The 52,886-nt window shown below is 60.3% G+C and carries 52 protein-coding genes, 2 tRNA genes, 2 rRNA genes and 1 pseudogene (1 of these 57 only partly in view); 35 read left to right on the forward strand and 22 right to left on the reverse strand.

Annotated features, from left to right (window positions below; translation table 11 throughout):
* Nucleotides 1–2,178, forward strand: partial view of an autotransporter domain-containing protein gene (locus tag SLW75_RS16355; RefSeq protein ID WP_410934936.1) — the 3' portion only. Its footprint begins 921 nt before the window's first position; 2,178 of the gene's 3,099 nt are visible here — the last part of the coding sequence; the start codon falls outside the window, past its left edge; its stop codon occupies nucleotides 2,176–2,178.
* Between the two features lie 4 nt (nucleotides 2,179–2,182).
* On the opposite strand, the gene SLW75_RS16360 is transcribed toward SLW75_RS16355, so the two are convergent.
* Complete coding sequence (locus tag SLW75_RS16360; RefSeq protein ID WP_410934937.1) at nucleotides 2,183–2,452, reverse strand: hypothetical protein; 270 nt, start codon at nucleotides 2,450–2,452, stop codon at nucleotides 2,183–2,185.
* Nucleotides 2,453–2,592: 140 nt separating this feature from the next.
* Between SLW75_RS16360 and SLW75_RS16365 the strand changes: the two genes are divergently transcribed.
* On the forward strand, nucleotides 2,593–2,796 hold the full coding sequence (locus SLW75_RS16365; RefSeq protein WP_065991803.1) for a hypothetical protein: 204 nt from the start codon (nucleotides 2,593–2,595) through the stop codon (nucleotides 2,794–2,796).
* 103 nt (nucleotides 2,797–2,899) lie between these two features.
* Here SLW75_RS16365 and SLW75_RS16370 read toward each other — a convergent pair whose 3' ends face one another.
* A complete protein-coding gene (locus SLW75_RS16370) occupies nucleotides 2,900–3,481 on the reverse strand; it encodes a YajG family lipoprotein (RefSeq protein ID WP_410934938.1) in 582 nt (193 codons plus the stop codon).
* Between the two features lie 221 nt (nucleotides 3,482–3,702).
* Here SLW75_RS16370 and SLW75_RS16375 point away from each other — a divergent pair, with 221 nt between their 5' ends.
* Complete coding sequence (locus SLW75_RS16375) at nucleotides 3,703–3,936, forward strand: hypothetical protein (RefSeq protein WP_065991801.1); 234 nt, start codon at nucleotides 3,703–3,705, stop codon at nucleotides 3,934–3,936.
* Between the two features lie 734 nt (nucleotides 3,937–4,670).
* Nucleotides 4,671–6,176, forward strand: a complete 1,506-nt coding sequence (gene mqo, locus SLW75_RS16380) for a malate dehydrogenase (quinone) (RefSeq protein WP_410934939.1) — start codon at nucleotides 4,671–4,673, stop codon at nucleotides 6,174–6,176.
* Between the two features lie 116 nt (nucleotides 6,177–6,292).
* Here the strand turns inward: mqo and SLW75_RS16385 are convergent, their stop codons facing one another.
* The 4 genes from SLW75_RS16385 to SLW75_RS16400 all read right to left on the reverse strand — a co-directional run bounded on the left by SLW75_RS16385 (nucleotide 6,293) and on the right by SLW75_RS16400 (nucleotide 8,640).
* Nucleotides 6,293–6,754 (reverse strand): hypothetical protein, encoded by a 462-nt coding sequence (locus tag SLW75_RS16385; RefSeq protein ID WP_410934940.1) that lies wholly within the window; start codon nucleotides 6,752–6,754, stop codon nucleotides 6,293–6,295.
* Between the two features lie 230 nt (nucleotides 6,755–6,984).
* Entirely contained in the window at nucleotides 6,985–7,272 is a 288-nt protein-coding gene (locus tag SLW75_RS16390; RefSeq protein WP_192132551.1) for a PA4642 family protein, read from the reverse strand.
* A 67-nt stretch (nucleotides 7,273–7,339) separates the two neighbouring features.
* Entirely contained in the window at nucleotides 7,340–7,825 is a 486-nt protein-coding gene (locus SLW75_RS16395; protein ID WP_065991795.1) for a hypothetical protein, read from the reverse strand.
* Nucleotides 7,826–8,082: 257 nt separating this feature from the next.
* The gene (locus SLW75_RS16400; RefSeq protein WP_037018287.1) at nucleotides 8,083–8,640 is read right to left on the reverse strand and encodes a hypoxanthine-guanine phosphoribosyltransferase; all 558 of its coding nucleotides are present in this window, start codon (nucleotides 8,638–8,640) and stop codon (nucleotides 8,083–8,085) included.
* 197 nt (nucleotides 8,641–8,837) lie between these two features.
* Here SLW75_RS16400 and upp point away from each other — a divergent pair, with 197 nt between their 5' ends.
* Both upp and SLW75_RS16410 read left to right on the forward strand, forming a co-directional pair.
* Nucleotides 8,838–9,476: a uracil phosphoribosyltransferase gene (upp, locus tag SLW75_RS16405; RefSeq protein WP_065991794.1), complete on the forward strand. Its 639-nt coding sequence runs from the start codon at nucleotides 8,838–8,840 to the stop codon at nucleotides 9,474–9,476.
* Entirely contained in the window at nucleotides 9,476–10,756 is a 1,281-nt protein-coding gene (locus SLW75_RS16410) for a uracil-xanthine permease family protein (protein WP_037018282.1), read from the forward strand. Before upp ends, SLW75_RS16410 begins: the two co-directional genes overlap by 1 nt.
* Before the next feature lie 231 nt (nucleotides 10,757–10,987).
* On the opposite strand, the gene hemH is transcribed toward SLW75_RS16410, so the two are convergent.
* Together hemH and SLW75_RS16420 are read right to left on the reverse strand one after the other, a co-directional pair.
* A complete protein-coding gene (gene hemH / locus SLW75_RS16415) occupies nucleotides 10,988–12,016 on the reverse strand; it encodes a ferrochelatase (RefSeq protein WP_192132547.1) in 1,029 nt (342 codons plus the stop codon).
* Nucleotides 12,017–12,030: 14 nt separating this feature from the next.
* On the reverse strand, nucleotides 12,031–12,933 hold the full coding sequence (locus SLW75_RS16420) for a TIGR01777 family oxidoreductase (RefSeq protein ID WP_369318540.1): 903 nt from the start codon (nucleotides 12,931–12,933) through the stop codon (nucleotides 12,031–12,033).
* A 297-nt stretch (nucleotides 12,934–13,230) separates the two neighbouring features.
* Between SLW75_RS16420 and SLW75_RS16425 the strand changes: the two genes are divergently transcribed.
* The 6 genes from SLW75_RS16425 to SLW75_RS16450 all read left to right on the forward strand — a co-directional run bounded on the left by SLW75_RS16425 (nucleotide 13,231) and on the right by SLW75_RS16450 (nucleotide 18,342).
* Nucleotides 13,231–14,217, forward strand: a complete 987-nt coding sequence (locus tag SLW75_RS16425) for an NAD(P)/FAD-dependent oxidoreductase (RefSeq protein ID WP_410934941.1) — start codon at nucleotides 13,231–13,233, stop codon at nucleotides 14,215–14,217.
* Nucleotides 14,214–14,429 carry a TIGR02450 family Trp-rich protein gene (locus tag SLW75_RS16430; protein WP_410934942.1) on the forward strand — a complete coding sequence of 72 codons (216 nt, stop codon included), beginning with the start codon at nucleotides 14,214–14,216 and terminating at the stop codon, nucleotides 14,427–14,429. Before SLW75_RS16425 ends, SLW75_RS16430 begins: the two co-directional genes overlap by 4 nt.
* Nucleotides 14,430–14,600: 171 nt before the next feature.
* Nucleotides 14,601–15,581 carry a 2-thiouracil desulfurase family protein gene (locus tag SLW75_RS16435; RefSeq protein ID WP_065991788.1) on the forward strand — a complete coding sequence of 327 codons (981 nt, stop codon included), beginning with the start codon at nucleotides 14,601–14,603 and terminating at the stop codon, nucleotides 15,579–15,581.
* 2 nt (nucleotides 15,582–15,583) lie between these two features.
* Nucleotides 15,584–16,522, forward strand: coding sequence for a MerR family transcriptional regulator (locus tag SLW75_RS16440; RefSeq protein ID WP_296306606.1), 939 nt, complete (start codon nucleotides 15,584–15,586; stop codon nucleotides 16,520–16,522).
* Nucleotides 16,523–16,531: 9 nt separating this feature from the next.
* A complete protein-coding gene (phrB, locus tag SLW75_RS16445) occupies nucleotides 16,532–17,977 on the forward strand; it encodes a deoxyribodipyrimidine photo-lyase (protein WP_296306605.1) in 1,446 nt (481 codons plus the stop codon).
* A 53-nt stretch (nucleotides 17,978–18,030) separates the two neighbouring features.
* Complete coding sequence (locus tag SLW75_RS16450; protein ID WP_074883972.1) at nucleotides 18,031–18,342, forward strand: YkgJ family cysteine cluster protein; 312 nt, start codon at nucleotides 18,031–18,033, stop codon at nucleotides 18,340–18,342.
* 184 nt (nucleotides 18,343–18,526) lie between these two features.
* Here SLW75_RS16450 and SLW75_RS16455 read toward each other — a convergent pair whose 3' ends face one another.
* The 6 genes from SLW75_RS16455 to hemA all read right to left on the reverse strand — a co-directional run bounded on the left by SLW75_RS16455 (nucleotide 18,527) and on the right by hemA (nucleotide 23,909).
* Nucleotides 18,527–19,045 (reverse strand): acyloxyacyl hydrolase, encoded by a 519-nt coding sequence (locus SLW75_RS16455; RefSeq protein WP_065991785.1) that lies wholly within the window; start codon nucleotides 19,043–19,045, stop codon nucleotides 18,527–18,529.
* A 113-nt stretch (nucleotides 19,046–19,158) separates the two neighbouring features.
* Nucleotides 19,159–19,959 carry a glutamate racemase gene (gene murI / locus SLW75_RS16460; RefSeq protein ID WP_065991784.1) on the reverse strand — a complete coding sequence of 267 codons (801 nt, stop codon included), beginning with the start codon at nucleotides 19,957–19,959 and terminating at the stop codon, nucleotides 19,159–19,161.
* Nucleotides 19,952–20,725, reverse strand: coding sequence for a molybdopterin-synthase adenylyltransferase MoeB (locus tag SLW75_RS16465; protein ID WP_410934943.1), 774 nt, complete (start codon nucleotides 20,723–20,725; stop codon nucleotides 19,952–19,954). Before SLW75_RS16465 ends, murI begins: the two co-directional genes overlap by 8 nt.
* On the reverse strand, nucleotides 20,719–21,552 hold the full coding sequence (gene prmC / locus SLW75_RS16470; protein WP_296306571.1) for a peptide chain release factor N(5)-glutamine methyltransferase: 834 nt from the start codon (nucleotides 21,550–21,552) through the stop codon (nucleotides 20,719–20,721). Before prmC ends, SLW75_RS16465 begins: the two co-directional genes overlap by 7 nt.
* Nucleotides 21,553–22,635: a peptide chain release factor 1 gene (gene prfA, locus SLW75_RS16475; protein ID WP_410934944.1), complete on the reverse strand. Its 1,083-nt coding sequence runs from the start codon at nucleotides 22,633–22,635 to the stop codon at nucleotides 21,553–21,555.
* A complete protein-coding gene (hemA, locus tag SLW75_RS16480) occupies nucleotides 22,632–23,909 on the reverse strand; it encodes a glutamyl-tRNA reductase (RefSeq protein WP_410934945.1) in 1,278 nt (425 codons plus the stop codon). Before hemA ends, prfA begins: the two co-directional genes overlap by 4 nt.
* 258 nt (nucleotides 23,910–24,167) lie before the next feature.
* Between hemA and SLW75_RS16485 the strand changes: the two genes are divergently transcribed.
* The 8 genes from SLW75_RS16485 (at nucleotide 24,168) to ychF (ending at nucleotide 31,005) form a co-directional block, all read left to right on the forward strand.
* Nucleotides 24,168–25,895, forward strand: a complete 1,728-nt coding sequence (locus SLW75_RS16485) for a tetratricopeptide repeat protein (protein WP_410934946.1) — start codon at nucleotides 24,168–24,170, stop codon at nucleotides 25,893–25,895.
* A 4-nt stretch (nucleotides 25,896–25,899) separates the two neighbouring features.
* Entirely contained in the window at nucleotides 25,900–26,517 is a 618-nt protein-coding gene (gene lolB, locus SLW75_RS16490; protein ID WP_410934947.1) for a lipoprotein insertase outer membrane protein LolB, read from the forward strand.
* Nucleotides 26,518–26,519: 2 nt separating this feature from the next.
* Nucleotides 26,520–27,371 carry a 4-(cytidine 5'-diphospho)-2-C-methyl-D-erythritol kinase gene (gene ispE, locus SLW75_RS16495; RefSeq protein ID WP_296306565.1) on the forward strand — a complete coding sequence of 284 codons (852 nt, stop codon included), beginning with the start codon at nucleotides 26,520–26,522 and terminating at the stop codon, nucleotides 27,369–27,371.
* 36 nt (nucleotides 27,372–27,407) lie between these two features.
* Nucleotides 27,408–27,482: transfer RNA gene (locus tag SLW75_RS16500), tRNA-Gln, on the forward strand.
* 47 nt (nucleotides 27,483–27,529) lie between these two features.
* Nucleotides 27,530–28,471, forward strand: coding sequence for a ribose-phosphate pyrophosphokinase (locus SLW75_RS16505; RefSeq protein WP_037018241.1), 942 nt, complete (start codon nucleotides 27,530–27,532; stop codon nucleotides 28,469–28,471).
* A gap of 140 nt (nucleotides 28,472–28,611) precedes the next feature.
* Entirely contained in the window at nucleotides 28,612–29,223 is a 612-nt protein-coding gene (locus tag SLW75_RS16510) for a 50S ribosomal protein L25/general stress protein Ctc (RefSeq protein WP_065991778.1), read from the forward strand.
* Between the two features lie 75 nt (nucleotides 29,224–29,298).
* A complete protein-coding gene (pth, locus tag SLW75_RS16515; RefSeq protein ID WP_108120616.1) occupies nucleotides 29,299–29,883 on the forward strand; it encodes an aminoacyl-tRNA hydrolase in 585 nt (194 codons plus the stop codon).
* Between the two features lie 21 nt (nucleotides 29,884–29,904).
* A complete protein-coding gene (gene ychF / locus SLW75_RS16520; RefSeq protein ID WP_065991776.1) occupies nucleotides 29,905–31,005 on the forward strand; it encodes a redox-regulated ATPase YchF in 1,101 nt (366 codons plus the stop codon).
* Between the two features lie 87 nt (nucleotides 31,006–31,092).
* On the opposite strand, the gene SLW75_RS16525 is transcribed toward ychF, so the two are convergent.
* Together SLW75_RS16525 and SLW75_RS16530 are read right to left on the reverse strand one after the other, a co-directional pair.
* Nucleotides 31,093–31,749 (reverse strand): class I SAM-dependent methyltransferase, encoded by a 657-nt coding sequence (locus SLW75_RS16525; RefSeq protein ID WP_192132531.1) that lies wholly within the window; start codon nucleotides 31,747–31,749, stop codon nucleotides 31,093–31,095.
* A gap of 158 nt (nucleotides 31,750–31,907) precedes the next feature.
* Nucleotides 31,908–34,010 (reverse strand): methyl-accepting chemotaxis protein, encoded by a 2,103-nt coding sequence (locus SLW75_RS16530; protein WP_410934948.1) that lies wholly within the window; start codon nucleotides 34,008–34,010, stop codon nucleotides 31,908–31,910.
* A gap of 387 nt (nucleotides 34,011–34,397) precedes the next feature.
* On the opposite strand from SLW75_RS16530, the gene SLW75_RS16535 reads away from it, so the two are divergent.
* The 3 genes from SLW75_RS16535 (at nucleotide 34,398) to SLW75_RS16545 (ending at nucleotide 37,335) form a co-directional block, all read left to right on the forward strand.
* Nucleotides 34,398–34,474, forward strand: a tRNA-Met gene (locus tag SLW75_RS16535).
* 434 nt (nucleotides 34,475–34,908) lie between these two features.
* Nucleotides 34,909–35,613 carry a hypothetical protein gene (locus tag SLW75_RS16540; protein ID WP_369318549.1) on the forward strand — a complete coding sequence of 235 codons (705 nt, stop codon included), beginning with the start codon at nucleotides 34,909–34,911 and terminating at the stop codon, nucleotides 35,611–35,613.
* 141 nt (nucleotides 35,614–35,754) lie between these two features.
* Nucleotides 35,755–37,335, forward strand: coding sequence for an aldehyde dehydrogenase (NADP(+)) (locus SLW75_RS16545; protein ID WP_410934949.1), 1,581 nt, complete (start codon nucleotides 35,755–35,757; stop codon nucleotides 37,333–37,335).
* A gap of 80 nt (nucleotides 37,336–37,415) precedes the next feature.
* Here the strand turns inward: SLW75_RS16545 and SLW75_RS16550 are convergent, their stop codons facing one another.
* Nucleotides 37,416–38,024: a flavin reductase family protein gene (locus SLW75_RS16550; RefSeq protein WP_065991771.1), complete on the reverse strand. Its 609-nt coding sequence runs from the start codon at nucleotides 38,022–38,024 to the stop codon at nucleotides 37,416–37,418.
* A gap of 182 nt (nucleotides 38,025–38,206) precedes the next feature.
* Between SLW75_RS16550 and SLW75_RS16555 the strand changes: the two genes are divergently transcribed.
* The 8 genes and pseudogenes from SLW75_RS16555 to SLW75_RS16590 all read left to right on the forward strand — a co-directional run bounded on the left by SLW75_RS16555 (nucleotide 38,207) and on the right by SLW75_RS16590 (nucleotide 44,769).
* Complete coding sequence (locus SLW75_RS16555) at nucleotides 38,207–38,344, forward strand: hypothetical protein (RefSeq protein ID WP_410934950.1); 138 nt, start codon at nucleotides 38,207–38,209, stop codon at nucleotides 38,342–38,344.
* The gene (aztA, locus tag SLW75_RS16560) at nucleotides 38,341–39,093 is read left to right on the forward strand and encodes a zinc ABC transporter ATP-binding protein AztA (RefSeq protein ID WP_410928372.1); all 753 of its coding nucleotides are present in this window, start codon (nucleotides 38,341–38,343) and stop codon (nucleotides 39,091–39,093) included. Before SLW75_RS16555 ends, aztA begins: the two co-directional genes overlap by 4 nt.
* Complete coding sequence (locus SLW75_RS16565; protein ID WP_065991769.1) at nucleotides 39,090–39,959, forward strand: metal ABC transporter permease; 870 nt, start codon at nucleotides 39,090–39,092, stop codon at nucleotides 39,957–39,959. Before aztA ends, SLW75_RS16565 begins: the two co-directional genes overlap by 4 nt.
* A gap of 27 nt (nucleotides 39,960–39,986) precedes the next feature.
* Complete coding sequence (locus SLW75_RS16570) at nucleotides 39,987–40,874, forward strand: metal ABC transporter substrate-binding protein (RefSeq protein WP_065991768.1); 888 nt, start codon at nucleotides 39,987–39,989, stop codon at nucleotides 40,872–40,874.
* 141 nt (nucleotides 40,875–41,015) lie between these two features.
* Nucleotides 41,016–41,666, forward strand: coding sequence for an HD domain-containing protein (locus tag SLW75_RS16575; protein WP_410934951.1), 651 nt, complete (start codon nucleotides 41,016–41,018; stop codon nucleotides 41,664–41,666).
* A 127-nt stretch (nucleotides 41,667–41,793) separates the two neighbouring features.
* Nucleotides 41,794–42,624, forward strand: a pseudogene (locus SLW75_RS16580) (MCP four helix bundle domain-containing protein); the annotation flags it as partial.
* Nucleotides 42,625–42,693: 69 nt separating this feature from the next.
* The gene (locus SLW75_RS16585; RefSeq protein ID WP_410934963.1) at nucleotides 42,694–43,482 is read left to right on the forward strand and encodes a methyl-accepting chemotaxis protein; all 789 of its coding nucleotides are present in this window, start codon (nucleotides 42,694–42,696) and stop codon (nucleotides 43,480–43,482) included.
* A gap of 120 nt (nucleotides 43,483–43,602) precedes the next feature.
* Complete coding sequence (locus SLW75_RS16590; protein WP_410934952.1) at nucleotides 43,603–44,769, forward strand: hypothetical protein; 1,167 nt, start codon at nucleotides 43,603–43,605, stop codon at nucleotides 44,767–44,769.
* Nucleotides 44,770–44,890: 121 nt separating this feature from the next.
* Here the strand turns inward: SLW75_RS16590 and can are convergent, their stop codons facing one another.
* Nucleotides 44,891–45,532 carry a carbonate dehydratase gene (can, locus tag SLW75_RS16595; RefSeq protein WP_065991764.1) on the reverse strand — a complete coding sequence of 214 codons (642 nt, stop codon included), beginning with the start codon at nucleotides 45,530–45,532 and terminating at the stop codon, nucleotides 44,891–44,893.
* Nucleotides 45,533–45,692: 160 nt separating this feature from the next.
* On the opposite strand from can, the gene SLW75_RS16600 reads away from it, so the two are divergent.
* The gene (locus tag SLW75_RS16600; RefSeq protein WP_122536219.1) at nucleotides 45,693–46,106 is read left to right on the forward strand and encodes a serine kinase/phosphatase; all 414 of its coding nucleotides are present in this window, start codon (nucleotides 45,693–45,695) and stop codon (nucleotides 46,104–46,106) included.
* A gap of 52 nt (nucleotides 46,107–46,158) precedes the next feature.
* On the opposite strand, the gene rimI is transcribed toward SLW75_RS16600, so the two are convergent.
* Nucleotides 46,159–46,614, reverse strand: coding sequence for a ribosomal protein S18-alanine N-acetyltransferase (gene rimI / locus SLW75_RS16605; protein WP_410934953.1), 456 nt, complete (start codon nucleotides 46,612–46,614; stop codon nucleotides 46,159–46,161).
* Nucleotides 46,607–47,413: an energy transducer TonB gene (locus tag SLW75_RS16610; RefSeq protein WP_410934954.1), complete on the reverse strand. Its 807-nt coding sequence runs from the start codon at nucleotides 47,411–47,413 to the stop codon at nucleotides 46,607–46,609. The genes rimI and SLW75_RS16610 overlap by 8 nt, the downstream gene beginning before the upstream one ends.
* 144 nt (nucleotides 47,414–47,557) lie before the next feature.
* On the opposite strand from SLW75_RS16610, the gene mksB reads away from it, so the two are divergent.
* From mksB to mksF, 3 genes are read left to right on the forward strand one after another with little or no spacing between them, the layout of a single operon-like run.
* Nucleotides 47,558–48,835 (forward strand): Mks condensin complex protein MksB, encoded by a 1,278-nt coding sequence (mksB, locus tag SLW75_RS16615; RefSeq protein WP_410934964.1) that lies wholly within the window; start codon nucleotides 47,558–47,560, stop codon nucleotides 48,833–48,835.
* Nucleotides 48,825–49,532 carry an Mks condensin complex protein MksE gene (gene mksE, locus SLW75_RS16620; protein ID WP_065991760.1) on the forward strand — a complete coding sequence of 236 codons (708 nt, stop codon included), beginning with the start codon at nucleotides 48,825–48,827 and terminating at the stop codon, nucleotides 49,530–49,532. The genes mksB and mksE overlap by 11 nt, the downstream gene beginning before the upstream one ends.
* Nucleotides 49,529–52,363, forward strand: coding sequence for an Mks condensin complex protein MksF (gene mksF, locus SLW75_RS16625; protein ID WP_410934955.1), 2,835 nt, complete (start codon nucleotides 49,529–49,531; stop codon nucleotides 52,361–52,363). Before mksE ends, mksF begins: the two co-directional genes overlap by 4 nt.
* Nucleotides 52,364–52,551: 188 nt before the next feature.
* On the opposite strand, the gene rrf is transcribed toward mksF, so the two are convergent.
* A 5S ribosomal RNA gene (gene rrf, locus SLW75_RS16630) occupies nucleotides 52,552–52,667 on the reverse strand.
* A 146-nt stretch (nucleotides 52,668–52,813) separates the two neighbouring features.
* A 23S ribosomal RNA gene (locus SLW75_RS16635) occupies nucleotides 52,814–52,886 on the reverse strand; the annotation flags it as partial.

Here is a 52,886-nt window from a genome sequence, read left to right on the forward strand (position 1 = left end):
CCGGCGACCGATCGCAGGTCTCAACACGCTCAGGACAAGGCGCTGTTCACCTCGCGCATGACCTATGGCTTCGATCCGGTGGGCCCGACCAACCTGGCCGCCGTGGTGCCGACCAACGCCGAAGTGTTGCTGGAAACCCGCTTCCCGTACCTGGACGCCACTCAGCGCCGGGAGATTCTCGCGACCACGGAGATTACGTCCGGGTACGCGGTGATCGATCAGTCAGGGGGCTACGGCCGTCTGAATCTGTACGCAGCGGGCGATGGGTATGCGGCGTTCAACTCCAACGTCACGGTCAACATGGACGCCAGCCTCGGCGGCTATAACGCCATCGACGCCTGGCGCAACGACATCAGCGGCAGCGGCGGGCTGATCAAGAACGGCAGCGGCAATCTGATCCTGACGGGCGACAACACGTACTCGGGCGGCACGGTGATCAACGGTGGCGTGCTGACCGGCCATGCCAAGGCATTCGGCAGCGGGACGATCACCGACAACGCGACGCTGGTACTCGATCAGTCGACCAACGACACCCTCGCCAACACCCTCACGGGCAACGGTGCGTTGATCAAACGGGGCGTTGGCTCGCTGAACCTGACCGGCAACAACAGCCTGTCCGGCGCAACGACGGTGCAAGCGGGTCGGCTGGCGATCAATGGCAACCTGGGCAACTCCATCGTCAGTGTGCAGCAAGGCGCAACGTTGGGCGGCAATGGCACCGTCGGCGGCATCAATGTCGCTCAGGGCGGCGTGGTGGCACCGGGTAATTCGGTCGGGCAACTGAACGTCAATGGTGACGTGAACCTTGCTCAGGGCTCGGTCTATCAGGTCGAATCGGACGCCAACGGCAAAGCCGACCGCATCGTCGCCAGCGGCCGTGCAACCCTCAATAACAGTACGCTGTCGTTGGTTGAGGGCGGTAACTGGGTGGCCGCAAGCCGTTACTCGATTCTCTCGGCCGCCGGCGGCGTCAGCGGTGCATTTGCCAATGTGCAAACGAACTTCGCGTTTCTCACCCCGACGCTGAACTACACGGCAACCGATGTCGGACTGACGCTGGACCGCAACGCACAGACCTTTGCCAGCCTGGCGACGACCCGCAATGCCAGAGCCGTCGCGCAAGGGCTGGACAGCGCAGGGGCAGGCAACGCGCTCTGGGGTCAGGTGGTGCAGGACGACGCGTCGACCGCGCAGGCCACGTTCAAGGCGCTGTCCAATGAGCTGCATGCGTCGACCCAGTCCGCGCTGATCGAAGACAGCCGCCTGGTGCGCAACGCGGTGAACGATCGCTTGCAGCAAGCGCAGTCGGCACCGGCACTTCGCGGCACGACGCAGACCCTCGCCGGAGATGATTCCCGTGGCGTGGTGTGGACTCAGGCCATCGGCGCGACCGGCAAAACCGACAGCACCGGTGACGTTTCGGGCCTCGATACGCACACCAGCGGCTTGTTGTTCGGCGCTGACGTGCCGCTTGACGAGACCTGGCGCGTGGGTGCGCTGGCCGGTTTCAGCAACAGCAGCTTCGACCTGCGCCATGCCTCCGGTTCCACTGACAGCGACAACTACCATCTGGGCGTCTATGCGGGCGCCAAGTGGGGCCAACTGGGCCTGCGCCTCGGCGCGGTTCGCACTTGGCACGAGCTGACGGCCAAGCGCACGCTGGACTTGCCGGGTGCTTCCGAGCGTTTCAAGGAAGATTACAACGCAGCGACCAATCAGGTGTTTGGCGAACTGGGTTACGCCATCGAACTGGGCAACGCGCAGGTTGAACCCTTCGCCAACCTCGCCCATGTGCGACTGGACACGGACTCCTTCGATGAGAACAGCAGCGCGATCAGACTGGAGAACAAGTCTCAGGACAACAACATTACCTTCAGCACCCTCGGCCTGCGTGCCGCCACGCGGTTGAACGCTGGCACCGTCGCGATCAAACCCAACGCGACACTGGGCTGGCGTCGAGCCTACGGCGACGTGACGCCAGAAAGCCGTGCGGCCTTCAGCGGCGGCGACACTTTCGAACTCTCCGGCGCACCGATTGCCCGCAGCGCAGCGGTCCTTGGTGCAGGTGTCGATCTGGGCTTGAGCGACACGCTGAGTGTCGGGCTGAGCTACAACGGACAGGTGAGCAACGATGCGTCGGATCAGACGTTGAATGCGCGGGTGACGCTGGCTTTTTAAGCCATCAAAGCTTGGTGCTCACCCACGACAGCAACAGCGCGAACGCCAGGCACGCCGTGCCGAACCGATAGCTCAGGCGGATCATGCGCAAGGTGGGCACATCCATCAGGTGCATGGGCTCGTCGATCGGGGCTTGCTCGGTGAGGTGGTGCAAGTGGGCCATCTCTCGCTGCTCGCGATTGCGGGTGGTATGGAGCAGCCAGATGCCGGGGCCCGCAGCGAGCAAGGCGCAGAGGTTGATGGCGATGCCGGGGGCGTGATGGATAAGCGACATGGTGCCTCGATGGCGCCTGGTTCTTGGGCGCCGCAGACTCGGTTTGGATCTGCCGCTCACACTAATCGCTGTCACCTTAACGTCACCTGAACCGGGCACTGTGTGGGACCTCAAACCGACCCACCGCCACGGAGAGCGTCATGCTGCACGCCCACAACCAGGACCGCCTTTACCTCATCGCCCCCAGCGACGAACAGGAAGCATTGATCGACGCGCTGGCGTTCAACGTCCAGGACAGGCACTGGCTGGTGTATTGCGCCCTCGGCGGCCATGCGCACAACGACCTGCCGGAAGTGGATCTGCAAACCGGTTTCAGTTTTCTGGATTTCTATCAGGCGGCTTGAATGCGCCGCGATGAAGATCCCGAGTGCCCTCCCGCTGAATGAACAAAAGCCCCGGCTTCTCGCGAAACCGGGGCTTTTTGTTTATCAGCATCAGGCGTTGAGCTTATTGGCCGAGGGTGCGGCCAATCGTCTGATCCTGGAACAGGCGAGTCAGAGCGTCGCTGAGTACGTCGCTGATCAGCTTGGTGTTGGTCTCTTCGTTTGGCGCCATGCCGAAACGTTGATCCATCGAAGCCGCATAACGGCCGCTGTAGTTACGACCGCCATTCTGAACGTCAGCGCGGAACGTGGAACTGATGTTGGCTTCGGTGACGTACAGGCCTTCTTTCGGCGACTGATACTTCAGGTCAGCCAGGGTGACGGTCAACTGCGGGCCACTGCCGTTTGGCACGGGCGTGAAACCGAGCAACCGCACACCTGCTTCAGCCTGAGCCTGCAACTTTGGCAGCAACTGCTGACCGTTGACAGTGATCGAACTGGTTTCCGGGTACAAGCCACCACGGGTGCCCAGTTGCTGCGACTGACGACCGTCAACCACGCGCACGACCACTTGCTGACCGTGACCGACCGGAGCCAGTTGAGCGTTCAGCTTGGGTTCCGGGGTGAGGGATTGCGGGCTGTGGGCACAGCCAGCCAGGGTCAGACTGCCAGCGGCAAGCAAACCGAACACAACGCGACGCAACATGCTCATTTCTCCATGGGCCAAGGCACAAAATGTGCCGCAGTATAGCGACCTCCCAAGGCCGCTCACTAGGGTAAACATACGACAAAGTGCCATTGCAGCGGTTCCGGCCAGGCAGGAATGCTCCCGCGGTCAAAATGAACACAACTGCGCAATCGCAACGTCACAGCGGTGTCATGCCTGGCGGCCATACTTTTTTCAACTCTCCAGCAAGGAGTCCTGCCATGGACTTTCTTTGGTCGTTGTTCTCGCTGCGCCGCCGTCATCGCCACTATGCACGTCTGGACACCCACGGCATCTGCCTGGCGTTCAAGCACTGCGCCGAAACGCCTTGCGGTCAGGGCTGGGTCGAGGTCCACGAGGCAAACCTGTGCTGGCTGCAGCGCCCGCTTCCTGCGAGCGCCCGCGTGACTTCCCGGTCACGTGCGATTACCGCCCGGCATATGCTCAGCATCTGACCAAAAGCCGAATAAAAGTCATTTTTCCTGGATCATTTCTGCCCGTTTCATCGCTATAATCTTCCCCCGATTATAAGGACGTCTCCTGATCGGGCCTCGCAGCATCGTCGATAACCACTATCGACTCCTCCGTACCGCCCACAGAGAGCCTTCCACACAGACATGTGCAGCCCGATGTGGCCGCGGCGCAGACGCCGGATCGTCGATCCATTCGATCGTCCTGCGCCAGTCCTTGCCTCACATCGCGTATGAACCTGATCTGCCAGAGCTGCCATCGCGCAGCCCTTTTTGAGGTTCGCGTCTCCAAAAGAGCGTGAAAAAAACGGGTTTTCACAACTTCACAAGAGTGTGGCAAGCAAATGAATAGTTTCGCGTTTGTAAATGCACCGTTAGCGTCTGACCCAGCCCCCTTGCAAAGGACCGACCGCAACGCAGTCTCCGTCAAAAGAGCCTGAAGCCTGTCCGCTACGGATTTGGTTGCACAACCGGACGCCTTGACGATAGTCGAATGGCTGCACGGGCCGAAAAATGCGTTCATGCTTGCCTCATAAAAGCATCAACCAGGCTCGTTCGGTGGCGTCCGCTGAAGATGCAAAAAATTGCGAAGAATCGGACATGGCGATCCCGGCCAGGTTGAACGAGGCACTGCGCGAACACCGCGCCGCCCGAACCTGGCGACTGACCACGGGAACGCATGCCGTCAATTTGGTGCTGCAGATTTTGGAGACGCGTTAATGGCGTATAACGAAGCAGTCGACGTAGTGCTGGTCGGGGCAGGCATCATGAGTGCCACCCTCGCCGTACTGCTCAAAGAGCTGGACCCGAACCTCAAGGTTGAAGTCGTCGAGCTGATGGATTCCGGTGCTGCAGAGAGCTCCAACCCCTGGAACAACGCAGGCACCGGCCACGCCGGGCTGTGCGAGCTGAACTACACGCCGGAAGCGGCCGATGGCTCGATCGATACCAAAAAAGCGATTCACATCAACACCCAGTTCGAGGTCTCGAAACAGTTCTGGGCCTACCTGGCCCGCAAAGGCACGTTTGGCTCATCGCGCTCGTTCATCACGCCGGTTCCGCACCTGAGTTTCGTTCAGGGTGAAAAGGGCATGGCGTACCTGAAAAAGCGTTACGAAGCCCTGCGTACCCACCACGCCTTCTCCTCCATGGAATACACCGAAGACAAAGCCAGACTGGCCGAGTGGATGCCGCTGATGATGCCTGGCCGTCCTGTCGATGAGCCTATCGCAGCGACCCGGGTCATGCACGGCACCGACGTCAACTTCGGCAACCTGACCAACCTGCTGCTCAAGCATCTGGCCAGCGCACCCGATGCGCAGGTCAAATACTGCAAACGGGTTACCGATCTGAGCCGCAAGGGCGACGGCTGGACCGTCACCATCAAAGACGTGAACAGCGGCAGCACCCGTGACATCGACGCCAAATTCGTGTTTCTGGGCGCGGGCGGTGCAGCACTGCCATTGCTGCAGATGTCCGGCATCGAGGAAGGCAAGGGTTTCGGCGGCTTCCCGGTGAGCGGCCAGTGGCTGCGTTGCGACAACCCTGAAGTGGTCAAGCGCCATCAGGCCAAGGTGTACAGCCAGGCGGCGGTGGGTTCGCCGCCGATGTCGGTGCCGCACCTGGACACCCGCGTCGTTGACGGCAAGACCTCCCTGCTGTTCGGCCCGTACGCCGGTTTTACCACCAAGTTCCTCAAGCACGGTTCGCTCATGGACCTGCCGCTGTCGATCCGCGCGGCCAACATCGCGCCGATGCTGGCGGTGGCCCGCGACAACATGGACCTGACCAAATACCTGATCAGCGAAGTGCGGCAGTCGATGGAGCAGCGGCTCGATGCACTGCGCCGTTTCTACCCGGAAGCCAAAGCCGAAGACTGGCGTCTGGAAGTGGCCGGCCAGCGCGTACAGATCATCAAGAAAGACCCGAAAAAAGGCGGCGTCTTGCAGTTCGGTACCGAGTTGGTGTCGGCGAAGGACGGTTCCCTCGCCGCACTGCTGGGCGCCTCGCCAGGCGCTTCGGTGACCGTTTCGATCATGCTGGATCTGATCGAGCGCTGCTTCCCGGACAAAGCCCGCACCGAGTGGGCCGCCAAGCTGAACGAGATCTTCCCGGCGCGGGAAAAGGCACTGGAAACCGATGCGCAGCTTTATCAGCGCGTCAGTGCCCAGAGCGACGCCAGTCTGGATCTGGCGCAGAACAGCGAAGCGGCAACGTTCGCCTGATCGCTGGCCTGCTCTAAGAAAGCTGTAAAACAAAACCCCGCCACATCAGGCGGGGTTTTGTTTTTTTCATTAGGCCGGATCGGCTGTAGCCGCAAAGCAATTTTGCGGCTTGAACATCACTTCATCACGAATCTGACGGAATAGGCCTGCATCGAGTTCGTGCCTTTGATTACCGAGGCAATGCACTCGGCTGGGACCTTCCCGATTGATGTGCCCGTTGCAGATTTCTCCGGCGCCGGCGTGATCGAGACCCAACTGAACGTCACTGAGTGGGCCGCCCTGAACTCACAGACTTTGCCCTCCCCGCTCACGCGGAAGCTCGCTGCATCATTGCGCGGATTCTTCAGCGGGATGGACACAGACGCGGTGGGTGCGTCAGCCGAAAAGCCATAGCCGGTGTAATCGGCATTGGCCGACGCCCAACTGGCCCATACCAGCGCGAGGTCGGTGCCAGACTGATTCCACATTTCGATGTTGAGCTGGATTTTGCTGGGATAAGCCGCCTGAGCGGATACTGCCGCAACCATCATGGTGATGACGGCGATGCTGCGAGTGACGTAATTCCCTGTCGTTTGCATGTCATGAATTCCCTTTCCAATCATTAAGGCGAGCGTCCTGCTTGCGTCCTTGTGAACGGTGTCACAGGTCTGATTATGGTTTGACGCACGGCTTTCGGTAGTCGCAAACGCCGAATGCTGCGGTAGGAAGGGTCTTTCGATTACGTAGTGACGGGATGGAAGCACGAGCCTGCTGAATAACCGGAGGGGAGCATTGGGCGCCGGAGGATGGCGCCCGGGAATTGCATGATTCAGCCTTTAGCGTTCTTGATCAGCTCAATGTATTCGTCGGCGTTGCGTTGATCCTTGATCAGCGTAACGAAGTCATCGCCGTGCTCGTCTTTGCCGTCGAGGTCGTAACCGGCTTCCTTGAAGAACGTCAGAAAACGCCCGAAGTCGTCGACGCGCAGGCCACGGTAGGCCTTGATCAGCTTGTGCAGCGAAGGCGAAGTGGCGTCGACCGGTTCGAAATCGAGGAACAGCTTGATCTGGGCGTCGCCGATTTCATCGCCAATCACTTGCTTCTTATCTTTACGCATTGCTGACTCCAACTGACTTGCGGGACATATCACGGGCGGGCAGTTTACCCCCCGCCCGGCCGCGGGCTCAACGCGCGCGTACGCTGCCGGTGTGCAGGTCAGCCCAGACGTGACCGTTGGCATAGCTGAGGAACTGGCAGTAGACCTTTTCGTTACGCAGCAAATCCACGAGCACGCGGTATTGCGTTGCCGGGTAATACAGCGTCAGCGTGCGCGAAGGTTCGTCGTAGGTCGGTTTTTTCAGGCTTTTGCTTTCGCCGTCGAAGTGGATCAGCACGTCGGCAATGGTCGCACCCTTGTTCATGGGCTTGCCTTTGAGGCGCAGGATCAGCGGCGAGGTGACCGGAATCGGCTGCTGATTCGACTGCCGCTGGCTGCCGACCACCACCGAATACTCGGTGATCTGCAGCAATTGCTGCTGCTCGGGTTCGCCCTCGCGCACGGACAACTCGTCCGGCGGCAGGTATTGCGCGTGCATGGGTTCAGAGAAGGCGGGGAGTGGCAGCGTCAACAGCAGCATAAACGCAGCGGTACTTCGAAACGATAACGTCATGGGCGCCTCCCGAAAAAGTGGGGGGCACTCTAGCATGTGCCGCGCATTGACCCGGACACCTGTAGGAGCGTGGCTTGTCCCGCGATCTGCCGGGAACCGGCAGCAGACCAGACGATTGATGGCATCAGCAAATGCGCCACGGCCTTCACGACGACTGCGTCGCCGATCGCGGGACAAGCCACGCTCCTACAACAGCTCTCCGGTATTCACCAGAATCTTCGGCAGACACAGAAGCTGTAGATCGGTTTGGGGGTTCGTTACATGCCCTTCACGGCATAGATCCCGGCCGCGTTGCGCCAGTAGCCTTTATAGTCCATGCCGTAACCGAAGATGTAGCGGTCGATGCAAGGCAGGCCGACGAAATCGGCTTTCAGGTCAGGACGCGCTTTGCGGTCGTGGTCCTTGTCGATCAGCACCGCGGTGTGAACAGCGCGCGCGCCGGCATGTTTGCAGAAGTCGATGATCGCGCCGAGGGTGTGACCTTCGTCGAGGATGTCGTCAATGATCAGCACATCGCGATCGATGAACGAGACTTCGGGCTTGGCTTTCCAGAAAAGGTCACCGCCGCTGGTTTCGTTGCGGTAGCGGGTGGCGTGCAGGTAGGACGCTTCCAGCGGGAAATTCAGATGAGTGAGCAGCTTGCCGGCGAAGATCAGGCCACCATTCATGACGCAAAATACCACCGGGTTACGGTCGGCCAGCACGCCATTGATTTGCTCGCCGACGCGGGCGATGGAGGCCTCGACTTCGGCCTCGTTGTAAAGGCAGTCAGCCTCGCGCATGACTTGACGGATATGCTCGAGATCAGCGGACATGACGCTCTCCAAGGGGGCTGTGTAAGGAAAAGCGGGCAAAGGTACGCATCCGCCGACATCAGGGCAAGTGTTTCTGGACTAATGTTGCACTGCCGTTCCAGAAATGTCGGCGCCCGAACCTAACCGTAAGGACAAGTTACAGCTGAATAGATTAATCTAAGCCGTTTTTTTTGCCCGCCCGCTGGAGCCTTTCCCCTATGCCCATTCGTGAGATCCGCCATCCGCTGATCCGCCACAAGCTCGGCCTGATGCGCCGTGCCGATATCAGCACCAAGAATTTTCGTGAACTGGCTCAGGAAGTCGGCGCGCTGCTGACGTACGAAGCGACCAAGGATCTGCCGCTGGAAACCTACGAGATTCAGGGTTGGGCCGGCACGGTTCAGGTCGAGAAGATCGCCGGCAAGAAGATCACCGTGGTGCCTATCCTGCGGGCCGGCATCGGCATGCTTGAAGGCGTCCTCAGCCTGATCCCGGGCGCCAAGGTCAGTGCCGTGGGCGTCGCGCGCAATGAAGAAACCCTCGAAGCCCACACGTATCTGGAAAAGCTCGCTCCCGAGATCGACCAGCGTCTGGCGCTGATCATCGACCCGATGCTCGCCACCGGTTCCTCCATGGTTGCCACCATCGACCTGCTGAAAAAAGCCGGTTGCCGCGACATTCGCGCGATGGTCCTGGTGGCTGCGCCGGAAGGCATCGCCACGGTCGAGAAGGCCCACCCGGACGTCAACATCTATACCGCGTCCATCGATCAGCAACTGAACGAACACGGCTACATCATTCCGGGCCTGGGCGACGCCGGCGACAAGATTTTCGGCACCAAGCAGAAGGACGCCTGATGAAGCCGGATGAGTTCAACGATCCACTCTGGCGCACGATCTTGTCGGGCGCGCAGATGCTGTTCGTGGCATTCGGCGCGCTGGTATTGATGCCACTGATCACTGGCCTCGACCCCAACGTGGCGCTGTTCACGGCGGGTCTGGGCACCTTGTGCTTCCAGGTGGTGACAGGCCGTCAGGTGCCGGTCTTCCTTGCGTCGAGCTTTGCGTTCATTACCCCGATCATCCTCGCCAAGGGCCAGTTCGGTCTTGCTGCGACCATGGGCGGCGTGATGGCAGCGGGCTTTGTCTACACCTTCCTTGGCCTGGCCGTGAAGATCAAAGGCACCGGTTTTATCGACCGCCTGCTGCCGCCGGTGGTGATTGGCCCGGTGATCATTTCCATCGGTCTGGCGATGGCACCCATTGCCGCCAACATGGCGATGGGCCGGACGGGTGATGGAGCCGCTGAGCTCATCCCATACAACACCGCCATCATCATTTCGATGGCGGCGCTGCTGACGACGTTGATCGTCGCGGTGTTCGGCAAAGGCATCTTTCGCCTGGTGCCGATCATCTCGGGCGTGCTGGTGGGTTTTGCGCTGTCGTTCTATTTCGGCGTGGTCGATGTAGCGAAGATCGCCGCCGCACCCTGGCTGGCCTTGCCGCACTTCACGGCGCCGGAATTCAACTGGCAGGCCATCCTGTTCATCGTGCCGGTGGCACTGGCTCCGGCCATTGAGCACATCGGTGGCGTGATTGCAGTGGGCAGCGTGACGGGCCGTGATTATCTGAAGAAGCCCGGCCTGCACCGGACATTGCTGGGTGACGGCATCGCGACCACCGTGGCCGGCGCCTTCGGTGGCCCGCCCAACACCACCTACGCCGAAGTCACCGGCGCGGTGATGCTCACGAAAAACTACAACCCGAAGATCATGACCTGGGCGGCAATCTTCGCCATTACCCTAGCGTTCATTGGCAAGTTCGGCGCGTTGCTGCAGAGCATTCCGGTGCCGGTCATGGGCGGGATTCTGTGCCTGCTGTTCGGCTCGATCGCGGCGGTGGGCATGAACACGCTGATCCGCCACAAGGTTGATCTGGCCGAAGCGCGCAATCTGGTGATCGTGTCCGTCACGCTGGTGTTCGGCATTGGCGGCGTGCTGATCGGCACCGGCAACGGCCCTGATGATTTCGGCATGAAAGGCATCGCGCTGTGCGCCGTCACGGCCATCGTGCTGAACCTGATCCTGCCGGGCAATGACGCTTGGAAGAACAAGCACCTGGATGATCAGCTGCCGTAGTTCTACAGCGTTATGAAAAGGGGGCATCATTCACGTGATGCCCCCTTTTTTTGGGATTCTGTGGGAGTAGCTTAGATTTGCGGCGTACACCGAAACTGTGGGAGTGAGCTTGCTCACGAAGGCGGCGCATCAGGTTCATCAATGCCGCTTGAGCAGACGCATTCGCGAGCAAGGTGAAACGCACCCCGGTCGCTCCCACGGGGAATGAACACAACACCTAATTTCAGGTTATTACACCACCATCGCCGGTGCCTTTTCGCACAATGTATTCAGCGCCTTCGCCCAGTTCGGGTCGTCGTTGAGGCATGGAATAAGCACCAGCTCCTCGCCCCCGGCTTCCCTGAACACTTCAGCCCCGCGATCACCAATTTCTTCCAGCGTTTCGATGCAGTCCGCGACAAACGCCGGGCACATGACCAGCAGTCGCTTCACGCCTTGAGCAGCAAGCTCCTCCAGATGCGGTTCGGTGTAGGGTTCGATCCACTTGGCGCGGCCCAGGCGCGACTGAAACGACACTGACCACTTGCCATCGGCAATCCCCATCAGCTTGGCGAACTCTGCCGCTGAGCGCATGCACTGCGCGCGGTAGCAGACCGCCAGGACCTCGGGCGACGCTGTTTCGCAGCAGTTGCCGCTTTTGAAACAGTGATTGCCCGTCGGGTCGAGCTTGGTGAGATGCCGCTCGGGCAAGCCGTGAAAACTCAGCAACAGATGATCGTATTCCTGCTGCAAATGCGGTCGCACACTGGCCACCAACGCGTCGAGGTATTCCTGCTGATTGAAGAACGGTGTCAGCAGCGAGAAATCGAAATTCAACTTTTTGTCACTGACGACGCGTTTGGCTTCTTCAATCACCGTGGTCACTGTGCTGTCGGCGAACTGTGGATACAGCGGCGCCAGGGTGACCTTTTTGATGCCCTGGGCTGCCAGGCGCGTGAGCACGGTCTCGATCGAGGGCTCGCCGTAACGCATCGCCAGTTCGACCGGGCCGTGTTTCCATTCCTTGACCATGGCCTGCTGAAGTCGCTTGCTCAGCACCACCAGCGGCGAACCCTCGTCCCACCAGATTGACGCGTACGCATGGGCCGACTGCTCCGGGCGCTTGATCAGAATCAGCGAGACGATCAAGCGACGTACTGGCCACGGCACGTCAATAACGTAAGGGTCCATCAGGAACTGATTGAGGTAGCGGCGCACGTCAGCGACCGACGTGGACGCCGGTGAGCCCAGGTTAACCAGCAATAAAGCGTGATCGGTCATGCAACACCTTGATGTCAGTGGCGGCCCAGAAGATTTTCCAGGGCTGCGCGCAGATCAGTGAATCGGAAAGTGAAACCCGCCGCTTGCAGACGGTCTGGCCGAGCGCGTTGACCGCCCAGCAGCAGGATTGACAGCTCGCCCAGCAATAAGCGAAGTGCTACGGCCGGCATCGGCATGAATGATGGTCGGTGCAGCACGGACGCAAGCGTCTTGGCAAAATCCCGATTGCGAGCCGGTGAAGGCGCGCAGGCATTATATGGACCTCGTGCGTCATCCCGGTTCATCAGAAAATCAATCAGGGCGATTTGATCCTCGATGTGAACCCACGGCATCCACTGGCGTCCGTTGCCGATCGGCCCGCCCATGCCCATCTTGAAGGGCGGCAGCAGGCGTTGCAGCATGCCGCCTTCGTCGGCCAATACCAGACCGGTGCGCACCAGCACCACGCGAATGCCCAGCGTTTCTGCACGTTGCGCGGTTTCTTCCCAGGCAATGCACAGGCGACTGGCGAAATCCTCGCTGACCGGTTGCGCGTCTTCGTCGAGTTCGCGCTCACCGCCATCGCCATACCAACCAACGGCGGAACCGGAAATCAACACGCCGGGTTTCTGGTCGCGGCGTTCAAGCCAGGTGACCAATTGCTCGGTGAGGGTAATGCGACTGTCCCACAGCAGTATTTTCCGTTTGCGGGTCCACGGGCGATCCGCGATGGGCGCGCCGGCCAGATTGACGACCGCATCGACGTGCTGACTGCCGATGTCATCGAAGTGTGCAATCCCGCGAACACTGGCGCCGCATAGCCGCTCCACTTCCTCGGGTTTGCGACTCAAGACCGTCAGTTGATGGCCCTGCGCGAGCCAGTGTTTACACAAACGACGCCCTATCAAGCCTGTACCGCCGGTCAGCAAGATGTGCATGACTGAGTTCCTTACGTGGCGTTCATCGCAATTGCGGAGTCTATTTCTTCACAAGCCATGAGCTCGTGCGCGGAATGATCACTCAACTTTAGGTCAAGTTACGGCGCTCCACTCCACCGCTGTTCTTTAGGACAGCCCGATCGTGCAGTTGAACGATTGCAGCAAAGCGTCAGACTTGTCAGCGAGCCCTTGGAAGTCCGCGTCCTGCCTCTGCAGGGCGACAACTTATACCGAAAAACGGCATTGTACAGCTTTTGCCTGAGGCGTAGTCTGTGCAGACAAGGTAACGAGGCCCCTATGACTGTCCCCATTGCAATCATCGGTACCGGCATCGCCGGACTCTCCGCCGCCCAGGCGCTGCAAGCCGCCGGGCATAGCATTCATCTCTTCGACAAGAGCCGCGGCAGTGGCGGCCGCATGTCCAGCAAACGCAGCGATGCCGGCGCACTGGACATGGGTGCGCAGTACTTCACCGCCCGCGATCGCCGCTTTGCCGCCGCCGTGCAGCAGTGGCAGGCCGAGGGCCACGTGGCCGAGTGGAAGCCGCTGCTTTACAACTTTCATGGTGGAAAACTCAGCCTGTCGCCCGATGAGCAAGTGCGCTGGGTCGGCGCGCCGCGCATGAGTGCAATCACCCGGGCCATGCTCGGCGACCTGCCGGTGACGTATTCCTGCCGCATCACCGAAGTCTTTCGTGGCGAACAACACTGGAATCTGCTGGATGCCGACGGCCAAAGCCATGGCCCGTTCAGTCATGTCGTCATCGCCATTCCCGCGCCCCAGGCCACTACCCTGCTGGCCGACGCACCGAAACTGGCAAGCGTTGTGGCGGGCGTGAAAATGGAGCCGACCTGGGCCGTCGCGCTGGCCTTCGACACCCCGCTGGATACGCCACTTGAAGGCTGCTTCGTGCAGGACAGCGCCATCGACTGGCTGGCCCGCAACCGCAGCAAGCCCGGACGCGACAGCCAGATGGATACGTGGATTTTGCACGCCACCAGCGCCTGGAGCCGTCAGCACGTCGACATGCCCAAGGAGGACGTCATCGATCAGTTGCACGGCGCATTTGCCGAGCTGATGAATTGCGCAATGCCGGCCCCGGCGTTCACCCTCGCCCACCGCTGGCTGTACGCTAGACCGGCTGGCGGGCGCGAAGTCGGCGCGTTGTCGGATGCGGATCTGGGCCTTTACGTCTGCGGCGACTGGTGCCTGTCAGGCCGTGTCGAGGGCGCATGGCTGAGCGGCCAGGAAGCCGCACGGCGTTTGCTGGAACACCTCAAATGAATCGACTCAATCCGCGCAAGCTGCTGCTGTCGAAGTGGACGGCAGCATCCCCTCAACATCGTGAGAAGCACTTTCTGGTCACCGAACTTTTCTGTGATGATGAAGGCACAGTGCTGGAGATTGAGCTGCAGGCGGTGATGACCAAACGCAGCCAGAAGCTGCCCTGGCAGACGCTGCAAAATGACCAGAGCTGGAAGATGGGCTGGAAATAATCCCCTCCAAATCGTCCCACCACCCCCGTAATTTCAGCTAAATCCCCGCATCTTGTCGTTTCATTCCGCGATCTTGTACAAATTATTTGACTTGCACTGCCACAAACCTATCATGGGCAAATGTTGTACAGAGAAACGAATCTGTATAAGAAGTCCATCGAGGGTTTGTCCATGTCTGCTGTACTCGATCATTCATCAGATCAAGCCTCCAAACCCAAGTTGGGCGTCAGCGCCTGCCTGATGGGTGTGGAGGTCAGGTTCAACGGCGGGCATAAGGAATCTCACCTTCTGACCCGAGCCCTCACTGAATATTTCGATTTCGTGCCCGCGTGCCCCGAAGTCGCCATCGGCATGGGCATTCCTCGCGAAGCCATCCGTTTGGTGGGTGACCCGGAGCATCCCCAAGCGGTCGGCAGTGTTCACCACGCCATGAACGTGACCGAGCAACTGGCTGATTACGGCGAACACATGGCCACCGAGATGTCCGACATCTGCGGCTACATCTTCATGCAGAAATCGCCGTCGTGCGGCCTGGAGCGCGTGAAGGTTTACCGCGACAACGGCGTGCCGTTTGAAACCGGCGGACGCGGCATTTATGCCCAGGCGTTTTGCGCACGCCACCCTGATCTGCCGGTGGAAGAAGATGGTCGCTTGAACGATCCGGTCCTGCGGGAGAACTTCATTACCCGTGTGTTTGCCTATGCCGCTTGGCAGACGCTGCTGAAAAACGGCATCACTCGCCGCGCGCTTACCGAGTTTCATGCCCGCTATAAATACCAGCTGATGGCCAACGACCCCATCCAGTACAAGACGCTGGGGAATCTGCTGGGCACCATGGGCCGAAATGACCCGGCCGAGATCGCCCCGCGCTATTTCAGTCAGTTGATGAGCGCGCTCAAGAAACCGGCGACACGGCGCACCCATACCAACGTCTTGCAGCATCTGTGCGGCTATCTGCGCCAGACACTCAGTGCGTCCGACAAGAAAGAAATCCAGGGCCTCATCAATCAGTACCACCAGGGCATCGTGCCGCTGGTTGTACCGCTGACGCTGCTCAAACACCATTTCCGTCGACACCCCGACCCGTACATTGCACTGCAGGTGTACCTGCAGCCGCATCCGGAAAACCTCAGTCTGCGCAACGCGATTTGACCATGACCCCTAATGAGCAACAACCGCCGGAAGGCGACCCGCAGGACCCCGCAAGCGCGTTTGAAAACGGCTGGCTGCCGATTCGCGAAATCGCCCGCCTGACCGGCGTAAACGCTGTGACATTGCGCGCCTGGGAACGCCGCTATGGCCTTATCGTTCCCCACCGCACGCCCAAGGGCCACCGGCTCTACAGCCACGAGCATGTCGACCGCGTGCTGACCATTCTTACGTGGCTGAACCGCGGCGTGTCGGTCAGTCAGGTCAAGCAACTGATCGATGATCAGCAGGCGCCCGCGCCGAGTGTCGAGAACGATTGGGACATTCTTCGCCAGACCCTTCAGGACGCCATCGGCGCCCTGGCCGAGCGACGCCTGGATGATTCGCTCAACCGCGCGATGTCGCTGTATCCACCGCGCACGCTCTGTGAACAACTGTTACTGCCGTTGCTGGCGTCCCTCGAGCAGCGCTGGCAAGGCCAGTTCGGCGCGCAGCTGGAGCGGGTGTTTTTCTACTCGTGGCTGCGCAGCAAGTTCGGCGCCCGGCTGTATCACAACAATCGTCAGGTCAGCGGCGCGCCCTTGCTGCTGGTCAACCAGTCCGATCTGCCGCTCGAACCGCATTTGTGGCTGACCGCGTGGCTGCTCAGCAGTGCCGATTGCCCGGTTGAAGTGTTCGACTGGCCTTTGCCCGCCGGCGAACTCGCCCTGGCCTGCGAATACCTCAAGCCACGCGCAGTGCTGTTGTATTCCAGCAAATCACTGAATGTCGGCCACTTGCCTCGTCTGCTGCACAACATCGAGTGCCCGAAGTTGATCGTCGGGCCCGCGGTGCGCATTCATTCGACGGAATTATCCGCAGCCGAGGCTGAAGTCTCCGGCCTCTCCCTCGCCGAAGACCCTTTGACCGCCCAGGCCGCGTTGCAGCGGCTGGGGCTTCTCTAAGGAATAACCATGCAATTGATATGGCTGCGCAGCGATCTGCGTGTGCACGACAACACCGCGCTGAGCGCTGCCATGGAGCAGGGCCCGACCCTGGCTGTGTACATGATCAGCCCGGGCCAGTGGCAGAGCCATGACGATGCCCCATGCAAAGTCGATTTCTGGCTGCGCAACCTCCGCGAATTGAGCAAGGCACTTGCGGCGCTGAACGTCCCTCTGCTGATGGTCCAGGCAGACACGTGGGCGCAGGCACCCAAGGCGATCCTTACCTTGTGTCAGCAACACGGGATCGACAGCGTGCACGTCAACGACGAGTACGGCATCAACGAGACCAAACGTGATCGTGAGGTGGAGAGCGCACTCGACGGCGCGGGCATTCTGTTTCATCGCCACCTCGACCAGCTGTTTTTTCAGCCGGGCAGCGTGCTGACCAAAAGCGGCGGTTACTTCAAGGTCTTCACGCAATTTCGCAAGGTCTGTTACGCCCGCTTGCATTACTCCATGCCAGCGCTGGTTGCATTGCCCAAGGCGCAGCAGAAGCTGTCCATCAAAAGCGATGTCGTGCCGGACGCGGTCAAGGGTTTCGCCGCGCCGACCGAAAGCCTGCGCTCGCTCTGGCCTGCCGGTGAGGACGAGGCGCGTGATCGCCTGCACAACTTCACCGACGAGCAAGTGCATTACTACGACCAAGAGCGCGACTTTCCTGCCAAGCCTGGCACCAGCCAGCTGTCTGCGTACTTGGCGGCCGGTGTGATTTCACCCCGCCAGTGTCTGCATTCGGCGCTGCGCAGCAACAATGGGGAGTTTGAAACCGGCAATTCGGGTTCGGTGACCTGGATCAACGAGCTGCTCTGGCGTGAGTTCTACAAGCATGTGCTGGTAGGCTTTCCCCGTGTCTCCCGTCATCGCGCCTTCCGGCCGGAAACCGAAGCGCTGAAATGGCGCCATTCGCCGGAGGATCTGGAAGCCTGGCAACAGGGCCGTACGGGTCTGCCGATTGTCGATGCAGCCATGCGTCAGTTGCTTGAAACCGGCTGGATGCACAATCGCCTGCGGATGATCTCGGCGATGTTCCTGACCAAGAATCTGCTGATCGACTGGCGTGAAGGTGAACGCTATTTCATGCAGCACCTGATCGACGGCGATCTCGCGTCGAACAATGGCGGCTGGCAATGGAGTTCATCAACCGGCACCGACGCGTCGCCTTACTTCCGGATCTTCAATCCGCAAAGTCAGTCGGAGCGCTTTGATCCGGAAGGTCGATTCATCAAGCAGTGGGTGCCTGAACTGGCTGAGTTGAACAAGCGCGACATCCATAAACCCACCGCGCAGGGCGGGCTGTTCGGGGTGGAAAGTTACCCCGCGCCCATCGTCGATTTGAAAGCCAGCCGCGAACGCGCGCTGCAAGCGTTCAAGTCGCTGCCCCAGCGCAAGGCCGAGACGCAGGAGAATGGGTGAGCATTCGTCACACCGGTTAGCCGTCCGCTGCGCGGTGATTTAAACTGCCGCCCATGACGACTGTGATCCCTTCGCTTCAACTCCCTGCCGAACCCGCTATCACGTGTTCCACCTGTGCGGCCTGCTGCTGTCAGCTGGAAGTCATGCTGATCACCGACACCGGCGTGCCCGAGCGGTACATTGACACCGATGACTGGGGCGGCGAAGTCATGCTGCGCCTGGACGATGGATGGTGCGCAGCGCTGGATCGCGACACGATGATGTGCACGATCTACGACCGTCGGCCGTTGATTTGCAGGGAATTCGAAATGGGTGCGCCGGAGTGCATTGCCGAAAGAGAAGGGATTGCGACGGCCTATTTGTGATGGTCGCGACAAGCAGGAAGCCTGGGGGTTGATGTTCGCCTGCACCAGCCGCGTTGGCTGATACATTCCCGGCCAAAGCCGGTCCTACGAGGTGATTTTTCAGTAGGACCGGCCTCAGCCGGGAAGAAGCGGGTGGTACGTTGCAGGTGCGGTTAAACCGCTCGCGCAATACGCAATCAAACGCTTAGAACGGCATCGTGTAGTGAATCGCGTAGCTCTCGATACCGTCGTTGTTGGTGGTCATGCCGCCGTTGGAGTAGTGAGTGGCGCGCAGGCCAACTTCATGTCCGCCCGCGAAGCGCAGACCAAAACCCAGACGGTCTTCAAACTGGAACGCGCTGCCCAGTTTGTTACCTTCCACTTCGGTGCGCTGGAATACAGCGGCGCCGATACCGGCCTCAATGTACGGCTTGACGCTCTCACCCGAGAACTCATAAACGAATACCGGGGAAAAAGACAGGCTGTTATTACTGGAATTCTTGTCGCCTTCCCAGTATGTATAGGCACCGCTCCAGTAGCCGGTCAGGCGACCAACACCGGTTTGCCACCAGCTTTTATCCCAATCAAACTGCGCGCCCAGACGATAAGTCATGGTGGATTCGCCAGTCTGTCCTACGGAAAACTCGACCCCATCAGCTTGTGCAATTGCGCTTTGCCCCAACAAAGCAGCCGCAATCGCAGCCAAACAAAACAGTCGCTTCATCTGAAACATCCTATTTTCGAAAGCAGTTAGAAATTTTTTATATAGACAGAAGTGCTGTAGAAGCCGGCGGCTGAACTTTAGTTCACCCACAGACGAAGCGATTCACGTTTTTTTCACGAAACGAAGCTTCGCACATTGTCGGAGTTGTTACAAAGCACGCGTAGGACGTTTCTGAAATCTTCTGGATCGCCGGTCGTCCAGAACTGGGCAGTCCGAGGATGACCGCTTGCCAGCAGCTCGCGCTCACCCAATAACCGCTGCAACTGCCGGGCTACAGCGGCGCCGGTATCGATGAGCGTAATGGACGCCGGGATCATTTCCCGCAGCAACGGCTTGAGAAACGGGTAATGGGTGCAGCCCAGAATGATGGTGTCGCAGCCCGCGGCGAGTAGCGGCGCGACGTAACCCTGCAGCAGCTGGCGAATCGTCGGGCTGACCAGATCGCCCGTTTCGATCAACTCGACCAGTCCCGGACAAGGCTGCGTGATGACGTGCACGTCTGCCGCGAAGCGATCGAGCAATGCGGCAAACTTGGCGCTTTGCAAGGTGCCCGTGGTCGCCAGCACACCCACGACACCGGTTCGTGTCGCTGCGGCCGCAGGTTTGACCGCCGGCTCCATTCCCACCAGCGGCCAGTCAGGATAGCGGGCGCGCAAGTCAGCGATGCCCGCCACCGTCGCCGTATTGCAGGCGATCACCAGCGCCTTGGCGCGCTGAAGCTGGAAGAACTCGGCAATCGTCGCGCAACGTTCGCGAATGAATTCGGGGGTTTTCTCGCCGTAGGGGATGTGGCCGCAGTCGGCGACGTAGAGCAACGATTCCCGTGGCAGCAACTGCTGTATTTCCGCCAGCACCGACAACCCGCCGACGCCGGAATCGAACACCGCCACCGGGGCATCGCTGTCTCTATTCATGCTCGGCGGCAGCTCGGAGCCCGGTACCGCAGACGCTGCAGCCAGGATCGCGTTTGACTTTCAATTCGCGGAATCGCGTGCTCATGGCATCGATCAGCAGCAGTCGCCCCACCATTGGTTCGCCAAAGCCGGCCAGCAGCTTGAGGGCCTCAAGGGCCTGCAAACTGCCCACCAACCCTACCAACGGGCCGATCACGCCGGCTTCGCTGCAGGTCAGTTCGGTCTCGCTGCCGTGCCCGTACAGGCAGTGGTAGCAAGGACTCTCCGGACGGCGCGGGTCGAATACCGACAGTTGCGCTTCGAGGCGGATCGCAGCGCCGCTGACCAATGGCTTGCACGCGGCGACGCAGGCCGCATTGACCGCCTCGCGCGTCGAGAAATTGTCCGAGCAGTCCAGGACCAGATCGACCCCGGCAACGGCTGCCGCCAGTGAGTCGACATCAAGGGCCGCGCGATGGGCCACCAGTGTGATCAGCGGATTGATGGCGGTCAGCCGGGTCATGGCTGAATCGACTTTGCTTAAGCCCACGCTCGCGGTGTCATGAATGATCTGGCGTTGCAGGTTGGTCAGATCGACGCTGTCGAAATCCGCCAGATGCAACTCTCCGACGCCGGCCGCCGCCAGGTACAACGCTGCCGGCGAACCCAGTCCGCCGAGGCCGACGATCAGCACGCGGCTTTGCTTGAGGCGCAGCTGACCGTCGATGTCGACTTGTTGCAGAAGGATCTGCCGGCTGTAGCGCAGCAGCTCCTCGTCCGTCAGCACGGCACCCGCCCGAAGGTGATGCGTTCGTGGTCGCCCAGATCGCGGCGGGTCTTGATCTCTTCGAACCCGTGCTCAAGCAACAGCTCGCGCACTGCTGCGCCTTGATCGTAGCCATGCTCCAGCAACAGCCAGCCACCGGCTTCAAGGTGCGCGGGCGCTTGCGACACAATCAGACGCAGATCATCCATGCCATCGGTGCCGGAGACCAGCGCGCTGCTTGGCTCGAAGCGCACGTCACCTTCGACCAGGTGCGGATCGTTGGAGGCAATATAAGGCGGGTTGCTCAGGATCAGGTCAAAACGCTGACCCTCGACAGCACTGAACCAGTGGCTGTGCAGGACCTTGGCGTTATCGAGGTGCAGGCGCTGACGATTGCGCTCGGCAAGCTCGACCGCCTCTTCAACGCGATCCACCGCCGTGACGTTCCACTGCGGACGATCCTTGGCCAGCGACAGCGCGATGGCGCCGGTGCCAGTGCCCAGATCGAGCAGCGTGTGGGGAATCGCACCGGGCAAAAGCTCCAGCGCGGTTTCCACCAGCATCTCGGTTTCAGGCCGCGGGATCAGCGTATGGGGCGCGACTTCCAGGTCGATATTCCAGAACCCTTGCAGGCCCAGGATGTACGCGACGGGTTCGCCGGTCCGTCGACGCTTGAGATAGCCGTCGAAGGCATGCGCCGCTTCGGTGCTGACAATACGCTCGGGCCAGGTGTGGAGAAAACTGCGCGGCTTGCCCAGGGCAGCGGCCAGCAACAATTCTGCATCCAGACGCGCTGTCGGAGAGTCCGGCAGCTCGGCGCTTCTTAACAAGCTGGCGATGATGGTCATTTAATCACCCAGTGCCGCAAGTTGATCTGCCTGATACTCGGCAAGTAACGGTTCTATCACTGCATCGACCTCGCCGGCCAGAACTTCATCAAGGGAATAGAGCGTCAGGTTCACGCGGTGATCCGTGACTCGCCCCTGTGGAAAATTGTATGTACGAATGCGTTCCGAGCGATCCCCGGAACCTACCAGCAATTTGCGCTCGCTGGCGATAGCGTTGGCCGCCGCAGCGGTCTGCTGATCGTTGAGCTTGGCCGACAGCCAGGACATGGCCCGCGCGCGGTTCTTGTGCTGCGACCGTTCTTCCTGACACTCCACCACAATGCCGGACGGCAAGTGCGTGATGCGGATGGCCGAATCGGTCTTGTTGACGTGCTGACCACCGGCGCCGGATGAGCGATAGGTGTCAACGCGCAAGTCGGACGGGTTGATCTCGATGGTCTGCTGTTCGTCAGGCTCTGGCAACACCGCCACCGTACACGCGGAGGTGTGAATTCGGCCCTGGGATTCGGTTTCCGGGACGCGCTGAACACGATGCACACCCGACTCGAATTTCAGCTTGCCGTAGACATGCTCGCCTTCGACCCGCGCGATGACTTCCTTGTAGCCGCCATGTTCGCCAATGTTCTCGGACAGGATCTCGACACGCCATCCACGTCGCTCGGCATAGCGGGAATACATGCGGAACAGGTCGCCGGCGAAAATCGCTGCTTCGTCGCCGCCGGTGCCGGCGCGGATTTCCAGAAACACGTTGCGGCCATCGTTCGGGTCTTTGGGCAGCAGCATTTTCTGCAGATCAGCCTCAAGCACCAGCAACTGATCCTTGGCATCGCGCACCTCTTCGACTGCCATTTCGCGCATGTCGGGATCGCTGTCCTTGAGCAGCGCCTGCGCGCCTTCGAGGTCGGCCTGCACTTTCTGCAGTTGCCGGTACACCTGAATCACGGGCTCGACTTCGGCGTACTCGCGGGAGTACGCGCGAAATTTGGTTTGATCAGAGATGACTTCGCCATCGCCGAGCAGCGCGGTCAATTCCTCGAAACGGTCGCTGAGCACGTCCAGCTTATTAAGCAGTGAAGCTTTCATTGCGGGGATTTATCCGTGGAGCCCTCGTTGAGGGCAAAGAGTTCCTGGGCCATGGCCAGCGCATCGACGCGGCCTTCAGCGGACAGCTTTTTGAGTTGCACGCTGGGGGCGTGCATCAATTTATTCGTCAGGCCACGTGCCAGCGCCATCAACACGTCTTCGGCGTTGCTGCCATTGGCGAGCATGCGCTGGGCCTTCTGCAGTTCTTCGTCACGCAGGCGTTCGCTCTGCTGACGATACGCCTTGAGCACGTCGACCGCCGCCAGTTCGCGCAGCCGCAACATGAAATCGTCGACGCCCACGCTGACCAGTTCTTCGGCCGCCTGCGCCGCGCCCTGACGGCTCTTGAGGTTTTCGGCGACGACTTCGTGCAGATCGTCCACGGTATAGAGGTAGACGTCGTCGAGCTCGCCGACCTCAGGCTCGATGTCGCGCGGCACGGCGATGTCGACCATGAAGATCGGCTTGTGCTTGCGCAGTTTCAGCGCACTTTCAACGGCGCCCTTGCCCAGAATCGGCAACTGGCTGGCCGTGGAACTGATGACAATGTCGCTGTTGACCAGCTCGGCCGGAATGTCGGCCAACAGCACCGCGTGGGCACCGAACTGCTCGGCGAGAATATTCGCGCGTTCGAGGGTGCGGTTGGCAACGACGATACGCTTGACCCCGAGATCGTGCAGGTGACGCGCGACCAGAGTGATGGTCTCCCCTGCCCCGATCAGCAACGCCTGACTGCGCTGCAGGTCGCTGAAAATCTGCTTGGCCAGGCTGACGGCGGCAAAGGCGACGGAGACCGGGTTCTCGCCGATGGCTGTGTCGGTGCGCACCTGCTTGGCAGCGCTGAAGGTGGCCTGAAACAGTCGCCCGAGCAACGGCCCAACCGTGCCGGCCTCCCGGGCCACGGCATACGCCGATTTCATCTGGCCAAGGATCTGCGGCTCGCCGAGCACCAGCGAATCCAGCCCCGACGCCACGCGCATCATGTGCCGCACCGCCGCGTCGTCTTCGTGCACATAGGCACTGGCGCGCAGCTCATCGACATTCAGGTGGTGATAATCCGCCAGCCAGCGCAACACGGCTTCGGCGGTCAGCTGATCCTGCTCGATATACAGTTCGCTGCGATTGCAGGTGGAGAGAATGGCCGCTTCCCGGCTTCGGGTCAGGCGGCAAAGCTGCTGCAGCGCCTCAACCAGCTGTTCAGGCGTAAATGCCACGCGCTCGCGGACATCGACTGATGCAGTCTTATGGTTGATACCCAGAGCAAGAAAGGCCATTCAAGGTCGCTGATGGTGACGTGAAGCCGGCAATTGTCCTACTTCGATAGAGGGAGGACAACCACCGCAATACATTCAGAACGTCCGCAGCCCGCTATTGTCCCTATACAGATTGCGTATCACCGCGTCCGGCCTGCGACAAAATGTCCGCGCGCAGGCTGTAGATTGAGCGTATCCAGATTTCGCGCGGGCTGTGGGTTTGCTCCCGGCCTTGTGTCATGATGCTTCCAAACCGCAGGTAAGCCGCCCCTCTTCTATATGAATAAATCCTCCGCGCTGTTCCTTGCCCTTGTCGCTCTGAGTGGCTGCCAGTCTACGGCCTCCGTTTCTACGGAGCCCTCCGCTCCGGCGAAAGAAGCGCCGCCCGCACCCGATGCCAAACCTCAGGTGTACGGCTCGTTTACTCAGGAAACCGTCGTCAGCCTGCTGACAGCCGAACTTGCCGGCCAGCGCAACCGTTTCGACATCGCGCTGGACAACTATGTGACCCAGGCGATTCAGACCCAGGATCCAGGGATTTCCGAGCGTGCCTTCCGCATCGCCGAGTATCTGGGCGCCGATCAGGCCGCCCTCGACACATCGATGATCTGGGCGAAAAACGATCCGAGCAATCTCGAGGCACAGCGCGCGGCAGCGATCCAGCTGGCGCGGGCCGGGCGCTACGACGACTCCATGCGCTATATGGAGAAGGTCCTTCAGGGCCAGGGCGATACGCATTTTGATTTTCTCGCGCTGTCGGCGTCGGAAACTGATTCCAATACGCGCAAGGGGCTGATCACCAGCTTTGATCGCCTGCTGATGAAGTACCCGAAAAACGGCCAGCTGATCTTCGGCAAGGCGTTGCTCCTTCAGCAGGAAGGCGACAATGCCGCCTCCCTGAAACTGCTCGAAGACAACCCGCCGGGCGAAGGCGAAGTGGCGCCGATCCTGCTGCGCGCTCGCTTGCTGCAAAGCATGGACCGCGGCAAGGAAGCGATCCCGCTGCTGGAAAAAAGCATCAAGAAATACCCGGACGACAAGCGTCTGCGCCTGACTTATGCGCGCATGCTGGTGGAACAGAACCGCATGGAAGACGCCAAAGTGCAGTTCTCCAGCCTGGTTCAGCAGTACCCGGATGACGACGAGTTGCGCTATTCCCTTGCCCTCGTGTGCCTGGAAAACAAGGCATGGGACGAAGCGCAGGGTTACCTCGAAGACCTCGTCGCCCGCGGCAGTCACGTCGACTCGGCCCACGTCAACCTCGGTCGCATCTACGAAGAGCGCAGCGACCCACAGACGGCGCTGGCCGAATACGCTCAGGTGGGCCCCGGCAATGACTTCCTGCCCGCGCAACTGCGTCAGGCCGATATCCTCATGAGCAACGGCAACAGCGCCGAAGCCTCGAAGCGGCTGGCTCTGGCCCGCGCCGATCAACCCGACTACGCCATTCAGCTGTTTCTGGTCGAAGCCGAGACCCTGGCCAACAACAACCAGAGTGATCGCGCCTGGCAAGTATTGAGCCAGGCGCTCAAGCAGTATCCGGACGATCTGAATCTGCTTTACACCCGCTCGATGCTGGCGGAGAAGCGCAACGATCTGAAACAGATGGAGAGCGACCTTCGGGCGATTCTCAAACGCGAGCCGGATAACGCCATGGCGCTGAACGCGCTGGGCTACACGCTCTCGGATCGTACGACGCGCTACGCCGAAGCCAAGGAACTGATCGAGCGCGCGCACAAGATCAATCCGGAAGACCCGGCGGTGCTCGACAGCCTCGGCTGGGTCAATTACCGCCTGGGCAATCTGGATGAGGCCGAACGTCTGCTGCGCCAGGCGTTGGAGCGTTTTCCGGACCACGAAGTCGCTGCGCACCTGGGCGAAGTCCTCTGGGCCAAAGGCGAGCAGCGTGAAGCCCGCAAAGTGTGGGCCAAGGCCCTTGAACAACAACCTGACAGCCCGGTCCTGCGCAGCACCATCAAACGCCTGACCGGCGCCGAGACTCTTTGAATTTATGCAATTGCGCCACGTACTCGTATTCAGTCTGATCGCCCTGCTCGCTGGCTGTGCCGGCATGTCCTCCCGCGAAGCCGTACAAGGCAAGGGCGACGCCAATCAATGGCGTGCGAACAAGGAACAACTCAGCAGCCTTGATGGCTGGCAGATCAACGGCAAGGTTGGCATCCGCGCACCAAAGGATTCCGGCAGCGGCACGCTGTTCTGGCTGCAACGCCAGGATTACTACGACATTCGCTTGTCCGGCCCGCTGGGTCGCGGTGCTGCCCGCTTGACCGGTCGCCCTGGCGCAGTCTCACTGGAAGTGGCCAATCAGGGCCGCTACGACGCGCCGGATCCGGAAACCCTGCTCAAGGACCAACTGGGCTGGAAACTGCCGGTGTCCCATCTGGTCTGGTGGGTGCGCGGCTTGCCCGCCCCGGACAGTAAAAGCAGCCTGACGCTCGACGGTGACAGTCGCTTGTCCAGCCTGGCGCAGGATGGCTGGCAGATCGAATACCTGAGCTACACCCAGCAGAACGGTTTCTGGCTGCCTGAACGCATGAAGCTGCACGGGCAGGACCTGGACGTCACGCTGGTCATCAAGGACTGGCAACCACGCAAACTGGGGCAATGAGCATGTCGCAACCACGACTGACACTGCCCGCCCCCGCCAAACTGAATCTGATGCTGCACATCACCGGGCGCCGCGCTGACGGTTATCACGAACTGCAGACGCTGTTTCAGTTTGTCGATTACGGCGACGAGCTCAGTTTCGCGCTTCGGAACGACGGAGAGGTGCGCCTCCAGACGGAAATCGCCGACGTTCCCCACGACAGCAATCTGATCGTCAGAGCGGCTCGCGCCCTCAAAGAGCAATCCGGTTGCTCGCTTGGCGTTGATATCTGGCTGAAAAAAGTCCTGCCCATGGGTGGCGGCATTGGCGGCGGAAGCTCAGATGCGGCAACGACATTGCTCGGCCTGAATCATCTCTGGCAGCTTGGCTGGGATGAAGATCGGCTAGCGGCGCTGGGCCTCAAGCTTGGGGCAGACGTGCCGGTTTTCGTGCGTGGACATGCCGCTTTTGCGGAGGGCATCGGCGAGATACTGACCCCCGTAACCCCCGAAGAACCTTGGTATCTGGTGCTGGTGCCGCAAGTATCTGTAAGTACAGCAGAAATTTTTTCAGATCCGCTGTTGACACGTGACACTCCGCCCATTAAAGTGCGCCCCGTTCCCAAGGGAAACAGTCGAAACGACTGCTTACCGGTTGTAACGAGGCGGTATCCAGAAGTTGGTAACGCTTTGAATTTGTTAGGTAAATTTACCGAAGCAAAATTAACCGGAACTGGAAGTTGTGTGTTTGGGGCCTTCCCAAGCAAAGCTGAAGCTGATAAAGTCTCGGCCCTTCTTACAGAGACCCTTACGGGGTTTGTAGCAAAAGGAGCAAACATTTCGATGTTGCACCGGAAGTTACAAACGCTGCTCTAAAAGGAACCGAGTGCCAGGCACTCGTGCAACAGATACAGGGGCGTCGCCAAGCGGTAAGGCAGCAGGTTTTGATCCTGCCATGCGTTGGTTCGAATCCAGCCGCCCCTGCCATTTTCCTATAGTCATCCAGGCATACCCTAAGCCTCCAGGTACTGCGCGTGTCCAAGATGATGGTCTTTACGGGGAACGCCAACCCCGATCTGGCTCGGCGTGTCGTACGTCAGCTGCATATCCCTCTCGGTGACATCTCTGTTGGAAAGTTTTCCGACGGTGAGATTACCGCTGAGATCAATGAAAACGTTCGCGGTAAAGACGTATTCATTATCCAGCCGACCTGCGCTCCGACCAACGATAACCTGATGGAACTCGTCGTGATGGCTGACGCCTTCCGTCGCTCCTCGGCTACTCGTATCACTGCTGTAATTCCTTACTTTGGTTATGCCCGCCAGGATCGCCGTCCGCGTTCCGCTCGTGTGGCTATCAGCGCTAAAGTGGTTGCGGACATGCTCACCGTCGTCGGTATCGACCGTGTGCTGACTGTCGACCTGCACGCCGACCAGATTCAAGGCTTCTTCGATATTCCGGTAGATAACATCTACGGCTCCCCGGTTCTGGTGGATGACATCGAAGACCAACGCTTCGAAAACCTGATGATTGTCTCCCCGGATATCGGCGGCGTCGTGCGTGCACGTGCTGTTGCCAAGTCCCTGGGCGTCGATCTGGGCATCATCGACAAGCGCCGCGAGAAGGCCAACCACTCCGAAGTGATGCACATCATCGGTGATGTCGAAGGCCGTACCTGTATTCTCGTCGACGACATGGTCGATACCGCCGGCACCTTGTGCCACGCGGCCAAGGCGCTGAAAGAACACGGCGCTGCCAAGGTTTTCGCGTATTGCACACACCCTGTTCTGTCGGGCCGTGCAATCGAGAACATCGAAAATTCCGTGCTGGACGAACTGGTGGTGACGAACACCATCCCGTTGTCCGCTGCAGCACAGGCCTGTGACCGTATCCGTCAACTGGATATCGCACCGGTAGTCGCTGAGGCGATGCGTCGCATCAGCAATGAAGAATCGATCAGCGCGATGTTCCGATAAGGGCCCTGCCCTGCCGAACCATCCGTTGACGAAAAGCGCCCCGCCCCGACACTCAATGCCGGGGCGGGGCTTTTTTGCCCATACCGTGTCTGGCGCTGGTCGCAAACGCCGCTCGGTCATGGCTATATTGGAGATGCAAAATGAACGAATTTACTCTGAACGCCCAAGCGCGTACTGACCTGGGGAAAGGTGCGAGCCGCCGCCTGCGTCGTCTCGCCGCCTCCGTCCCAGCCGTTGTTTACGGTGGTGGCCAGGAAGCAACTTCGATCACCATCGAAGCCAAAGAACTGGCAAAAATGTTCGAAAACGAAGCTGCCTACAGCCACGTTATCGAGCTGAACATTGCTGGCGCCAAGCAGAACGTCATCGTTAAAGCGATGCAGCGTCACCCTGCCAAGCAGTTCATCATGCACGCTGACTTCATCCGCGTCGTGGCTGGCCAGAAACTGACCGCTATCGTACCAGTGCACTTCATCAACGAAGAAGCACCGGTCAAGAAAGGCGGCGAGATCTCGCACACCACCACCGAGCTGGAAGTGACCTGCCTGCCGAAAGACCTGCCTGAGTTCATCGAAGTTGACCTGGGCGCTCTGGAAATCGGCGACAACGTTCACCTGTCCGACGTTAAAGCACCTAAAGGTGTTGAATTCGTTGCTCTGGCGCACGGCAAGGACCTGGACATCGCTAACGTCCACGCTCCTCGCATCGTCCAGGACGAAGAAGAAGGCACCGCAGAAGGCGAAGCAGAGTAATTATTACTCGCTAGCCGGTTGAACCCGTGATGATGCTCGCCATCATCACACTCGACCCAAGGAAGAGCCCCTGACGTGACCGCCATCCAACTGATCGTCGGCCTGGGAAATCCAGGCCCCGAATACGAACAGACCCGGCATAACGCAGGGGCTCTTTTCGTTGAGCGCATTGCCAGCGCACAGCGTGTCAATCTGACCGCTGACCGCAAATATTTCGGCCTGACGGCTAAATTCAGTCATCAGGGCCAAGACGTTCGTCTGCTGATCCCCACCACCTACATGAACCGCAGCGGCCAGTCCGTGGCAGCTCTGGCGGGTTTCTTCCGGATTCCTCCGCAAGCCATTCTGGTGGCCCACGACGAACTCGACCTGCCTCCGGGCGTCGCCAAACTCAAACTGGGTGGCGGGCACGGCGGGCATAACGGGTTGCGCGACATTATTGCGCAGCTCGGCAACCAGAACGGCTTCCACCGCCTGCGGCTTGGCATCGGCCACCCGGGCGACGCCAGTCTGGTGTCCAACTTCGTCCTGGGTCGAGCGCCACGCGCCGAGCAGGAAAAACTGGATGCCAGCATCGACTTTGCCCTCGGCGTGCTGCCGGATGTACTCGCTGGCGACTTCGCCAAGGCGATGCGCGTCCTGCACAGCCAGAAGGCCTGACATCACTCGAGGGGAAACACCATGGGATTCAACTGCGGCATCGTCGGCCTGCCCAACGTCGGCAAGTCCACCCTGTTCAACGCCCTGACCAAATCCGGTATCGCGGCGGAGAACTTTCCCTTCTGCACCATCGAACCGAACACAGGCATCGTGCCCATGCCGGACCCGCGCCTGCAGGCCCTGGCCGACATCGTCAACCCGAAGCGCATCCTGCCGACCACCATGGAGTTCGTCGACATCGCCGGGCTGGTAGCCGGTGCATCCAAAGGTGAAGGCCTGGGCAACAAGTTCCTCGCCAATATCCGCGAGACCGACGCCATTGCTCACGTGGTGCGCTGCTTCGAAGACGAGAACGTGATTCACGTCTCCAACAGCGTCGACCCGAAGCGCGACATCGAGATCATCGACCTGGAACTGATTTTTGCTGACCTCGACAGCTGCGAGAAGCAACTGCAGAAAGTCACGCGCAATGCCAAGGGCGGCGACAAGGACGCAGTGGTCCAGAAAGGCCTGCTGGAGCAACTCATCGCTCACTTCACGCTGGGCAAACCCGCGCGCAGCCTGATGAAGAGCATGAGCGCCGATGAGAAAGCCGTCATCAAGGGCTTCCATCTGCTGACCACCAAACCGGTCATGTACATCGCCAACGTCGCTGAAGACGGTTTCGAGAACAACCCGCACCTTGACGTGGTTCGCGCGATCGCCGAAGAAGAAGGCGCCATGCTGGTGCCGGTCTGCAACAAGATCGAAGCGGAAATCGCCGAACTCGACGACGGCGAAGAAAAGGACATGTTCCTGGAGGCTCTGGGCCTTGAAGAACCTGGTCTGAACCGCGTGATCCGTGCCGGATACGAAATGCTGCACCTGCAGACCTACTTCACTGCCGGCGTCGAAGAAGTGCGTGCATGGACAGTCCGTGTCGGCGCCACCGCGCCACAGGCCGCCGGCGTGATCCACACCGACTTCGAAAAAGGCTTCATCCGCGCCGAGTGCGTCGCCTACAACGACTTCATCCAGTACAAGGGTGAAGCCGGTGCCAAGGAAGCGGGCAAATGGCGTCTGGAAGGTAAGGATTACATCGTCAAGGACGGCGACGTTCTGCACTTCCGCTTCAACGTCTAACGCCCTCGTGGACCTCCACGAACCTCGTTGAACGTCAAAGCCCGCGTATCACTCAGTGATCCGCGGGCTTTGTGGTTTTAGTGCAACTCAGACAATCGGCTGCGCTACGCGAAACAGCAGCACCACGCCTTCGCGCTTCAGCGTGACCTCGCGAAAGTGCGTCCGCAAATGCACTTCGAAGCCGGCCTGAGTGTCCCCGCTATTTCCGAAAATGCCTTTCTTGTTGTAGACCGCCATCAGCTTGCGACCGAAGCCGTTGTGCCCCGCCTCGTCCCCTAGAATCGTTGCGCCAAACAAAACGCCGTCCGGGTTCAGGTTGTGCTTGAGCTGAGCGAAGATCGCCGCCTTGGCATCCGTCGGGCCTGGCAGGCAGTGCAGCAGGTAAAACAGCGATATCGAGTCGAAGCGTTCGTTGCCCGGGATCGGCGTCATTACGTCATGCTGAAGGGTGTGCGTGTCTGGCCGGCCGATCCTGCTTTTAGCGGCGGAGAGGCTGCTTGGATTGAGGTCCATGAGGGTGATGCGGGTGTTCGGCGGCAGCTTGGCTTTCGCCAGGTAATAACCCGTGCCGACGCCGATATCCAGATGGTGGGCACGCACATTGGCGCGGAAGAACGGCAAAAGCACCTCATCGGTTGGGCAGCGCCAGGCATACCGATTGGAAATGCCCAACACCCAGGCGTCGTACAACGCTAACGTCAGGGGCGAATAAACCGCCGCACCTGCGGCACTGCTGTCGGTCATGGAGAAATCCCCTACGGCGATGGGTATCAGAAGACGATGAGAAGGCGACGAATCTTATACGTCGCCAGCCGTTCTTCTTTCAACCCACGGCGCAGGGTGCGGCATGATGGCGCGCATGCAATCGCAGGCCGATCACCCTCACGCTTCGCCTGCGCGGCTCACCCCAACCGGAATCTCGCGGTGTTGTCGCTCAAGGCCCGGCTGCCTTTGGTCAGGGTGTCTGCGGCATGATTTACCGCACGCGCACCGTCAAGCAAGCGGCCAGCGGCCTGATCCACCTGCTGAATATTGCCGCTGACCTCGTCCGCCGTCGCGGCCTGCTCTTCGACTGCGGTAGCGATCTGCGCCAGCGTGTCAGTGACGATTTGCACCGCGCTGGCGATCTCTTCCAGCCGCTCGCCCAAGCCGGTCACCGACTGCGCGTCACTCACCGCCTGACCACACGCCGCCTCCATCAGGCTAACGGCCTGGCTGACGGTCGACCGCAGGCTGTCCACGGTCCCGGCAATTTGCGCGGTGGAAGCCTGTGTCCGCTGGGACAGGCTGCGCACCTCGTCAGCGACCACGGCGAAGCCACGGCCCTGCTCGCCCGCACGCGCCGCTTCAATGGCAGCATTGAGCGCCAGCAGGTTGGTCTGTTCGGCGATGCCGCGAATGGTGTCCACCACGGACTGGATCTGCTGCCCCTGCTCGCTGACCTTGCTCAACGCATTAGCAGTGTCGGTCAACTTCTGGTTCAGTTGCTGGATACTCGCCGTGGTGCGCTGACTGTCGCGGCTGCTGTCTTCGGCGATGCGTCGGGTGGCCTGGGCGCTGCCGGATGCGGCTTCGCAACTGCGGGCAACCCCCATGGACGTCGCGGCCAGCTCGGTGGCCGCAGCGGCGATCTGGCTGATCTGCTGTTGTTGATCTTCCACTTCGTTGAGCGTGCTGCCGGACTGCGCGTTGAGGGTCAGCACCGCAGAGCCCAGTTGCTGGGTTTCGTGGTTGACACCCAAGAGACTGGTGCGCAGTTGCACCACCGCGACGTTGAGGGCGGTGCTGATGGCTGCGAGTTCGTCACGCCCCTGAACGGCGACCTCGACGCACAGATTGCCGTCACGCAGCGACTCGGCCAGGGTCGTAATGCCCTTTGCGCTGCGCTGGATCGATGCCTGGAGGCACATGAAGAGATACAGCGCCGCGAGCGCTAGAATGCTGAAAATAGCAGCGATCGGCACGAACTGCAGAGTGGACTGCTCATGGTAATAATCGAGCCGGCTGGTCAATGATGAGAGCGATTGCTTGCGTAAGGCCGCCAATCCATCGCTGACACCGTCGACGCTGCGCTCGAACGCAGCAGGGTCGAGCTTGATGCTGCCGCCTAACACGCCGTCGTCGAGCACTTTCAATTCGTTATCAAGGCGCTGAAGACTGTCTTCATACTGACGCGTCCAGACCTCCATGCCCGGGTACGCTTTCGATTTCAGCGAGCTCACGGCTTTGACCAGTTGATCACGGGCGTCACCGATGCGACTGCGCAGATCGCGCATCTGAAGACGGCTCTGCAGCGAGAACTGCCCTGATGCGATCGACGACTGGCCGATACTCGCCATCCGCCCTACTCGCTCGACCAGTTCCGGCGCCTGCTGTGTGGCGATTTGCATCAGCAAGTAGGTTTCAAGCCAGGGATCAAGGATCAAGCCGCTGTCCATGGCGATCTGTTCACGCAGACTCTGCAGCGCCGTAAGGGCTGAGGTAAAACGATCGTAGCCGTCCGGCCACCAGCCGACGCTGCGCAGAGATTCCGAATCCATGCCTTTGACCGAGGCCTGCAGCGCTTGATACCGCGTCATGATGTCCGCGCTGGCGTTCTGTGCCTTGAGTTCATCGCCCAAGGACGCCAGGGTGCGGGTCAGGTCAGGGTTGGCGGCATCCAGCGCGTTCATGGCTGCTTTCGCGGCCGGCGTCGGATCACGAAGAATGTCGGCAGCCTTCCAGCGCGCGGCGCGGTTGCGCTGTGCTGTCAGTTGCACATCCAGCGCATCGAGTGCCATGAGCTGGCGCACACCGGCTTGCTCCTGAGAAATCACCTCCAGCTTGCTGCGGTAATCCTGGCCGATCATCCACAGGCTGCCCGCGAGCGGCAAGATGAACAGAAAGAAGAGCACCTGAAACTTGCGCGCGAACCCGAGACGTCCGAGCAGGCGGATGCCTGGCGACAAAAGACTCTGCATAGCCAACCACTCCTCACCGACAGACGCTGCGCGACGAATAATCATCGCTGCGCTGCCTTACATTTTTACCGGCAAAATGCCATGTCTGTGTTTTAAAAACGATAACCGCCCATCTTTTGAACGAGGGCCGCACTCAGACTTATCGAAATCCGCAGCCACCTAGTTCTATAACGGCAGCGTTGCGGCAGGCATAAGCAAGAACCGGACCGATAGCACGAGGCCATCAAACCGGGCACGAGATCGAGGACAGTGCACGCTGAGTGCGCGAAAGTGGGGCGAAAGCACTCAGCGCAAGGAGTGAAACTGTCACCAGCGTGCAGGGATGAGAAAATGGTAGAAGAGCCGGGAGGCTAACCGATTGATCGTGTGGATAAATTTTTTCAAAGAGACGCTTGACACATATGTGATCTGAGCGAATAATGCGCGCCACTTGGCTACATAGCTCAGTTGGTTAGAGCATAGCATTCATAATGCTGGGGTCCGGGGTTCAAGTCCCTGTGTAGCCACCAAGTACCTCAACAAAGCCCGCCTTGTGCGGGCTTTGTTGTTTCTGGCGTTCTGTGCCTAAGGCGGGATCCCAAATCGCCGATAGCCCTGTACTGCATCTCGCAGTGCACGGAGGCAATATGAAAAAGATCGCTATCGCTGGACTGGTCGCTCTGCTTTCAATCGTTTCACTTTCCGCGTCGGCGTGTCCGAAAGGGACGCATCCAACAGGCGGGACGGGCTCACACCATAAAGGTGGCACCTGCGTGTAAGACTAGCCCGGCAATTGCCGGGCTTTTTGATTCCGTAGTCTGCGCGCATCCAACGCCAATCGCCCTGCGGTCCGGGCGAAGACGGCAATCCGTGACAACGGCGCCCTCGTCCAATAGATTACGCCCCTCGAAACGCCCCGAGCTTTTCGCGCCTCAACCCCAGTTAACGAAGCAGTGGATGTTCAATGTCTGATTCCCATACCGATCCGGCGGCAAACGCCGTGTCGTCGAAGCAAGCCTACGAAGAAGCCATCAACCTTTCACAACATGTGCCACAGGCCAAAACCATCAGCGAGATGGTGCTGGACGCATTCCAGAGCGCCAAGGAAAGCGACCAGATTCGCGATCTGCGCTTGGCCATACGCGCCGCCCATGACCGATTCGATGATGACCAGGCCTACGAGCTGATGGGTCAGCTTAAGCAGCTCAAGGACGCCGAAGCCGCCGACATGGCCGCGCTCGAAGACCTGAGCGCGAAGTTTCCGATCAGCCGGATTCTCTCCAGCTATAAAGACGACCCGAGTTTTCAGGAGCTCGTCTACAGCCTGGCGCTGAAGGTGCTCAATCAGACGCATCAAGCGGTCAGCAACCCGAGCGGCGGCAAGAGCAAAGCGGCGCGGCCGAAGAAGGAAGCAGAAGTTTTCGTCATCAGCAAGGACGGCGCCAGCGTCACCCTGCCCCTGCGCACGCCGCGCTCGAAAGCCAACGCGGACCGCGAAGCCTTTGAATTCCTCGGCTTCTCGTTCATCGGTGAAGGCGATGACGCCGAGCTGCAGAGCGAAGTGTTCGTAGACAAGGACGGCAACCAGCAGCCGGCCACGCGCAAGAACATTGTCAGCGCGATCCAGCAGCAAACTGCGTTTGAGGGATTCAGCGCCGTTCAGCAATAAGCTGCAGCCATAGGCGCGTCCATAAGCTCAACAGCAAGCTCAACACCCGCACCGGTGGCGATCGCAGCGCCATGATGTAACCTCAATGGCTGGCCACAGCGGTACCCACTGGCGGTCGCCGCCCTCGAGAGGTGTTGAGCAATGCAGATTCTTGGTGAAACGATCATCGGACAACGCGCTGTACAAGGTCAGGGCGGAGAAGTTTTCGCCCTCGCCGCCGCCACCGGTGAACCCCTGACGCCGTCGTTTAGTGCCAGCACGCTGGAGGATGTAAACGCTGCGTGTGAACTGGCCGAAGCGTCATTCGACCGTTATCGGCAACTGAGTGACGACCAGCGCGCCAGCTTCCTTGAAGCCATCGCCCAAGGCCTTGTGGATCTGGGCGATGTGCTGACCGAGCGCGTTCATGTCGAAAGCGGCCTGCCCAAGCCACGCCTGGAAGGCGAGCGGATGCGCACGGTCAATCAGCTGAAACTGTTTGCCAGTCTGCTGCGTGACGGACGCTGGCACGGTGCCGTGGTCGACACTGCGATGCCGGAGCGCCAACCACTGCCGCGCGCCGACCTGCGTCTGCGGCGCATCGGTCTTGGTCCGGTGGCGGTGTTCGGTGCGAGCAACTTCCCCCTTGCCTTCTCGGTTGCCGGCGGCGATACCGCTTCTGCGTTGGCGGCCGGTTGCCCGGTCATCGTCAAGGCGCACCCGGCCCACTTGGGCACCAGCGAACTGGTGGGACGCGTGATCCAGAAAGCGGCGCGCGACACCGGCATGCCGGAAGGCGTGTTCTCACTGCTGATCGACAAGGACATTGCTGTCGGCCAGGCGCTGGTCAGTCATCCCTTGATTCAAGCAGCGGGCTTCACTGGCTCGCGTCGTGGGGGTTTGGCGCTAGTGGCGGCCGCCCAGGCGCGGCCGGTGCCGATCCCGGTGTATGCCGAGATGAGCAGCATCAACCCGGTGTTCCTGCTGCCGGCTGCTTTGCTGGCCCGCGCCGAAACCATCGCCAAGGGGTTTGTCGAGTCGCTGGTCATGGGCGCCGGGCAGTTCTGTACCAACCCGGGCATCCTGCTGGCACTGGAAAGCGACGCGCTGGAAACATTCGTGTCGGCCTCGGCCAAGGCGCTGTCTGACAAGCTGCCGACCACCATGCTGACGCCGAACATCCACGGCGCTTACTGCAACGGCCTGAATAACCTGCACAGCGCATCCGGCGTGACGCTGGTGGCTGAAGGTCAGGAGGCCGACGGTTCATTCCAGGCCCGCCCGGCCTTGTTCCGCACCGACTCAGCCACGTTCCTCGCCAACCCCGCGCTGGAGGACGAGAACTTCGGCCCAAGCGCGCTGCTGATCGTCTGCTCCGACGTCGCCGATCTGCAGAAAGTGGCTGCCAGCTTCGATGGGCAACTGACCGTGACGTTGCAGTTCGACGACGGCGACGAAGCGACTGCTCAGTCGCTGCTGCCGATCCTGGAACGCAAGGCGGGACGGATTCTGTTCAATGACTTTCCGACCGGCGTCGAAGTGAGCTATTCAATGGTCCATGGCGGCCCGTTCCCGGCAACCTCCGACAGCCGCAGCACTTCGGTGGGCGCAACGGCCATTGATCGTTTCCTGCGTCCCGTGTGTTACCAGAACGTGCCGGACTCGCTGCTGCCACCTGCGTTGAAATCCAGTAATCCGCTGAAGGCCTGGCGCCTGGTCAACGGCGAGCTGTCAAAGGACTGAGCGGCATCAACGCCGGCCACTGAAGCTGCTTCACCGCGCGCCTTCCAATTCGGGGCGCGCGCTTCCAAGCCGGGCGTGGGTCAGTCAGCGGATCGCTGCAGCACCTTGCCGTCCACCCCATCACCGATTACCAGAAAATGCCCGCCCGCCACATGGTGAAGGGTGCGCAGCGCGTCATGCCCCTCGAAATGCCAGTGCCCTTCGGAGAACACGCGTTCATCCGCCCACGCCGCAACCACTTCGCCGATGAACAGGTCGTGGGCGCTCTGATTATGTGGCTCGGGAATCAATCTGCACTCCAGCCAGCCTGCGCAACCTTCCAGCAGCGGCGCTTCAACGTGGGAGCCCGCGAAGGTCTCCAGTCCATACGCTTTGAATTTATCCAGGCCTTGCTCATGGGAGATGTCCAGCCCTGAGGTCGAGCCAACCGTTTCAACAATATCGATCTGGCTGAGGGTCGGCACGTTGATTACAAACGTCCCGGAGCCTTCGAGCAACTGCCGCGTCCAGACGGACTTATCCAGCACAACCGTGACTTTCGGCGGCTGGAAATCCAGCGGCATCGCCCACGCTGCCGCCATGATGTTGCGTTGCCCGTCGTGGGCAGCGCTGATCAAGACCGTCGGACCGTGGTTGAGCAAGCGGTAGCATTTGGCGAGGGGTACCGGACGCCGGTGAGAAACAGTCATGGCAATCATCCTGGCAACGAGAAAAGTCATTGAAAACTACAGGGTTTCTTGTGCCGGGGAAACGCCACCCTCCCCAGGGCGATGGAAACTGTCGCCTCCCTGAACTTCACCCAAATCACACTTTGCAGATCACGCTAAAGGTGATGTAATACTATAACAAATTATTTCAGGCAGTCCTTGTTGTGAAACGCGATCCCCGGCTTCCTCCCTCCCTTGCAACGTCCGCACTGGCTCAATCGGCCAGCAAGCGCGTGATGATTTCCCTCGCCATGCTGGTCGTGCTGTGGATCGGCGTTGCCTGGGCGGTGGCGATTCCATGAGCGCTGCCATCGACCTCCACGACCTGACACTGACCTACGAACGCCGGCCAGCGGTGCATCACGCCAACGGCCGATTCGCGGCGGGCAGCCTGACGGCGATCGTCGGCCCCAACGGCGCCGGTAAGTCCACGCTGATCAAAGCCATCGCCGGCACGCTCAAACCCGCGGTCGGGCGCGTCGAGCGCAACCAGTTGGCAACGCGGCACATCGGTTATCTGCCCCAAGCCGCCGAGATCGACCGCAGCTTTCCGCTCAGCGTGGCCGACACCGTGATGATGGGCGCCTGGCGCAGCATCGGCGCGTTCCGCGGCGCCACGCGCCAGCACGCTCAACAGGCCAAGGAGGCGCTGGGTGCCGTGGGTTTGGCGGGATTCGAGCAACGCAGCATCAGCTCGCTGTCGTCGGGGCAGTTTCAGCGCGTGCTGTTCGCCCGGCTGTTATTACAGGACGCTTCGGTGATTCTGCTCGACGAGCCCTTCACCGCCATCGATGCACGCACCACGCGGGACTTGCTGGAATTGATCCGCACTTGGCACGGCCAAGGGCGCACCGTCATCGCCGTCCTGCATGACATCGAGCAGGTGCGTCAGCACTTCCCGAGCACGCTGCTGCTGGCCCGGGAAATCATTGCCTGGGGCGACACCGCCGACATCCTCAACGACGAAAACCTGCGCCGCGCCAAGAACATGGCCGAGCACTGGAACCCTGACGCGCAGCCGTGCGACGCCGATGCGGAGCAAACCCTGTGACGCTCTATAGCCTGTTGATCCAGCCCTTTGTCGATTTTGGTTTCATGCGCCGCGCTTTGGTGGCGTGCCTGGCGCTGGGCATCGGCTCCGGCCCGGTCGGCGTGCTGCTGATGCTTCGCCGCATGAGTCTGGTGGGCGACGCCATGAGTCACGCGGTCTTGCCGGGTGCCGCCGTGGGTTTTCTGTTTGCCGGGTTGTCACTCCCGGCGATGGGCTTTGGCGGCCTGATCGCAGGCCTCGCCGTGGCGTTGCTATCGGGGTTGGTGAGCCGTTACACAACACTGCGTGAAGACGCCAGCTTCGCCAGCTTTTACCTGACGTCGCTGGCTGCCGGCGTGCTGATCGTTTCCCTGCACGGCTCCAACGTTGACCTGCTTCATGTGCTGTTCGGCACCATTCTGGCGATCGACGATCAGGCGATTTTCATGGTTGGCGGCATCGCCTCGTTCACTTTGATTCTGCTGGCGCTGATCTATCGCCCGTTGATCCTCGAATGCTTCGACCCGGGTTTCCTGCGCGCGGTGGGCGGTCGAGGTTCGCTGTATCACGTGCTGTTTCTGCTGCTGGTGGTGCTCAATCTGGTGGCGGGGTTTCAGGCGTTGGGCACGTTGATGGCCGTCGGCATGATGATGCTGCCCGCCACAGTCGCACGGTTCTGGGCTCGCTCGCTCACCGGCATGATCGTGGTTTCGACCGCAGTGGCGACGCTTTCAGGCTTCATCGGCCTGATCGTTTCCTACCACGCCAGCGTCGCGTCGGGCCCGGCCATCGTGCTCACCGCCAGCGCCTTCTACGGGTTCTCACTGTTCTTTGGACGCAGCGGTTTTGTACGCCGACTGTTCCCGAGGGTTCATCTGTCCGGCTGATCGTCCTCTTACCGCAAGGAAACCACCATGAAACGTTTTACGCTTCTGACCGCCGCGCTGGCGTTGTCGGGCCTGGCCAACTTCGCCCAGGCAAAAACCCTGGAGACTGTCGCCTCGTTCACCGTTATCGCCGATATGGTGCACAACGTCGGTGGCGATCACGTGCACGTGACCTCGCTCATCGGGCCCAATGGCGACCCTCATGTCTACGAGCCCACGCCCAATGACGCCCAGGCACTGAAAAAAGCCGACGTCGTGTTCGTCAGCGGGTTGCATCTGGAGGGTTGGCTGGATCGGCTGATCACCGCCTCCGGCTACAAAGGCCAACCCGTCGTGCTGTCTGACGGGATCATGACCCGCAGCATGGAAGAAGACGGCAAGAAGATCACCGACCCCCATGCCTGGAACAGCGCGGTAAACGGCGTTGTTTACGTCAGAAACATCATCAAGGCCCTGCAGAAAGCCGACCCTGAAAATGCCGCCGATTACCAAGCCAACGGTGAGAAATACATCGCCCAACTCCAGGACATGGACGCCTACGCCCGCGCGCAGATCAGCACTATCCCGGTCGCACAGCGCAAGGTGCTCACGTCCCACGACGCCTTCGGCTATTTCGGCGATGCCTACGGCGTGACCTTCCTCTCACCGCTGGGCTTTTCCACTGAAACCGAGGCCTCGGCGGCTGACGTCGGCAAGCTGATTAATCAGATCAAGCAGGAGCACGTCAGCGCCTACTTCTTCGAGAACTCTGGCGACCCGCGCCTGGTGCAACAGATCGCCAAAGCCAGCGGCGCACACCCGGGCGGCGAGCTGTATGTGGAATCGCTGTCACCGGCCGACGGCCCGGCGGCCACCTATGTGACGATGTTTCGCTACAACGTGGACAAGCTGGCGGCGGCCATGAAAGGTCAGTGATGCAACGTCGCAACGGCTGACTGATCTCTGCTGCGCGACGTGCGTGGCAGGGATCAGCAACCCGGCTCAGCGAACCGGCAGCGCTGATGCGGGTCAATCTGTATGCTGGCGCACCGTTCGCCGACATCGACAGGATGATCCATGACCGCCCTCTCCTTCGCGCCTTTTCAGTCCCTCGCCGACCTTCTGATTCCCCATACCGTGGCGGAGAGGCTCGACGGCTCCCACGACGTATCCCATCTGCACCGGGTCTGGAGCAACGTCTGCACCATTCGTGACACGGAGGGAGGCGATCACCAGATCCTGCTCGCCGCCACCCTGCTCCACGACTGCGTCTCCGTGGAAAAGAACTCGCCCTTTCGCTCAAGCGCCTCACGCCTGGCCGCGGCGAAGGCGACCGAGCTGCTCGCAGAAATGGGCTGGGACGAAGAGCGGACCCAGGCCGTCGCCCACGCCATCGAGTGCCACAGCTATTCGGCCAACATCACGCCCACCTCGCTGGAAGCGAAGATCCTGCAAGACGCCGACCGTCTCGACGCCCTTGGCATGGTCGGTGTGGCGCGGCTGTTCTACGTGTCCGGGCGCATGGGCAGCCACCTCTACGACCCGGTCGATCCGCAGGCGCAACAGCGCGATCTGGACGACAAACGCTTCGCCGTCGATCACTTCACAACCAAGATCTTCACCTTGGCGCAGGGCTTTCAAACGGTCACGGGGCGCCACATGGCGCAGGTCAGGCACGCACGGGCCGAGCGGTTCTTGCGGGAGTTTATGGAGGAGATTGGTGCGTAGGGTGTTCAACGTCCACGCTGATGCCTGGCGGTAAAGACGCTATTCGCAACAATTCCGAAACAATGACAGCAATGTCACAAAGACATCACGGAACACCTCTATAACCATCTCTCCGGTGTTTTCGTCGATGGGATGGGTGGCAGTGAAAAGGTTATTGCGTCGTGTGGTCCGTCCTTCTTCCAGGCCTGCTTTCCTGCGTCGCTTCAGGATTACCCAGCGGTTGGTGCTGTGCTTCGGCGTGACCGCGCTGTTGCTGGTGGCGCTTGGTGTGTTCTGCCTTTTGCAGATGCAGAGCATCCGCGATCAGGGTGAAGCGGTTGAGAGTGGATCGCTGCCCAGTATTGCCATGGCCGACGCGATCGCCATCGACCTGATCAAGCTGCGTGGCGAGAGCGCCAGGCTGATCGCCAATGCCGACGACCCCGGCGCGGTAGTGACCAGCAAAATCAACGTCGAGCAGCTGAAGAACGAAGTCGAAAAAGGCTTCGCCGATTACCTTGCCCACGCCACCGACAGCACCGAGCGAGACTCCATCAAAGCCCTTCAAGACGCCTATGGCGCTTTCATGCCGGGGCTGCACGACGAAATCGCTTTGATCGAGCAACGCAAACTCGACGACGCGCGCATGCTGCTCAACACCACGCTGAGCCTGCAGGGCGACCTGATGGACATGCAGGTGCAATTGCTGCGCGAGCTGAACAAGCAAAGTGCGGCGGGCACCGTCGAAGCGGCCGGCGCGCGGTTCCAGCAGACCCGAATCATCGCCGTCAGCGCCATCGTGGTGGCGCTGGTGCTCACCTTGTTACTTGCGTGGCGGCTCAGCCTGAGCATCATCCGCCCCCTGCGTCAGTCGCTGCACATTGCCAGCACCATTGCCCAAGGCGATTTGAGCCCGCAGCCGATTCCGGAAGGCAAGGATGAAACCGCTCAATTGCTCAAAACCCTGGGCCTGATGCGCGCCAATCTGCACGGCACGATCGATCAGATTTATGCCGCAGCTCGCCAGCTAAGCCAGTCCGTCCAAGAGATGGGGGCGATTGCCGATGCCAGTGCCAAAAACCTGCAACTGCAGAACGATGAGATCGAGCAGGCGGCAGTTGCCGTGAACCAGATGAGTCAGGCGGCCGGGGAAGTCGCCGACAATGCCAGCAGCACGTCGAGCGAATCGAAGGCGTCCAACGAAGCGGCCGCCGAAGGGCGTCTGCGCCTGACCGGCACCATCGATTCGATCAAGGAGCTGACCGACAACGTTCTTGATTCCTCTCACCAGGCCGACGGTCTCGCCGAGCGCACGCTGAGCATCAGCAAGATTCTCGAAGTGATCCGGGCGATCGCCAACCAGACCAACCTGCTTGCACTGAATGCCGCCATCGAAGCCGCACGGGCGGGCGAAGCGGGCCGCGGGTTCGCGGTGGTGGCCGATGAAGTACGCTCACTCGCCCAACGCACCAGCGCGTCGACCACCGAGATCGAGACCCTGATCAACGACGTGCAGAAAAGCACTCAGGAGACCGCGCAAACGTTACGCGTCACCGCGGCCCAGGCCAATCTAACCCTGGAGCAAGCCGCTGCCACTGGTCACGCACTGACCGTCATCATCAGCGCAACCTCGACCATCAGCGACCGGAACATGCTGATCGCCAGCGCCGCCGAACAACAGGCTCAAGTGGCTAACGAAGTTGATCGCAACCTGAGCAGCATTCGTGACCTGTCGACGCAATCGGCGTCGGGCGCTCAGCAAACCACGGTGGCGAGCAATGCGCTGTCAATGCTGGCAACCGACCTGAACACGATGGTTCAGCGGTTTGTGCTGTAAGACGCGCGCCATTAAAAAACAGCCCGCAGTCATCGCCGCCCATTCCCAGCCGTGTCCAAGTGTTTCATGATCGAAACACCACCCACGCAGAGGGGTGTCTACGCCAACAAGGACATGAGCATGAAAAAAACAGCCGTATTGAGCATCGCCCTGACCGCATTGACGCTGAGCATCACCGCCCAGGCTGAAGTCAGCGTAAAACTGGGGAGCAAGGAACGCGTCACACACCTGTTTGCCTACCCGAACAACTGCAATGTCATCTGCTTCCGAAACTGGACGCTCGAACAGACCGTCGAGCACTACCTCACACAAAGCGTGCAGCGTGACGGTTACCGCGCGGCCAAGGTTGCGGTACACAACGACAACGACGTGATCTACGCCGACATCAGCGGGGTGCCGGACGGCTACGACAAACCACTTTCAGCGCTGCTCGACGCCGGCGACCTGGCCTACGCCGGCGCGAGCAAACTCAACGCCGATAACAAATTTGCCTACAACTGGTATCTGTTTCTGCCGCTGGGCATGGCGCTGGAAAATCGCAAGAGCGTCCAACTGCTGCATTTCCCGCCGGACTACTCCCTGACTCAGGCTCAGGACTATCTGTTCTCGGCCACGACCGACCGCTGGTCCGAGCTGCTGACGGATAACGGGATTCCCAAAGAGCAGACGCCGGCTTATCAAACCATCATCGACATCGCGCCCATTGCAGCGCCATCCAACGCTGGCAAGGACCTTGAAAACGTCTACAGCTACTTCACCGATTACCAGACGAACATGGTCAAGCAGCTGACGCAAAGCGCGGCGGGCTCATCGCTGCCGATGGTCGCGTTCGGTGCGCCGGTACGCGCCTGGCTCAAGCAGCAGTACAACGTGACGGTCCCGGTGTTAGGTCTGGCGAGCATCAGCCCGGCTGGCGGGCAAAGCGTCGCGGTGCTGGGTTCGAATCACCCGAGCTATATCTGGAATGCAGCGGACAAAAGCAATTACGGCGGGGACGAAGCCAAGGCGGATGAAGCCGGTTTGAAGGTCATGGGCCAGGACCTGAGCGCGGCGTGCTGGCAAGCGGGCATGGGCCAGAAACCAACGACCGACCCGGCGGCGCTGTTGAACCAGTGCACGACCCACTGGCAGGTGACCAACAAGGTTGAAACCTGCAAGTTGTTCTTCACCACGGTCCGCAAGTTGACGCCGGATCAGGCGGCAGCGAAGTGCCGGACAGGCGAGGTGTCGCGGCAGATCAAGCAGCTGCAGAAGCCGCTGCCCCAGATGAAGAGCGCTCAGCTTTAACGCATCGATCCTGTAGGAGTGAGCTTGCTCGCGATGTCCTCAGCGCACACAGAGGTGACTGGACTGACGCTACCGCGAACAAGCTCGCTCCTACTATTTGATGGACGCATGCCCTACCCGATCACTCCCCCTGCGGACGCAGACGATACTGCGGCGGCAATTGCTCCGGGCCGCTGATGGTCGCGTTCAGACTCTTCCAGCGCCCATCCTTGATGCCGTAGATGCAGCCGTGGACCGACAACTTCTGTCCGCGATGCCAAGCGTTTTGCACAATGCTGGTATGGCCGACGTTGGCGACCTGCTGAATCACGTTCAGCTCGCACAGCCGGTCGACTTGTTCTTCTTCCGTCGGCAGCTTTGCCAGCAGCTCACGGTTTTCGTAGTACAGATCGCGAATGGTGCGCAGCCAGCCGTCGATCAGGCCGAACTGGCGGTCCTGCATCGAGGCGCGCACGCCGCCGCAACCGTAGTGACCGGTGACGAGGATGTGTTTGACCTTGAGCACATCGACGGCGTACTGAATCACGGACAGGCAATTGAGGTCGGTGTGCAGCACGACGTTGGCCACGTTGCGGTGCACGAACAGATCGCCCGGCAACATGCCGACGATTTCATTGGCGGGTACACGGGCGTCCGAACAACCGATCCATAGGAATTCTGGCGTCTGCTGGCGCGCCAGCTTGGCAAAGAACTCGGGGTCTTCTTCCTTGATGGCGGCAGCCCAACGTTCGTTGTTGTCGATCAAGTCTTGTAGTTCGTTCATGCGTTGATGCCTCGGAAATGATGCTCAGCTATGACTGGGGCTCGGCGCTTCAAGTCACGCGCAGTGATCGACCGATGTGCGGCACCGATCAGGAACTGAATGGAATCTTCGCCATGTCGTCCGGTCCACCCATTAGGCCCGACATTATTGAGGATTTGCCATGAACGATTCACGCCGTCCATTCGATGCCACTCAACCTGAGCCCATCGATGACAACGAAGACCGCATGGGATCGATGGAAGAGCTTAACTTCAACGACAACAATGAGCCGAGCGGGCGCATTGGCGACGTCATCCCTGAAGATGAACTCGACACGTTGATCCCTGATGAACGCGTACGTGAAGCCGGGCTGACCGGTGCTTCCACCGAAGATCACAACCCGACCGACGATGACATGAGTCCTGAAACGTTGATCCGGGAAGACGGAGCGCGTTCGCCTCGTGAAGCCGGCGAAGACGGCCCGGCTGATCTGGACCTGAGCATTGTCGATGAAGATGACATTGGCGGTGGGGATGGCTTGGACGAAGAAGAAATGGCCATTCTTGATCCGCTGGACGGCAAGCCTGGCGTCTGATCAGCGCATTCAGTCTCGTGGGAGCGAACCCGGTTCGCCCCATGAAGGCCATCTACTCTTCGAACAGCGTGCAGGCCATGACGATTGCGTCTTCACGTCCGCCCACTGCAGGGTAGTAGTCCCGACGCCGGCCTATTTCGTTGAAGCCATAACGTTCGTATAAACGGTAGGCCGATCGATTACTGTCACGCAGCTCAAGAAAGCATTCCAGACCATTCATCTCATAGGCACGCTTCATCAGTTGCTCAAGCAGCACCAGCCCCAGGCCGCGCCCCTGACTCTCCGGCTTGACGGTGATATTGAGCAAGTGCGCTTCATCGATGATCACGTTGATCACCCCGTGCCCCACTTGTTGACTGCCTTCGAACATCAGCCAGACTTCGTATGACTTCAGCGCATCAAGGTAAATGCCCCGCGTCCAGGGATGGCTGAATGCGGCGTATTCGATCTTCAGGACGGCATCGAGGTCAGCTTCGGTCATTCGGCGAAACGTTACTGCATCATTCATCTACGGTCTTCCAACGGCCCATCAACTGACGCATGGAGCGCCACACTTCGGCCTTGCGCTGCGGCTCGTCCATCAATAGTTCCAGACCCGGCAGCGCCCAGGCCAAGCCCAGGCCGTCAACCTGGAGTTCGAGATTGAAGGATTCCGCATCCGTTTCAGCCGCAAAGCGCAGCGCCGGAAGTCCGATCAGCCACAGGCAGGTGCAGGGTTGTTCTTCGACCCGGGCGTACAGAAAGCCCTGGACGAAATCGCGCGCCGCTTCCGGACCTTGATCCATTTGCCCGCGCACCAGCAGCGGCCAGCGCACAGGCTCGCCGATGATCTGCGGGCTGTCCGGCAAACCGGCGGCGCGCAGCATGTCTTTGAGCAACAGATAGGAAGGGTCGCGGCTCTGAAACGGCTCGCCGGTCACCAACTCCACCAGCAACAGGCAACTCCCGGCGCGCAGCAGTTGCAGGGCAAACCGTGGCGGCGGCGCAACAGGCGCTTTGACCACGACCGGTGCGGCCTCTTCTTCCTGCACAGGCTTTGGCTTGGGCGCACTGGATGGGCGGGGTATATCGATCTTCGGCCGCTCGACGGTACGCACAACGGGTGTCGGCGCGACGGAGGGCGAATCGCGATCCGGCGCGCGAGGCGCATCCGCCTGAACCACCGGCGCAGGCGCCTCCTCAATCTGCGGTACGGGCGCAAGCAGCTCGGGACGCGACGGCGCGGCGAAAGGCAATTCAGTGCGCGGCAGCCAGCTGACCACCTGCATGGCGGTCAGATAAGCGCGACGGCGAGGCTCGTTGAGCAAAGGTCAGCTACCTGTGGATAAAGTCAGGCGGGAGATTCTACAGGCCTTCATCGCTTCCCGCCGCTGTTGATCGACTGAGGGTGAAAAACGATCCCGGCGATGCAGTACAATCGCCGCTTTTATTTGCCAGTCAGCGACCATCCGATGATCGAACCTAAGCGCGTCCTGCGCGCCCTTGCCGAACACTGGGCGCTTCTCGAGCCACTCTGCGAGCATTTCGACCAAGGCACTCTGAGCCTGAGCGAACTGCGCTTGCAGCTGGCGGCCCAGCAACTGGAGAGCACGCCCCAGGACATCACCACTCTGCTGGACGTCTGGATTCGCCTCGACATTCTGGTCCCGGTCGCGAAAAGCCCGAACCGTTTCGAGCTGAACGCGCAGATCCACGATTTCCTGTCGTACCTGCGGCGCGAGCATCGGCTGGGCCTGTGCCTGGAAATCGAAGCGTACCTGCGCCACCTCGAACGGCTGGCCGGCTACATACAGGAAGCCTTCGACGCCCGCGATGCCAGTGACCTCGCGCGGCAATTGCGCCTGCTCGACATGCGCGTGCGCGATGTCCTGAAAAAGCTCGCCAACGATGAGCAGGCGCTGGTGGCCGTGGCCGAACGTGCCAAGACCAGCGACCGGCAGATCCCACTGCGTCAGCGTTACGCGGAAGTGCTGGCGACCTGGGATGAATACGTCGAGCCGATGATCCAGTTGGTGAACGCTGATGGCGCCTTCGAACAGGGCGTGCGCAAGGTCGAGAACGTGCTGCTGCGCATGCTCACCGACCAGCAGCGGCTCGGTCATCTGGTGGACGACGACATGCTGCTGCGCACCCACGCGCGCATTCTCGAAATGCAGACCAGCGCGCAACTGACTTTGCGCCATGCACGTGAGCTTCTGTTGCCGCTGCGTGAGGAAGCCCGTCGCCACAACGCCGTGACCCGCGGTGCGGCACTCGCGCTGTCGGCGATTCGTCGACGAGGCCTGGACGCCGTGCCGCAAGCGGCGATGCCGATGTTCACCCGCCCGCAAAGCACCTTCCTCGGCAGTGCCAATCAGGTTGAAGCGTACGTGTATGCGCTGGCGCGCTTCGAGCCCAAGCCCGCGCGGTTCCCCAAGGCCAACATCACCCGAAAGGGCGAGCCGCCGCGCGCGCCGCGTACGGTCAAAGAGATGGTGGAGCGCTGCGAAGACGCCCTGCCAATGCCGGATCTGATGATCTGGCTGTTGGAGCAGGAGCCCACCGGCGCGACCGACGAGTTGCTGTATTGGTTTTCGCGCCTGTCGCGGGACAAACGCTTTAAGCGCGAGCGCCTGGAGCGCCGCGAATACCTGACCCAGGAGCACCGCGTCAGCCTGCGCTCCTTCGCCCTGCTCTCGAGCAAAGACGCCACCCCAGAGAATTCCGAGGGCACCGCCCATGCATCTTGATCTATCCGAAATGACCCAGCTGGCGCCGATCTTCCGCGAGCTGTTCAAGGGCTACCACGTTAGCCGCCGCGACCCCGAACTTTACGCGCAGCTGTCCAATCTGCAGGATCAGTACCGCGGCCTGTTCAAGGCGCTGGGCTTCGAGCTGGTCTGCGACACCCGTGGTTTCTACTACTTCGTGCCTGATCTGGCGGCCGCACAGGTCAACAAGACGGCCCAACGTCTGGCGCTGTTCACGTTCATCCTCGTCGAGCACCTGGCCGATCAGGGCCGCGACCCGGTCGCTGTGCTCGATGGCGGCAGCCTGGGCCGTGACGAGCTGCCCTCGCTGCTGGAAAAGTACCGCGATCTGTTCCTGCAAGCTGAAGTCCAGACCCAGGAAGAGCTGGAAGAAAAAATCATGCGCCGCATGACCCAGCTGGGATTCGCCGCAGAAGAAGTCGGTATCTATCGCTTCCTGCCGCCCATGCATCGCTTCCTCGACGTCTGCCTGTCCGTACAGCAAGACCGTGATCTGGCGGCCAGCTTGCATAGCGCACTGCCGTTGCCAGCCCCGGTGTTGATCGACGATGACAGCGATGAGCGACTGCTGGAAACCGACGATCCGCTGGACCTCACCGAATTCGATGAACCCGCAGAAACCGAAGAGCAAGCGCTAGCCCGGGCGATCGCTGAAGAACAGGAGCATGACGCATGAGCCAGGAACGCTACGGCATACGCCGTTTCGCGCTGCTGAACACGGCCGGTTACAGCCTCGGGTTGTTCCCACTGGAGCATCCGCTGTCGGTCTACGGCGCGAACAACCTGGGCAAGAGTGCGTCGATCAACGCTTTGCAGTTCCCGATTCTCGCGCGCATGTCGGACATGAGCTTCGGCAAATACAGCCTTGATCAATCGCGCCGCTTCTATTTCGCCTCTGATACCAGCTACATCCTCGTCGAGGTCTCCCTGCCCCACGGCCCCCATGTGATTGGCGTGGTCGGTCGCGGCCCGGGCGGCGGTTTCGGTCACCAGTTCTTCGCGTATGCCGGCAAACTGGACTTGGCTCACTACCAGAAGAACGACACCTGCCTGCGCCAGAAGGAGCTGTTTGCCAATCTGGAAAGTCAGGGCCTGAAAGCCTATGAGCTGAAGCCCGATGAACTGCGCCGTTTGCTGGTCGGTGGCCACACGTCGATTCCGCTGGACCTGACGCTGATTCCCCTGCGCTCAACCAGTGAACAAAGCCTGAAGACCTTCCGCGCACTGTTCATCAACTTGCTGCACATGCGCGAGATCACTGCTGCCAAACTCAAGCAGCTGTTCCTCGACGCCTTCGAGCACAGCCTGCGTTCCGGCAGCGTCGATTACATAGCAGCGTGCGAAGAAGCGTTCCGTGACGTACGACGCATGGAGCAAGACTACAACGCCCTGGTGCTCGCCGGGCCGCTGGTCGAAGCGTTGGCCAATGGCGTCAGACAGCGCGACATCCTGCGGGGCAAGCTGCATCGCCTGTCGCCATTGCTCGACTCGTTGCTGGGCACATGGCAGGACTACTCCAATGCGCGCAAAGAAGAGCTGGTCATCCAGAGCGAGCACTACCGTAACGAACAGGATTCGCTGCAGAACGATCAGCGCGGCGGCACGCAAGAGCTGATGCGGCTGGAGCGCGAAATCAGCAACATCCAGCGCTGGATCGGCGAACTGGCGGTCCTGAAGAACCGCTTCGCGCTGGTCGACGACGTCAGGATTCTGGAACAGCAGCTACTGGCTGCAAAAGATGCTCATGATGAACTGGCCGGTGCCCTTGCGCAGTCGCGCCAATTCAGCGCCGAGGATCTGGATGAGCGTCTTCGTGATCTGGAAAAACGTCTGAAGTCAGTGAAGCAACAGCTCGATCATGCGGACAACAACAGCTATGCCCGCCTACGCGAAGAGTTCTCGCAACCTGATGTCGAGCGCCTCATGCGCCTGTTCAACAGCGCGCTGTTCAGCTTGCCACTGGGCGAGCAAGGCATCGCGCTGGATGATGGCGACGCGTGGGTCAAATCCCTCGAAGCGATTCTCGATGGTTTCAAGGGCGAGCGCTTCGAAGTGCCCGGCCTTACGGTCAATCTGTCGAACATCGAGCCCCCTGCCCTCCAGGCGCTGGCCGATCGCGCCGCGCTGCGGGATCAAAAGGAGCGCCTGGAGAAGGAGCTCAAGCAACTCAAGACTCAACAAGCCGTCGCGGCCGACCGCGCGGCCAGCAAAACCCAGGCCGAGGCGTTGTACCAGCAAGTGCTGGATGCGCAGAAAGCGCTCGAAGACTTCCGCCGCGCTCAGACCTTGAGCGCAGAAGAGGGCGAGAAGCTTGAGCAGTTGGCTCAGATGGAAGCGGCGCAAGACGAGCTCAAGCGCGCCAGTGATGCTTTCACCGAGCGTGTTCAACAGCTGTCAGCCAAGCTGCAGCTGATCGGTCGTCAGATCGGCGATCTCGAATCCAAGCAACGCACGCTGGATGACGCGCTGCGTCGTCGACAGCTGCTCCCCGCCGATCTGCCCTTCGGTACGCCGTTCATGGAGCCGGTGGATGACTCGCTGGAGAACTTGCTGCCGCTGCTCAATGACTACCAAGACAGCTGGCAGGGCCTCTTGCGCTGCGATGGTCAGATCGAAGCACTGTACGCGCAGGTTCGTTTGAAAGGCGTTGCGAAGTTCGACAGCGAAGACGACATGGAGCGACGTCTGCAATTGCTGATCAACGCTTATGCTCACCGCACTGATGAGGCCCTTACCTTGGGGAAGGCGCGGCGTGCTGCTGTGACCGACATCGCGCGGACGCTACGCAACATCCGCAGCGACTACGACAGCCTCGAGCACCAATTGGCGTTATTCAATCGAGAGATCAATCGCCGGCAGGTTTCCAACCTGGAGAGCTTCCGCATTGTTCTCGCGCCGAACAAGGAAGCACTCAAGCACATCGACCAGATCATTCACAGCGCCGGTCAGTACGAAGAGGGCGAAACACTGTCGGTGTTCGATCTGAGCCAGAGTGCCGAGCAGGACAACAAGAACGAGGAGGCCAAGGAGTATCTGGCACGCCTGGTTGCGGCTAACCACAACCAGCTCGGTCTGAAAGACTTGTTTGAACTTGCATTCGAGATCACCAAGGTCAACAGCCAGCCGGTTATCCACACCGACATTGATGGCGCCGCGTCCAACGGCACGACCATGACCATCAAGGCACTGACCAACATGTACCTCTTGCTGCACCTCATGGATCGCGAGCAGGCCGGGCGAATTCGTCTGCCCTACTACCTCGACGAAGCCGCTGACATCGATGAAAGAAACCAGGCAGCACTGCTGGAAACAAGCTTGCAGCTGGGCTTTGTCCCCATTCTGGCGAGCGTTAAGCCCCAAGTCTCGGCCCATGTGGCGATTGACCTTGAAGGCGGCAGTGGGCCTGCCGGGATCTACATCGACGAGGCGGACTGGAAATACATTCAGCGTCGTGACGAGGTTGCTCCGGTGAAAGTAACCCCAGCCACTGAAACGCTCAGCGAGTAACTAAGTCGCCAGGTAGTAGAAAGCCCTGCAGTGATGCGGGGCTTTTTTATGGGCGTGAGTTGGCCGACTGTTGGCTGTTGGCTGTTGGCTGTTGGCTGTTGGCTGTTGGCTGTTGGTAGAGCCTGAAACTTTTTCGCGCGCAAAAACAAAACCCCATCTGCTTTCGCAAATGGGGTTCTGGAATTTAATCTTGACGATGACCTACTCTCACATGGGGAAACCCCACACTACCATCGGCGATGCATCGTTTCACTGCTGAGTTCGGGATGGGATCAGGTGGTTCCAACGCTCTATGGTCGTCAAGAAATTCGGGTACTGACTCGTTCTCTCGAACGCTTCAGCAAATCGGGTATGTGATCAAGGTACCGCTTGTGTGTTCGCAAACTTTCGTCTTCATGCGTCTTCACACACCGCAATCTGCTGTCTTTGTGCAGATTGCTTGGGTGTTATATGGTCAAGCCTCACGGGCAATTAGTATTGGTTAGCTCAACGCCTCACAGCGCTTACACACCCAACCTATCAA

Origin of the sequence: Pseudomonas sp. W5-01, assembly GCF_046540435.1 — a bacterium.
Classification (GTDB): domain Bacteria; phylum Pseudomonadota; class Gammaproteobacteria; order Pseudomonadales; family Pseudomonadaceae; genus Aquipseudomonas; species Aquipseudomonas graminis_B.

Coding starts and splice junctions, on each gene's coding strand:
- SLW75_RS16530 (WP_410934948.1), bottom strand. CDS start 34,010: ATGATTATTCGTCGCGCAGCGTCTGTCGGTGAGGAGTGGTTGGCTATG.
- SLW75_RS16545 (WP_410934949.1), top strand. CDS start 35,755: ATGCAGATTCTTGGTGAAACGATCATCGGACAACGCGCTGTACAAGGT.
- prfA (WP_410934944.1), bottom strand. CDS start 22,635: ATGAAAGCTTCACTGCTTAATAAGCTGGACGTGCTCAGCGACCGTTTC.
- SLW75_RS16455 (WP_065991785.1), bottom strand. CDS start 19,045: ATGAAGCGACTGTTTTGTTTGGCTGCGATTGCGGCTGCTTTGTTGGGG.
- SLW75_RS16440 (WP_296306606.1), top strand. CDS start 15,584: ATGACCCCTAATGAGCAACAACCGCCGGAAGGCGACCCGCAGGACCCC.
- SLW75_RS16400 (WP_037018287.1), bottom strand. CDS start 8,640: ATGTCCGCTGATCTCGAGCATATCCGTCAAGTCATGCGCGAGGCTGAC.
- SLW75_RS16410 (WP_037018282.1), top strand. CDS start 9,476: ATGAAGCCGGATGAGTTCAACGATCCACTCTGGCGCACGATCTTGTCG.
- SLW75_RS16550 (WP_065991771.1), bottom strand. CDS start 38,024: ATGACTGTTTCTCACCGGCGTCCGGTACCCCTCGCCAAATGCTACCGC.
- ychF (WP_065991776.1), top strand. CDS start 29,905: ATGGGATTCAACTGCGGCATCGTCGGCCTGCCCAACGTCGGCAAGTCC.
- SLW75_RS16435 (WP_065991788.1), top strand. CDS start 14,601: ATGTCTGCTGTACTCGATCATTCATCAGATCAAGCCTCCAAACCCAAG.
- mksE (WP_065991760.1), top strand. CDS start 48,825: ATGCATCTTGATCTATCCGAAATGACCCAGCTGGCGCCGATCTTCCGC.
- SLW75_RS16585 (WP_410934963.1), top strand. CDS start 42,694: ATGGGGGCGATTGCCGATGCCAGTGCCAAAAACCTGCAACTGCAGAAC.
- upp (WP_065991794.1), top strand. CDS start 8,838: ATGCCCATTCGTGAGATCCGCCATCCGCTGATCCGCCACAAGCTCGGC.
- SLW75_RS16420 (WP_369318540.1), bottom strand. CDS start 12,933: ATGCACATCTTGCTGACCGGCGGTACAGGCTTGATAGGGCGTCGTTTG.
- SLW75_RS16600 (WP_122536219.1), top strand. CDS start 45,693: ATGAACGATTCACGCCGTCCATTCGATGCCACTCAACCTGAGCCCATC.
- murI (WP_065991784.1), bottom strand. CDS start 19,959: ATGAATAGAGACAGCGATGCCCCGGTGGCGGTGTTCGATTCCGGCGTC.
- SLW75_RS16370 (WP_410934938.1), bottom strand. CDS start 3,481: ATGTTGCGTCGCGTTGTGTTCGGTTTGCTTGCCGCTGGCAGTCTGACC.
- mksB (WP_410934964.1), top strand. CDS start 47,558: ATGATCGAACCTAAGCGCGTCCTGCGCGCCCTTGCCGAACACTGGGCG.
- SLW75_RS16450 (WP_074883972.1), top strand. CDS start 18,031: ATGACGACTGTGATCCCTTCGCTTCAACTCCCTGCCGAACCCGCTATC.
- SLW75_RS16525 (WP_192132531.1), bottom strand. CDS start 31,749: ATGACCGACAGCAGTGCCGCAGGTGCGGCGGTTTATTCGCCCCTGACG.
- prmC (WP_296306571.1), bottom strand. CDS start 21,552: ATGACCATCATCGCCAGCTTGTTAAGAAGCGCCGAGCTGCCGGACTCT.
- SLW75_RS16390 (WP_192132551.1), bottom strand. CDS start 7,272: ATGCGTAAAGATAAGAAGCAAGTGATTGGCGATGAAATCGGCGACGCC.
- SLW75_RS16425 (WP_410934941.1), top strand. CDS start 13,231: ATGACTGTCCCCATTGCAATCATCGGTACCGGCATCGCCGGACTCTCC.
- phrB (WP_296306605.1), top strand. CDS start 16,532: ATGCAATTGATATGGCTGCGCAGCGATCTGCGTGTGCACGACAACACC.
- SLW75_RS16365 (WP_065991803.1), top strand. CDS start 2,593: ATGCTGCACGCCCACAACCAGGACCGCCTTTACCTCATCGCCCCCAGC.
- lolB (WP_410934947.1), top strand. CDS start 25,900: ATGCAATTGCGCCACGTACTCGTATTCAGTCTGATCGCCCTGCTCGCT.
- ispE (WP_296306565.1), top strand. CDS start 26,520: ATGTCGCAACCACGACTGACACTGCCCGCCCCCGCCAAACTGAATCTG.
- SLW75_RS16590 (WP_410934952.1), top strand. CDS start 43,603: ATGAAAAAAACAGCCGTATTGAGCATCGCCCTGACCGCATTGACGCTG.
- SLW75_RS16385 (WP_410934940.1), bottom strand. CDS start 6,754: ATGCAAACGACAGGGAATTACGTCACTCGCAGCATCGCCGTCATCACC.
- SLW75_RS16395 (WP_065991795.1), bottom strand. CDS start 7,825: ATGACGTTATCGTTTCGAAGTACCGCTGCGTTTATGCTGCTGTTGACG.
- mksF (WP_410934955.1), top strand. CDS start 49,529: ATGAGCCAGGAACGCTACGGCATACGCCGTTTCGCGCTGCTGAACACG.
- rimI (WP_410934953.1), bottom strand. CDS start 46,614: ATGAATGATGCAGTAACGTTTCGCCGAATGACCGAAGCTGACCTCGAT.
- SLW75_RS16375 (WP_065991801.1), top strand. CDS start 3,703: ATGGACTTTCTTTGGTCGTTGTTCTCGCTGCGCCGCCGTCATCGCCAC.
- mqo (WP_410934939.1), top strand. CDS start 4,671: ATGGCGTATAACGAAGCAGTCGACGTAGTGCTGGTCGGGGCAGGCATC.
- aztA (WP_410928372.1), top strand. CDS start 38,341: ATGAGCGCTGCCATCGACCTCCACGACCTGACACTGACCTACGAACGC.
- SLW75_RS16575 (WP_410934951.1), top strand. CDS start 41,016: ATGACCGCCCTCTCCTTCGCGCCTTTTCAGTCCCTCGCCGACCTTCTG.
- SLW75_RS16485 (WP_410934946.1), top strand. CDS start 24,168: ATGAATAAATCCTCCGCGCTGTTCCTTGCCCTTGTCGCTCTGAGTGGC.
- SLW75_RS16540 (WP_369318549.1), top strand. CDS start 34,909: ATGTCTGATTCCCATACCGATCCGGCGGCAAACGCCGTGTCGTCGAAG.
- SLW75_RS16360 (WP_410934937.1), bottom strand. CDS start 2,452: ATGTCGCTTATCCATCACGCCCCCGGCATCGCCATCAACCTCTGCGCC.
- SLW75_RS16510 (WP_065991778.1), top strand. CDS start 28,612: ATGAACGAATTTACTCTGAACGCCCAAGCGCGTACTGACCTGGGGAAA.
- can (WP_065991764.1), bottom strand. CDS start 45,532: ATGAACGAACTACAAGACTTGATCGACAACAACGAACGTTGGGCTGCC.
- SLW75_RS16430 (WP_410934942.1), top strand. CDS start 14,214: ATGAATCGACTCAATCCGCGCAAGCTGCTGCTGTCGAAGTGGACGGCA.
- hemA (WP_410934945.1), bottom strand. CDS start 23,909: ATGGCCTTTCTTGCTCTGGGTATCAACCATAAGACTGCATCAGTCGAT.
- hemH (WP_192132547.1), bottom strand. CDS start 12,016: ATGACCGATCACGCTTTATTGCTGGTTAACCTGGGCTCACCGGCGTCC.
- SLW75_RS16570 (WP_065991768.1), top strand. CDS start 39,987: ATGAAACGTTTTACGCTTCTGACCGCCGCGCTGGCGTTGTCGGGCCTG.